A 57,671-nucleotide genomic window follows, 5' to 3' on the forward strand; every position below is an offset into this window, starting at 1 on the left:
GAGTAGGTGGTACTCTTATCATATCAGGGAATCTTCTTTTTGACTTCTAGAAGTCTCACATCTATTGTAACGCTACAAAAATTCAGCCCTCAGACCTATCCTTCTTCTTATCCATTATGCCAAAAACATGATATAATAGTTAGGCTGAACACGACAGATCCAAGAGGAGATTCCGCACTCTAGAAATGCCGGACTTTTTTATCCTTTACGAACTGAACGATAATAATGAACACGGAGTACTCATGAGTAAAGTAGCTATCGTGTCTGCCTACCGCTCTGCCATTGGCAGTTTTGGAGGTAGTCTAAAAGATATAGAAATCGCCGACTTGGGAGCCCAGGTTCTCAAGCAGGCGCTAGAGAAAAAGAATATCCCAGCGGAGAGCATTGATGAGGTCATCTTTGGCAATGTCCTTTCTGCTGGTCAGGGGCAAAATATTGCCCGCCAAATTGCTGTCAAAGCAGGACTTCCGCAAGAAACTTCTGCTTATTCGGTTAATAAGATCTGCGGTTCCGGTCTCAAATCCGTCTTGCTCGCAACCCAGTCTATCATGCTAGGCGACAATGACGTCGTCGTTGCAGGTGGTATTGAAATCATGAGCCAAGCACCCTACCTGTCGAAGCACAGCCGATTCGGTGCTAAATTCGGACACTTGGAATTAGAAGATTCTATGCTGACTGACGGTCTGACGGATGCTTTTGAGGGCTACCACATGGGCATTACCGCTGAGAATGTTGCAGAGCGGTATCAGGTCACTCGTGAAGAACAGGACGCCTTCGCCTTTGCCAGCCAAGAAAAAGCTGCTCAGGCTATTGCCCAAGGCACATTCGTAGATGAAATTGTCCCAATTAGCCTACAAACCCGCAAGGGAGAAGTCATATTTGACACAGATGAATACCCACGATTGACCCCACTTGATAAATTAGCAACACTCCGCCCTTCTTTCAAAAAAGATGGTACGGTGACTGCTGCCAACGCCTCTGGTATCAATGACGGCTGTGCGGTTCTCGTTCTCATGTCAGAAGAGAAGGCTAAGGAGTTGAATGTCCAGCCTCTAGCCTTCATCGAGTCCTATGCAACTAGCGGATTGGACCCAGCCTACATGGGCTTGGGACCAATTCCAGCTAGCCAGAAAGCTCTACAAAAACTCGGAAAAACAGTGGACGACATTGATTTGTTTGAAATCAATGAGGCCTTCGCTGCCCAGTCCATTCCTGTTGTCAAGGAATTGGGCATCCCAGCAGATAAGGTCAACGTCAACGGAGGTGCAATCGCACTCGGACACCCTATCGGTGCCAGCGGTAGCCGCATCCTGGTGACGCTGATCCACGAACTAGAAAAACGCAATGGAAAACTAGGCCTCTGCTCACTCTGTATCGGAGGCGGTCAGGGAATTTCCCTCATCATTTCCAAGGCGACCACAAGATAAATCACTTGTAAACAAAGGAATTTTTATGAATATTGGTATTGATAAAATCGGTTTTGCGGCACCTGATTTTGTATTAGATTTGGCTGACTTAGCCCAAGCCCGCTCTGTTGATCCTAATAAGTTTAAAATCGGATTGCTCCAGTCTGAAATGGCTGTGGCTCCTGTGACTCAAGACATCGTGACCTTGGGGGCACAGGCTGCGGCTAGCATCTTGACCGAAGAAGATAAAGCAACTATTGACATGGTCATCGTTGGTACCGAATCAAGTATTGACCAGAGTAAGGCTGCAGCAGTAGCTATTCATGGACTCCTCGGTATTCAACCCTTTGCACGGTCTATCGAAATGAAAGAGGCCTGCTACGGTGCAACTGCCGGACTCAGTCTAGCCAAAAGCCACATCAACCAATTCCCTGACTCCAAAGTTCTGGTCATCGCCAGCGATATTGCCAAATACGGTATCGCATCAGGCGGTGAACCAACTCAAGGTGCGGGTGCTGTTGCCATGCTGGTCACTGCTGACCCACGCATCATGGTCCTCAACAATGACAATGTCTGCCAAACCCGCGACATCTACGACTTCTGGCGTCCCAACTATGACAAATATCCGCGTGTTGATGGCAAATTTTCAACCGAACAATACACTGATTGCTTGACTACTACCTTCGACCACTACCAAGCGAAAACTGGACAACAGCTCAGCGACTTCGCGGCTATGTGCCTGCATATCCCATTCTCAAAGCAGGGGCTCAAGGGCCTCCAAGCCATTGCCAAGGATGAGGAAACCCTGACCCGCCTCTCTGACCGCTTCCGAGAGGCCATCGTTTATAACAAGGTGGTCGGCAACATCTATACTGGCTCGATTTTCCTTTCTCTCCTTTCCCTTTTGGAAAATAGCAGAGCGCTCAAGGCAGATGACCAAGTCCTCTTTTATAGCTATGGTAGCGGAGCTGTCTGTGAAATCTTTAGCGGCCGCCTAGTCGAAGGCTACCAAGAGCACTTGGAAATGGACCGCCTAGACAAGCTCAACCAGCGGACACGCTTGAGCATGGACCAATACGAACAAATCTTCTTTGAAGAAATTGAATTGGACGAAACAGGCACTTCTGCTGACTTGCCTGCTGACCAAAGTCCATTTGCTCTAGCTAAAATCCAAGACCACAGACGAATCTATATCAAAAACTAGTCAGTAACTGGCACCCTTGGCCAAGCCAGGGTGCTTTTCTCATATAGAAAGAGGAAATCATGTCCCATTTCTCAGGATATTACAAAAAAACGCGGCTTGAACGCATTGACTTGCTAGCTCAAGCTCATCAGCTAGATGAGAAAACCATTGCCATTCTCCAGCAAGATGATAATCTCCCAGAAACCGTTGCAGGAAAAATGGCTGAGAACCACCTTGGAACCTTCTCCTTGCCCTTCTCGGTCGTACCAGAATTGCTGGTTGACGGTATCAGCTACAGTATTCCCATGGTCACGGAAGAACCCTCTGTCGTTGCCGCTTGCTCGCTAGGTGGAAAAATGATTGCCAAATCGGGCGGTTTTTCCACCACTATCCACAACCGCCTTATGATTGGTCAAGTCGCACTCTACGACGTTCCTGACATGGACAGAGCCAGTCAGCTCATTGGTCAGGCGGAAGAAGAACTGCTCCAACTAGCCAACGACGCACATCCATCTATTGTCAAACGAGGCGGTGGCGCTAGAAAGATTACCGTCGAGCAAAAGGATGAATTTCTGATTGTTTACTTGCAGGTCGACGTCCAAGAGGCCATGGGCGCCAATATGTTAAATAATATGTTGGAAGGGATAAAAGAACATTTGGAAACTCTATCGCAAGGTCAGGCCTTGATGGGGATTCTGTCCAACTATGCAACGGAGTCCCTAGTGACCGCAGAATGTCGGATAGCCATCTCAAGTCTAGCAATCAGCTCTGCCATTGCCCAAGAAACGGCAAAAAAAATAAGCCTTGCCAGCAAACTGGCTCAGGTGGACCCTTATCGGGCAGCCACCCACAATAAGGGGATTTTTAACGGCCTTGACGCCCTTGTACTTGCGACGGGAAATGACTGGCGGGCTGTTGAGGCAGGCGCTCACGCCTATGCCAGTCGCGACGGACAATATCGCGGTCTTTCGACATGGACTATCCAAGGCGAGGAGCTGGTGGGTTCCATCACACTGCCCCTGCCTATCGCTACCGTCGGTGGTTCAATTGGCCTCAATCCTAAGGTTCAAGCAGCTTTTGCTATTTTGGGACATCCACAGGCGCGGCAACTAGCTTCTATCATAGCCGCTGTCGGTCTCAGCCAGAACTTCGCTGCTCTGCGCGCCTTGGTCACAACTGGTATCCAACAGGGACACATGAAACTTCATGCCAAATCCCTGGCCCTGCTAGCCGGCGCCCACGAAAAGGAGGTCGACCACCTAGCCCACCTCCTGCGCCAAAAAAAACACAGCAATCTGGAGACAGCACAGAAATTGTTAGAAGAAATGAGAAGAAACTAAAAAAAGAGGGGTGACTCTTTTTTAAGCCTCCACTAACCAGTCTAGCAGGTTCATCTTCTCGATACCGCCATAATTTGCATAGGGTTGAATAGTATCCATAGTCAGTATATACTTGGGGTAGTTGTCTGAAATCTTCTGCAGCGGACGCAATTCCCTTTCAAGCGTTTCAGGCTCAAGAGTTGTTTCACTGACTTGGTAATAGGCAAAATGCCCCTGCTCCGTGACGGCAATGAAATCCACCTCGTACTTATCGACATTGCCAACATAGGCCTTGCTATAACGTCGACATAGCTCCAGAAATACAATATTTTCAATCATATTTCCAATATCTTCCTGATGATCTGGGAGCAATAGGTTTCTAAAACCAAGGTCTACTGTGTAGTATTTTTCTAGACGCTCTAAGAGACTACGCCCTTTTACATCAAACAGAGGAACTGCGTAAAAGAGCAGGCTATCTGTAAGGCTGTTCAGATATTGTTCCAAGGTTGCATGCGCGATTTTTACACCCTGACTAATCAAGGTATTTTTTATGCTAACATCAGACGGGACTGTCAATCGCTCTACCCACTTCTTAAAAGTCATTGGGCGTTACCGCCTCATTACACCTATTGAAGCAGAGCGACTGCAAGACTTTCCAGACGATTGGACAGCTAAGAAAAAACTTTCTGACGGAACTATTGTTGATGTTTCTGATAAAATGCGAATATTTTTCATGGGGAATGCCTTAGTAACAGAAATCGTTAAAAAAATCGGAGAATTTATAAAAGAACTCGACTGAAATAGTTGAGTTCTTTTATAATACTTCCTCCATCCGTATCTTCTGCGGTTTCAACCCTAGTTGTTCATAAAATGCGACTGCCTTCGTATTATCCGCCCAAACATCCAACGTTATATTGTAGCAACCACTTTCCTTGGCATAAGAAAGAGCAAAAGCATAGAGTTCCTTGCCAATTCCCTGACCGCGAACCTGCGATGACACACACAAATCATCGATGAAGAGCGTTTTTACAGGCTGTAATACCTGACTCTGGGCCTCTTGAATTTGGCAAAAGAGATGCCCAACTACCTGTCCCGCCGTTTCATAGACAAAAATTAGCTGGTCTGGATTTCCAATCATGGAAGTCAAGTCTGCCTGCGAATATTTTTGCCCACTTTCCCTAAAAATATCAGGTCTCCCCACATGATGAAACTGTAAAATCTCCTCAAGCAGGCTTTCCAGTGCTGGAATGTCTTGTAACTGAGCTTGTCTAATCATCTTTTTCCTCCTTCAAAAAAATAATACAAATCGGTCCTAGGACCGATGAAAATTCTGAAAATTCCTTTATACTATAAGTGTATCCTAAAATTTTTCATAAATCTCCTAAAAGTCAGTCCTCTGGGCTGATTTTTTGTGTTTAACGGATGATTTACAGAAAAATCCCCTTGTCCCGCAAATTGACCAGACATTCTTCCAAGTAAAATTCGTCGTGCTCTGGATAAATAGGACTGGTCAGTGGAATTTCTTCAACCTCACTATAAGACGCTTCCTTCTTCCCACGATAGGTCGACTCCTACCATTCGGCCGACACCTTGTAACCTCTTTTCTCCATCTCCTGCATGATCATCTTATAATATTGAAACAATTTAGTCGGAGAATGGGTAAAGACATAGTTGACCGTCGCATGATGACGTCCCCAACCTGCACCTCGTAAGGCACAACATTTTCTATGCTGTCCCAACAATTGCTGGCGCGGAAGTACCGAAATTAAGTCTTGATGCCAAAGTTGCATTGGATCCCCTGTTATGGCACAGACCAATACATGTCAAACCACTGGCCGCCGCCAAACTGTGACTGGGATGGTCCCATATCCTCAAAGCCATTACGCTCATAATAGTTGAGCAAATATTCCTTACAAGTTAAAGCAACCCCCTCCATATCTCTTGACCTTGCGACTTCTTTCAAGGCAGCTGTGAGTAGGGTACCAAGCCCCTGACCCTTGTAAGCATTGTCCACTGACAGGCTAGCAATGTGCAAGTATCGTCCTATCAAGTCAGCAGAGCTTGTCAGCTCAAAAATAGCATCCGTCACCAACTTCTCTTCTGCAGGACTGGCTAACAAATAAGCCGCTACTTCCCCTTTGTGAATCATAACGAGACTGGACTGGCTACTATTTGCAGCATAAGCCGCCAAAACAGGCTCTGAAATCTGCTCCTCAGGAATAAAATTTTCCTGCTCCAGCCGCAAAATACCAGGCAAGTCACCCGGCTGCGCAAAACGAATTTCCATATTATTTCCCCCGAGTATCAGAAAAAGGACCGCAGTCCATTTTCTTATTGTACATTATGTGTCAAATTTGACAAGAGACGCTCAAATGAATATTCATAGGACTGAATATCCCCTGCCCCCATGAAGACATAGACCGCATTGTCATGGTCCAAGAGTGGTGAAGTATTTTCAACCGTCACCAACCCACCTTTTTTCGTGATTTTAGCCGCCAAATCCTCTACCTTGACCTCACCGTTATCTGTCTCACGCGCTGATCCGTAAATCTGTGCCAGATAAACCGCATCCGCCCCATTCAAGGCCTCCGCAAATTCATCCAAAAGGGCAATGGTCCGCGTAAAGGTGTGCGGTTGGAAAATAGCCACCAATTCCTTGCTTGGGTACTTCTGACGGGCCGCATCAATGGTCGCAATGATTTCCGTTGGATGATGGGCGAAGTCATCAATGATAACCGTATCGTTGACAATTTTCTCCGTAAAACGACGCTTGACACCAGCAAAGGTCTTGAGGTGTTGAGCTACCAAGCTCAAATCAAAACCAGCAATATGGAGATTGGCAATTACCGCTGTCGCATTCATGACATTGTGCTTACCGAAGGTTGGAATTTGAAACTCACCCAATTCCTGGTCCTTGTAGCGTACCTTGAACTGCGAACCTGTGGTTGACGGACGCAAATCATAGGCTACAAAGTCATTCTCATCACCGAAACCATAGTAGTAAATCGGCGCATTGGCTGTAATCTTACGCAATTCCTTATCCTCACCATAGAGGAAAAGACCTTTTTTAACCTGCTTGGCATAGTCATTGAAGGCATTGAAGACATCCTCAAGGCTAGTGAAATAGTCCGGATGGTCAAAGTCAATGTTGGTGATAATGCTGTACTCTGGGTAATATGGAGCAAAATGACGCTCATACTCATCTGACTCAAAAACAAAGTATTGGGCATTGGCAGAACCACGACCTGTACCATCACCGATTAAGAATGAGGTATCCGTGATATTGCACATAACATGGGCCAAGAGACCTGTAGTTGACGTCTTACCGTGGGCACCAGCCACACCTAGGCTAGTAAATTCCTTCATGAATTGGCCCAGGAACTCGTGGTAACGCTTGTAGCTGTAGCCATTCGCATCCGCATAGGCGATTTCCACGTTATTGTCTGGCCGGAAGGCATTACCTGCAATCAGCTCCACATCAGCAGTAATATTTTTTTCATCGAAGGGCAGGATAGGAATTCCAGCTTGCTCCAGCCCACGCTGGGTAAAGTAATACTTATCTACGTCACTTCCTTGAACCTTGTGGCCCATTTGGTGGAGCATAAGAGCAAGCGCACTCATGCCCGAACCCTTAATACCAATAAAATGATAGTTTTTTGTCATCTTAATCCTCTTCTATCTGTGTCAAATTGAGTTCTTGAGCAACCTGCTTTTCACGAAAAGCACGTCTTTCCGGATAATTGTAGACCTGACTTCTCTTGAGGAAATCAAAGGACTGGTTGCTTGATGTTTTTTCCTGCACCCGGTCCTCTTTTTTCAAAGAATAGACTTCTAGCAGATCTGCTAAAATATAGCTTTCTTGGCGCAAACGGTCAGCTAGATTGGCCAGAAGATTGCCAGTCGCTTCCTTGCGAGGAGTAGGTTGGACAGTTGGAACTTTTTTAGGCTTGCTTCCAATAAAATCATCCTTCAAATAGCTAGCTGAACGCTTCTTTTTAATATCTTCTTTGGCTACTTCCCTGGCTAACTGCCCCTGGGTCTTCCGCTCCGCATGCTGGACCGGTCTGTGAAGATTTCGGTCCCGTCTGGAATAATGCGACCTCTTGGTAGCAAATAAAGGGGGCAAGAGCTCGTCTTCCGTCTGCTCTGGAACAGGCTTCACCGCTGGTTCCTGACTGTCACTGACTTCAAACACCTTGTCCTGATAAGGTCCCTTAATATTTGAAATCAAATCGCTCTCCTCATAGAGAAGCATCTGAGGGCTGGCCTCAATCAGGGGCTCATTGTCTGAAATGATGGGAAATCGAGTATCTTCTCTTATCATAGCACATTCCTTTCAACTACTCATTATATCATAAAGGCACAGGGTTTTACCACACAAGAGGAAGTCTGCTTCAGATTGTCAGCCTTATTCTGTGATACCAAGAATGTCACGAATATCTTCAACCGTCAGACTTGAGCGACTTTCTTCACCGTCCAGCACCGTCTTGACCAGATTTTTCTTACTTTCCTGCAGGGCAAGGATTTTTTCTTCAATTGTTCCCCTGGTAATCAATCGATAGCATTCTACCGTTTCTGTCTGCCCCATTCGGTGGGCCCGACTAATGGCCTGGGATTCCACCGCAGGATTCCACCAGAGGTCAACCAAAATGACTGTATCGGCACCGGTCAGATTGAGCCCCACGCCACCTGCCTTGAGGGAAATGAGGAAGGCATCGCGGCTACCTGCGTTAAAGGCCTGGGTCATTTCTTGGCGCTGACTAGCAGGGGTCGAGCCAGTCAATTTGTAAGAGGTCAGGCCCAACTCATCCAGCTGCTGCTCAATCTTATCCAGCATTGTTCTAAACTGTGAAAAAATCAATACCCGATGCTCACCCTCTTTAAGCTGTTGCAGGAGCTCGCTCAGGCTATTGAGCTTACCACTTTCTCCGGTAAAATCATCCATAAAGAGGCTGGGAGTGTCACAAATTTGACGGAGACGGGTAATGCCTGATAGGATTTCAATCTTATTGCGGTTAATCTGAGCATCATCTGCACCCAGCACCTTGGACTGCATTTGCTGGAGTTGCCCCAGATAGATGACCTTTTGCTCATCTGTCAATTCATTTAAGACATTGACCTCGATTAAATCAGGCAATTCATCTAGAACCTCTTCCTTATGCCGTCTGAGGACAAAGGGCTGGATTATACGGGCAATTTCCTGGGAACTCATCTTGCTAAATTCCTGCTTACCTGGAAGGAGGCCTGGTAGGACAATCTGGAAAATAGACCAAAGCTCCGTCAGGTGATTTTCAATAGGCGTACCAGACAGGGCAAAACAATTCCCTACCTCAAACTCTCTCAGAAGCTGGGCAATTTTTGACTGGAAATTTTTCATGACCTGGGCTTCATCCAAAATCAAATAATCAAATTGCTCTTCTTTATAGAGGTCAAAATCCTGTCTGAAGGATGGATAGGAAGTCACATAGACCTGATGGTCCTCATTGATAAGCTTTACCCGGTGGTCCTTATTGCCATAGACCACTGCCACTTCCAAGTCCGGCGCAAATTTGGCACATTCTTCCTGCCAGTTATAAATCAAACTAGACGGAGCCAAAATCAAAACCTTGGAACTTGACTTCAGATGGCCTGACAGGAAGGCAATAGTTTGCAGGGTCTTCCCTAGACCCATATCATCTGCCAGAATGCCCCCAAAACCATAATGGTTGAGCATGGAAAGCCATTTGACGCCTGTCTCTTGGTAATCCCGTAGTTGCTGATTAAGGGGCTGTTGCGGAAGAGGAAAGGTATCTGGTGCTGCCAAATGAGCCGCCATGGTTTGAAATTCTTCCGAAAAATGAACCTGGTCCAAGCCTGACAATTGCTGAGCCAGTCGGAAACCATTCAAGGCATCCAAATGAAAGGTCTGCCCCTTTCCAAATTTAGCCCGGAGATTGGTCAGAGTCTGGCTGATGCGCAAGGCCACTTCGTCGAAGACCAGCAACTTTCCACTTGGGCTGGTATAGTGGTCCTCCTGGTTTAAGAGAGCCTGGATGGCCTGGTCCACCTCGGATTGATCAATGCCTGTCAAGTCAAAGGAAATGTCCAACAAGGAACCATTTTTCACGATTTCAAGACTTGGCTTGGCCTGAATAAGATTATTTTCTAACTGCTGGTCCAGGTAAACCTTACCCATTTTTTCCAACAGGGCTAGATGTTCCTTGTAGAAGGTATACCATTCGGTCTGGACCAAGGGCTGGCGGTAGGCCAGGAATTTCCCATGAAAGCCTGCCAGCTTGATCGCCTGGTGGACAGCTTCCAGATGTTGAAAATGACTTGTAAAAGGTAGTAAGTCCAGCTCCTCTTTCGAGGCAACCTTGCGACCTGAAAAATCCAAGACCAGCTGCAGGGTCAAGCGACCACTTGCCTCCATGCCCAGATGGAATTCCGGCTGAAAATCCTCAATGGCAAAGCGTTTGGGTGCCTTGACTTTCCCCAATTTTTGCAGTTCCAATAAACTGAGGGCCAATTTGCCCTGATCCTGAAAATCCACTTGAACCTTGCGTAGGCCTGATTCAGTCGGAACCAGATCATTGATCCGCATCAGCAGATTTTCCTGCTGGCGATCCAGGCTATAGATAGTCCCATGTTTGAGCAGGTAACTTCCATAAAAGAGCTGGCGGACAGGCTCTTCATGAATCACCATTTCAATCATATCCGTATAAACCGTTACTTCAAAACAAAAGAGACCGTCTTCTGGCGTTAGGTGTTTAATGGTCAACTGTGAGTAGCTGGTCTGCTGGTAGGTTAGTTGAAATTCATCCAAGTCCCCCAGCAATTCCAGCCCCTCCTCAAAGTGAGACTGGGGCAGGCGGAAATGACGACCGAAATGAACCAAGACTTCCGAGTCCAGGCGGGCTTTTTCAGGCACCAGGACCCATAAAAATTCCAGAAGAGCCTGACTTGCCGGGTCAAAATGATCAAAGGACACATGCTCAAAGTATTTTTTACCGATTTGATACTGGCCATTGGTTTTGACCACCTTCAAAAAGGCCCCAATATCGCGAATAATATAGTAACGCTGGTCTGGCAAACGACTGATTTTGAGGGTCCAGTCAATCTGGCGGTCATAGGCCAATAACTGCCCCTCCACAGCCAATTGGTATTGGATACCCAAATCAAGCGGAGGCGATATAATTTCATCCAAAAACAAGCCGCCAAAGTAGGTTCGCCTAGCCGTCTCCTTCTGATGGCTGCCCTCCTCCTTGAGAGTCTGACCAGCCTTATCATTCTTCAAAAAATACTCCGTAGCAGCCAAATGCTGGCAGTAGCCCTTGTTTTGAAATAGCAGACAGCTACAATTAAGCTCACTATCGTTATCACTATAGGAAAACAACTCCCCGGCAATTTCCAGCGTCATCTTTCCCAGCTCGCTCTCAACGACTGTCAACTGACCCGATTCGTATAAATCAATTCCTTCCTGGCGAGTCCGCCCCGGCATCATCCTACTCATCCATGCTCCTCTTCAACATTCATTCCTAACAAATATTATCTCTCTATTATAGCATAATTGAAACCGAATTTCCCTCCCCAGGCATCAAAAAAACACCAGCTCAAGCTGATGCTTTCTATTTCCTCTTCCAATAATAGTTGGTTGCGCGACACATCCTAACCAGGTATTTGCCAAGTCGCCAAAGCGAAAAGAGCGCAAGCCCAAGTAGGAAGGTAGCAAGAATCATATGGCCCAGATGAAAGTCTTTCAGCAGCTTAGCTAGGCTAAAGAAACTGATAAAAGCAAGCAAGCCGACCAGGACCAGATGAAACAAGATTCCGAGCCAGCCCAACCAGTAACGACTGCCAAAGGGCGCCTGTTTTTCTGGCTCAAAAACTGGCAATTCCAAGAGCCACTCTCCAATCAATTCTGCTAAAAACTGCATAGCTAGTCCTTTCGTCACCCGTCATGGCAAAAGAGAGAAGGTTGCCCTCCTCTCCTATTCGTTTATATAAGAAACAGTATTTACAAGTAAGGTAGATTTAGATGAGAGATAGTTTTTTTTACAAATCAAGACCGTTTTTTGATGGAATACTGACTGTATTTCGAGAAAAACGAACGATGAGTGGCAGAAAACTAGCCTTAGCTAAAGATACTGAACTGTGAATACAAGTTCTGAGAATTACTGACGCACTTCCAAGAGTCCCAAATCGCCATCTTCACGTTTGTAAAGGACATTGGTAGTACCATCATTGGCATCTGTGTAGATAAAGAAGTCATGTCCAAGCAATTCTAATTGAAGAACGGCCTCTTCCATATCCATTGGTTTCAAGTCTACCTGCTTAGTACGAACTACTTTTACTTCTTCTTCAGCTTGCTCTACCAACTCGTCTGTAAAGACTTGACCAGTAGCCACTTTTTGACGGTGTTTGCGCTCGATTTTTGTCTTGTTACGACGGATTTGACGTTCAATCTTGTCTACGACAAGGTCGATTGAGCCATACATTTCTTGTGAAATGTCTTCTGCACGCAGGGTTACACCACCAACAGGGATGGTCACTTCAACCTTAGCACGCTTGTCACGGTAAACCTTCAAGTTTACCTTGGCATTCAACTCTTGGTCTGCACTAAAGTACTTCTCAATCTTAGCAACTTTCTCTTCTACATAGGCACGGAGTGCATCTGTAACTTCAAGGTTTTCTCCACGAATACTGAATTTAATCATATTAGTACCTCTTTCTTGGCTTTCGCCTTTCTTCACTATCATTATAACATATTTATAAAATATTGCAACCGTTTTCTCAACGTGAAAGTGAAAATGTTTTGATTTCTTTCTGACCAGTTTTCATGAAAAGTCCCGCAGCAAGCTGGATTGTGGCACCTGTTGTGTAAATATCGTCAACTAAAATTATTTTTTCTGGAAGCTCATCTTCCTCCAACAAATAAAAGACCTGTTCCGCATCAAGACGCTCCTCCCGACTTTTTGAAGACTGTTTCTGGCTATCAATTTTGCCCAAGAGCTCTTTATATGGAAGACCAGCCGCATCAAGTAGTCCCGTCACCTGATTGAAGCCTCGCTCCTCCAACCTCTCTGGACTAAGGGGAATGGGAACCAAGGTATAGTCCGAATAAGCTGACAGGGCTGCCTTGATTTGCTGGGCAAAGACCTGTCTGAGCAGATAGTCCCCTTGAAACTTGTACTTGCTGAAATAATCTGCCATGGCTGGATTGTATTGGAAAATGGCCCTGTGGTCAATGTGTTTGCCCCTGGCCTGCCAGTGCCGACAATCACTGCAGATATCGGAAGTTCCTGACTTACAACAAGATGGACAGTGGAGCTCTGCTGTTTCCTTAAAAGAAGCCTGACAGCTGGAACAAATCCCTAGCTTTTCCTGCTGGAAAAAGAGGATAGAGCTAAATGTGGTGCGGGTTCGCAGGCTTTCCACACAGAGTAGGCAGTTAGACATAGCCGGCCTCCTTGTTCATAAATTTGATTTCAGCGATTGCTTTTTCAATGGCACGGGTCGAACCCTCATGAAAAAAGAGGAGCAAGCCTGTGGGACGATCCATGGACCGTCCGACTCGACCTCCAATCTGCACCAAACTGGACGACGTATAGAGATAGTGGTTGGCCTGGACTACCATGACATCAACCATGGGAAAGGTCACACCTCGCTCCAGAATCGTTGTTGAAACCAGGATGGTAATGGTGCGGTCGCGAAAACCTTGAACAATCTCCAGTCGATTTTCCGTCTGACTAGAAACAAAACCGATTTTCTCATCAGGAAATTCTCGCTCCAAAATCGCTACAAATTCCTGGCCTTTGGAAATTTCTGGCAGAAAAATCAGCAAGGGAAAACTTGTTTTTCGCTGGTTTCTGATAGCTTTCTTGAGCTTGACAACCAGCTTGTTCTTTTTCAGGCTCTGGTCAAATTGGCTGAACCAGACCTTTTCTGGCACAATCAAGGGATTGCCGTGAAAGCGTCTGGGCAAACTGAGCCGTTCTAATTGGCCGGATTTTACCTTCCTATCCAGCTCATCCGTCGAGGTCGCTGTCAGGAAAACCTGGAGCCCGTCTGCTTTGACGGCATTGTCTACTGCCCGGTAGAGCATGGGATTGTCCGCATAGGGAAAGGCATCCACCTCATCGATTAAGACCAAATCAAAGGCCTGGTAGAACTTGAGCAACTGGTGGGTGGTAGCGACCACAAGCGGCGTCCGAAAATAAGGATCCGACTGGCCATGAAGGAGACTGATGGGAACAGCGAAATCTTGTTGCAGCCGCTTATAAAGCTCGATACAGACATCAATTCTGGGACTGGCCAGACAAACTGCTCCGCCCTGGTCAATGACTTGCGCTACTGCATGGTAAATCATCTCCGTCTTTCCAGCCCCCGTCACGGCATGAACCAAGGTCGGCCGCCTTTTTTCAATATTGGCACAGAGCCCGTTTGAAATCTTCTGCTGCCAATCAGTCAGCTGACCAGACCACTTGAGACAGGCATTTTCTGGGAAATCCTGCTGGGGAAAATAATAGAGTTCCTCATCTGACCGCACCCTGCCTAGCAGGATACATTCTCGGCAATAGTAGGCCCCGTTTGGTAAACGATGGCGGTCCGAAAATGCAGTCGAACAACGAAAACAAGCGCCCCCCTCTGTCATGCTAGGTAAGGTCTGAGCTGCTTGGCGCTCTTCAGCTGTCAATTGATACTTGGTAAACAGTCGTCCATAATAATTTTCTAATTCTTTCATCACTTATTTATTCGGAAATTTTTGTCAGTTTTTGGAAAAACGTGTATAATTTTGGTATGAAAGAATTTAAGACCATTAAAGAAGACGGTATTGTCGAAGAAGAGATTAAGAAATCCCGCTTTATTTGCTTTATGAAACGGGTGACAACCGAGGAAGAGGCCAGGGAATTTATCAACGGTATTAAGAAAGAGCACTACAAGGCCAACCATAACTGCTCTGCCTTTATCCTTGGCGAAAATATGGAAATCAAGCGATCATCGGACGACGGCGAGCCTTCCGGTACAGCGGGTGTTCCCATGCTGACAGTGCTGGAAAATCATGAACTGACCAATGTCGCAGCGGTTGTGACCCGCTATTTTGGAGGTATCAAATTGGGTGCCGGTGGGCTGATTCGGGCTTATGCTGGAGCCGTGTCCAAGGCCGTCAAGGAAATAGGCGTTGTTGAAGTCAAGGAGCAAAAAGGCATTGCTATCACCCTTTCCTATGCCCAGTACCAGGAATTTGCCAACTGGCGGGCTGAGTTGGGACTGGAAGAACACGATACCCAATTTACAACGGAAGTTCAAACCATGATCTATGTTGACAAGGAACTGGTTGCGCCGACTCTGACCAGTCTGACCGAATTTTACCATGGCAAGGTCACAAGCCAAGAGACTGAGCCAAGAATTGTCGAAGTTCCTGTTCATTAAAAAAAGCTATCATGACGATAGTTTTTTTATATTATACATTGGCTGGGACTTGGTATATACTAGAAGTAACTATATTTGGAGGTATTAGCAATGGCTATTTATCAATCGATTACAGAACTTGTCGGAAAAACACCGATTATCAAACTCAATAACATTGTCCCTGAAGGTGCTGCGGATGTCTATGTCAAACTGGAGGCCTTCAACCCTGGTTCTTCTGTCAAAGACCGCATTGCTCTGGCAATGATTGAAGATGCTGAAAAGGCCGGCACTATCAAGCCTGGTGATACGATCGTTGAGCCTACTAGCGGAAATACTGGTATCGGTTTGGCTTGGGTTGGAGCTGCAAAAGGTTACAAGGTCATCATCGTCATGCCTGAAACCATGAGCATTGAGCGTCGTAAAATTATCCAAGCCTACGGAGCTGAGCTCGTTCTCACACCAGGTAGCGAGGGGATGAAGGGTGCCATTGCCAAGGCCAATGAAATCGCTGAAGCACAAAATGGCTGGGTACCTTTCCAATTTGCCAACCCGTCCAATCCAAAAGTTCATGAAGATACAACAGGACAAGAAATTTTGGAGGACTTTGGCCCAACTGGTCTGGATGCATTTGTGTCAGGCGTGGGTACTGGTGGTACCGTCAGCGGTGTCTCTCATGTCCTCAAGGCAGCCAATCCCGATGTAAAAATTTACGCTGTGGAAGCAGATGAGTCTGCCGTCCTCTCTGGTGAAGCACCTGGTCCGCACAAGATTCAAGGAATTTCAGCTGGCTTCATCCCAGACACCCTGGATACCACTGCCTACGATGGCATTGTCCGCGTCAAATCAGATGATGCTCTGGCAACCGGCCGCGCTATCGGCGGACAGGAAGGTTTCCTGGTCGGCATTTCATCTGGCGCTGCTATTCATGCTGCGATTGAAGTCGCTAAGGAACTAGGAGCTGGCAAAAAAGTCTTGGCTATCCTGGCTGACAACGGTGAACGCTATCTGTCAACTACCCTCTATGAGTTTGAAAACTAATATACCAAAAGAGCCTGGATTTCCAAGCTCTTTTTACTATTGGAAAGCTAGACTAGCAACTAGTCTAGACCTTTCCTTCTTTCATTTCCTTCAAATACTCCTTGGATTCAGCAATCCAGATTGGGAGAGCCTTGGCCAGAGGCTCAAAGCCAATCTTATAGCGGTCGTTGGTAAAGCGGTGGTGTCTTGGGATTTTTTGGCGTTCTTCTTCCAAGGTACGCATAGATAGACTAGCCTTGTGCGAATATTCATCATAGTCAACGACTTGGACCAGAACTTCCTGGCCCATTTTAATAAAATGGTGGATATTATCAACAAAGCCTGTCTTGATTTCAGAAATATGGATAAGCCCAATCTGACCGTTCTCTAATTCAACAAAGGCACCGTAGGGCTGAATGCCCGTCACTTTTCCTTTGACTTTATCACCAATATTCATCTTAGTCCTCGATTTCAATACTTTCGATGACAACATCTTCATGCGGACGGTCTGAACCATCTGTCTCTACAGCCGCAATGGTATCCAATACCCTATAAGATTCTTGGTCCATCAAATGACCAAAGACCGTGTGGCGTTGATCCAGGTGCGGTGTTCCACCATTTTCAGCATAAAGAGCCGCAATTTCCTTAGGCCAGCCACCGCGCTCCAATTCCTTGGCATTGTAAGGGAAATTCTGGTTCTGCACGATGAAAAATTGACTGCCGTTGGTATTGGGACCTGCATTGGCCATAGAAAGAGCACCACGCAGGTTGAAGGCCTCCATAGAAAATTCATCTTCAAAGGACTCACCGTAGATAGACTCACCGCCCATACCTGTACCAGTCGGGTCGCCACCTTGAATCATGAAATCCTCAATAATCCGATGGAAAATAATGCCGTCATAGTAACCATCTTTTGACAGGGCAACAAAGTTCGCCACTGTTCTTGGTGCAATTTCTGGGAAGAGCTTGATGGTCATGCTACCGTGATTGGTCTTGATGCGGGCAACCGGTCCCTCTACATTTTCCAAGTCTAATTGTGGGAAGTATTTTTCTTTTTCTACCAAACCTAATTTCTCCAAGGCATCAAAAATGCCGTCTTCTTCTACTGTTTTTGTAATATAATCTGCATGTTTTTGCAGTTCTGGGTGGGAATGCCCCATGGCAATACTGATGCCAGCATATTGGAAGAGCTCGATGTCATTAAGACCATCGCCAAAGACCAAGACATTTTCTGGTTTGAGACCAAGCTTTTCAACGATTGCGGCTACCCCTGCTGCCTTAGAGGCAGACTTGAGGACAATGTCTGATGAAATGGCATGCCAACGGACACTGCGTAAGTCACTCTGCAATTCCTCCGGTAAGACCACTTCCTGACCTTCCTGCTCAAAGGTCCACATTTGGTAAATATCCTGGCCCTTGTAAAAATCAGGGTCTGTCTCCAGATTATCATAAATGGGGTCAATGGCCTGACTAATCCGCTGGTCACGGAAGGACAGAGTGGCTTTTTCAGCGCTCATAACCCCATAGTCAATCCCCACTTGCTTGGTCCAAGCAATATATTTCTCAATCAAATCCGGTGCAATCGGAGCCTTACGAATGACATTGCCTTTGGCATCTTCTACATAAGAGCCGTTTATCATAGCAAAGTAATCCGGCTGCAAGGCCTGGATTTCTGGCACAACACCATATTTGGCCCGACCAGAGGCAATCCCTGTCAAGATGCCTTTTGCTTTCAGTGATGCAAAGACCGTCGGAATAGTGTCCGGAATAAATCCAGTCTCCACCAAGCGCAAGGTATCATCAATATCGAAAAATACCAACTTAATCTTCTTGGCCTTGTATTTTAATTTTGCGTCCATCTATTCTCCCCCACTTTTGTTTTTCATTGAGTATGACCGCCTACCATTATATCACTAATCTTCATCCTGTGCCACCAGTCCATGTTGAAAGGCATAGACGACAGCCTGGGTCCGGTCGCTGACAGCTAGTTTAGACAGAATATTGGAAACATGGGTTTTCACCGTTTTGAGGGAAATGAAGGATTCATCCGCAATACGCTGGTTATCATAGCCCTTGGCAAGCAGGGCCAAAATCTCCCGTTCACGTACGGTCAAATCATCATGCAGGTCTGGATAACGCTTGTGGTGCTCGACCTTCTTCTCTACTTCTGTTTCAATGGCAAATTCCCCACGCGCCACCTTGCGAATGGCAGAGAGAATCTCGTCTGCACTAGAGGTTTTGAGCATGTAGCCCTTGGCACCAGCCTCAAGAACTGGATAGATTTTTTCATTGTCCAAATAAGAAGTTAAAATCACAATCTTGACATCCGGCCATTCCTTCAAGAGGGCCAGAGTCGCCTCTACCCCTGTCATCTTGGGCATGACCAGGTCCATAACAACCACATCTGGACGCAAATCCAGTGCCTTAGCCAAGCCTTCCTCGCCATCGCTGGCTTCTGCGACAACCTCCACATCAGCCTGTAAATTCAAATAACTTTTCAATCCTAGTCGGACCATCTCGTGGTCATCAACCAGCATCACTCGAATCGTCTTCATCTTCTTTTCCTTTCAGTAGTGGGATACGAATGTCAATGGCAACCCCCTTGTTGGGAGCCGTCCGAATCTTGATAGTCCCTGCCATATCTTCCACCCGCTCGCGGATGTTTTGGAGGCCATAGCTGAGCTCCCCATCATCTTCCTGCTGGAAACCAATGCCATCATCTGTCATTTTGAGCTGTAATTCTGTCTCCTTCTGAATCAAGTAGACATCCAGTTGCTTGGCCTTGGCATGACGCAAGGTATTGGAAATAATCTCCTGGGCAATGCGGAAGAGGTGCTCTTCTATCAGCTTAGGCAATTCTTCCACTTCATGCTGGAAGTGGACCTGGATACTACTCTTGTCGCTGACTTCCCGCAGAATCACATCAAAACCTTCAACCAGGGTCTTACCTTCCAGCTCACTAGGTCGTAAGTGCAGGAGCAAAATCCGCAAATCCCGCTGGGCCGACTCAATCATGTCCTTGACCAAGACCAGCTGCTCTTGCAGGGTTTCTTTCGGTATGGTGGATAGATTTGATGCCAGACCTGATAAAATCATGCTGGTCGCAAAGAGTTCCTGGCTGACCGTATCATGCAGGTCACGGGCAATTCGCTTGCGCTCCCCCTCGACAATTTCTTCCCGTTTGACTAGGTCCTGGTTGTCAATCAATTGGACCTGCCTGGTCAAACTGCGCATTTTCTCAGATAGGTGTAGGAGCAATTGGTCCTCGTCGCTATCAACCCTAATGGGCTGGTGATTGCTGATTTGCTTAATCTTCATTCTCATGGTCTGCGTGGATAGGAAACTGACCGTCTGAACCAAGATAGATAGAAAGATTGTCAAGAGTACCAGGAGCGAAATCAAGGTCACATAGAGCTGGTCATTGGCCGTCCAAAAGGATATGTCAAATAAGGAATAGCCCAACAAGGGAAGGACTGAGGCAAGGATGACGATAACAATCAGCCCGGCATACCAAATGAGAAAAAATAGCGTTCCTTTCTTCATCATACCCGCACGACCTCCACATCGCCATAGAGGCTATTGATGACAACCTTGACCCGCTTATTGGCAGAAGAATAGTCAGGGGTCGCAATCGAAAAACTCTCATTTCGCAAATCCCAATGTGAATCGCCTAAAAAATAGACACGTCCATACAGACTAGAGGCAGAAAGGGATAGCTCGACATCAATAGGAATGATAATTTTAGTCTTACCAAAAGTCTTACGGATAACAACCACATTATCCCGACCAATTAGAACCGTCTGATCCAGGTCAACAACGTCATTGCCAAACAGGCGGATAATATTGATATCCTCAAAACCATACTGGTCCTGGGAATGATCTTTATGACCAAACCACTGGGACTTTTGATGCTGGGATTGAATATGCTGGTCCCCCAGAACTATCTGGGAATACTGGTACTGCTTCTCATAGCGTGAAAAGAAATTAACCAAAATATAGACCACCATCAGCAAAACACCGATAATGAAATAAATATTGAGGAAAAAGACTAAAAATATGAGAGAAAGGGCCGTTGTTAGTAGGGCATTAAGCCCCTTTCTACCTGTGATATACCAGAATAGAATTAGTATCACTGCGATTAGGAGAAGAGTCCGTGCCGTCTCACTGGCTAGGGTATCAAAAAAGGCCAGCGTAAACAAAATACTCTCTATCAGTATAAAAAATTGGATTTTTTTCATGTAAGGATCCTCTCCCAATATTCTAACAGATTTTAGCAGGATTTGTCTCCTACCCGGGTAGGAATTTTAAGAAAAAAGAGAGGACAAAGCCCCTCTTAGTCTGAATTATTTGATGAAGACGTACTAGTCGTCGTTGATTCTTCTGTCGAGCTAGTGCTACTACTGCTGGACTCTGGTGTCACCGTAGGAATGGATACATAAATTGTGACAGAGTCAGTAATAGGTTGACCTGGCAGAGGACTTTGTCCTACGACCAGATTTCGCTCACTAGTCGAATAACTCGAATCTTCCACGCGCTCAATACTTTTAATTCCCAAAGCTTCCAGCTGTTTTCTAGCATCTGAGTAGGAAGTCGTCAAGATACCAAAATCTGGCATGAGTGGTCGTTGACCTTTTGAAACAATGAGAACCAGGCTAGAACCCTTAGAAACACTGGTATTGGCTGGAGGGTCTGTTCCGATTACCTGACCAGCTTCTAAGTAGTCGCTGTATTCTTCCTTGGTCGAAGAAACCTTCAAACCGACAGCTTCTAGGGCATGGGTAGCATCATTCACACTACGTCCAGATACATCCGGTACATCAACTGGCTCAGCCCCTCTGGAAACAACCAAGACAACGGTTGAACCTTTTGGCTGACTGGTCTCCCATTCTGGCTTAGTCCGAATCACCCGGCCCTGTTTAACCTTCTCGCTATACTCTTCTTCCACTTCCACTTTGAAGCCAATAGCCTCTAGTTTTTCCTGGGCTTTTGCCAATTCATCACCAGACAAATCAGGAATGTTGACACCTTCTTCCATGGCAATGACAATATTGACACGGGAACCTTCTTTGCGCTTGGAATTAGCAGCAGGTGTTGTCCGAATAACTTGACCTTCTGCGACTTCCGTCGAAGCTTCATTGGTCACCGTACCCACGCGCAATCCGGCTGTCTCAATCTCCTCCGTCGCAACTTCCAAGGTTTGCCCCACAACATTCGGCACTGTCACTGTGGCTGGAGTGTTAAAAAGAATGGCGAAGAAGGCCGCCAAGAGAAGGCCAATAGCAATCATCAACACCTTATAGCGGGTACGAATCCTCTTTTTTGCCTTGGGCTTCTTGGCTGATGACGTCGGCTTAGTTTTTGGAGCAACTGCTGCTGGAGCTGGTGAAGACTCCACTGGTGTATCTACTTTTTTCTCTGAAGCAACCTGGGATAATTTAGGCAGGGTTTTTGAATCCACCTTGTTTTCATCCAACACGACCCGCGGCTCATTGCGGCGATTGTAGGACAAGGCTGAAGCCATATCCGTGTACATTTCCGCAATGGACTTGTAGCGGTCTGTCAATTTCTTGGCTGTTGCTTTTAAGACAACATTTTCCAGAGCCTGCGGTACGTTTGGATTGGCCTCGCGGACAGATGGCATGGGCTTTTGGAAATGCTGGAGAGCAATGGTTACAGCGCTATCGCCATCAAAAGGAATTCGTCCTGTCAGCATCTCAAAGAGAATGACCCCCATGGCATAAATATCACTTTGCACTGTAGCCTTGGACCCCCGCGCCTGTTCTGGCGAGAGATAGTGAACCGAGCCCAACATCGAATTTGTCTGGGTCAAACTGGTCTCTGCAAAGGCAACCGCAATCCCGAAATCCGTTACCTTGGCCACGCCATCTTGCGTTAGAAGGACGTTCTGAGGTTTCAAATCCCTATGGATAATACCGCGGGTGTGGGCCATACGGATAGCCAGCAAGATTTGCCCCATGATACGGACCGCATCATCATTATCCAAGGGTGAATTTTCCTGGATATAGCGCTTCAAGTCCAGGCCATTGACATATTCCATGGCCAGGTATTGCTGACCATCTTCCTCACCAATATCCGTAATCCGTACGATATTTGGGTGATTGAGATCAGCCATGGCTCTGGCTTCACGCTGAAAACGTTGAACAGCAATTTGATCTGTCTGGTAATTGGTCCGGAGAACTTTTACAGCAACCTCCTCACCATCCAAAATCAGATCCTTTGCCAGGTAGACATCAGCCATTCCTCCTCGGCCTATCTGCCGAATGACCCGATACCGACCGGCAAAAATCTTACCGATTTGGATCATTAGTTAGCCTCCTCCGTGATATGAAGGATGGCAACCGTGATATTGTCCAAACCGCCAGCATTATTAGCGAAACGAACCAGGGTCTCTGCCTTGCTTTCCAACGAAACATCACTCAAGAGGATATCGCGAATATCCTCTGTCGAGACCATATTGGTCAAGCCATCACTGTTGATTAACACGTAATCCCCAACTTCCAAGGTCTTCAAGGCAATATCTGGTTCAACCGGGTCCGCCTGACCAATGGACTGGGTCACAATATTCTTCTGAGGATGGTTCTGCGCCTCTTCTTCTGTCAATTGACCCGCTCGCATAAGAGCTCCAACCAAGGAATGGTCACTGGTCAAGCGTTCATATTCTTCATTATGAACGATACCGATTCTAGAGTCCCCGATATGGGCATAAATCATCTGATTGTCAATAACCACAACCGCTTCCAAAGTTGTTCCCATGCCCTTGTATTCTTCGGTCTGACCCAATTGATAAATCTTTTGATTTTCCTGCTCAATGATGTCAACCATCCATTCACGGACTTCGTTGAGGGTCATAATTTGAGTATCTACCCAGGCAGCACCAAGGTCTGTGGCTGTCATTTCACTAGCAATATGGCCTGCGCGATGACCTCCTAGTCCATCCGCTAGAATAATCAAGTCAATTCCTGCTCGGTTGACATAACGATTGACATAATCCTGGTTATTTGATCGTTTTTGTCCAACATCTGTAAGTAATGCAATTTCCATAAGTTTCTTGTTGCTAAGCAACAGCCTCCTTTTCTAGAATCGTCTTCTCAGCTGACCAATGAAAAAGCCATCTGTCTGAAAAAGTTCAGGGGTAATCAGTATCATTCCATCTGTCACAATTGATGATTCTGGATGTGTTAATGCAACTTGTTCAAAATCAGGATGACTGTCTAAAAATTCTCGAAGAACTTCCTGATTTTCTTTTGCAATAATGGTACATGTGCTATAGGTTATTATACCACCTTTTTTAATGGTTTGGCAAACGCTGTCCAGTATCTGCAGCTGGATTTTTTTCAATGCTTCAAAATCCTGACCAGCCTTATTATAACGAATATCTGGCTTACGACGGATAAGCCCGATGCCGGAGCAGGGAGCATCCACCAAAATCTTGTCAAAACTATCTGGACCAAAGACTTCATGCACCCGACTGGCATCCAATTTTTGAGTTTCAATCTTATCGGAAAGGCCCAGGCGGTCCGCATTTTCCTGGATAAGAGCCAGCTTGTGGTCATATAAATCCAAGGCCACCACTTTCCCACTATCCAGGTAAGTCGCCATGTGGCAGGTCTTACCACCAGGTGCCGCACAAGCATCCAGTACGACTTCATGGCCCTCAAGTTGCAAGGTCGGAGCCACCAGCTGGCTGGTCTCGTCCTGAATGGTCAAAAGACCGGACTTGAAAGCCTCCGTCCCAGCAAAATGTCCATGGGACTTGACTAGGCCAACAGGAGACAAGTGCGACCGCTCCGCTCCCAATGCTGCCTGCAAATCATCCAGACAGCTAGTATCTGTTACACGGACACTAGCCTTATTACGCTGGTGCAGGCTGGCAAAAATCTTCTCCGCCCTCTCATCACCATATTCCGCAACCAAGGTCTGAACCAGCCAGACTGGGACAGAATATTGAACTGACAAACGCTTGTTCTTCCGCTTAATACTAGCTGGGTCAGGCAGGTCCGCCTGGCTGATTTTCCGCAAGATGGCATTGACAAATTTGTCCGTTCCCTTGCTACGCTTGGCTAACTCCACCGCCTCATTGACCACGGCATGGACAGGCAATTTGTCCAAGTAAAGCAGCTGGTACAAGCTCAGCATGAGCAAGTAATAAACCCAGTTGTCCAGCTTGTCCCGGTCATCGATAAAGTGGGCCAGATACCATTCCAGCGTAATTTTTCGTGACACCGTACCATAGACCAATTCCGTAGCCAGCCCCTTGTCCTGGGCTGACAGGTTGGTTCCTTCCAAGGCCTTGTTGAGGGCGATATTGGAGTAGGCTCTCTGTTCAAAGACCTCTGTCAAGACCGCCAGAGCCAGTCCACGCGCTGTTTGCTTACTGTTCACCAAAGACATCTCCTACCTCAATCTCACGGCCAGCCCCATTCAAAAAGTCCGCAATCGTCATCTTGGGCTTGCCCGCTGGCTGAACGGTTTTTAGGGAAATAGCAGAGCTGCCACAGGCGATGACCAGTGTTTTCTTAGTCTTTTCAATGACCTGACCTGGTCTGCCAGACCCTTCCACTTCCAAAGCCTCCTGAATTTTAAAGCGCCCTCCCTGCCAATAGGTATGGGCAACCGGCCAAGGATACATACCACGAATCTGATTAAAAATCTGGCGGGCAGACTTGCCCCAGTCCAAAACTTCCTCCTCAGGCTGAATATTGGGCGAGAAGGTCACATGTGCAAGGTCTTGTGCCACCGGCTTGATGTCGCCAACCATATAACCTGGCAAGGTTTTCAATAGCAGGTCACGACCGACCACCGCTAGTTTTTCAAAAAGGGTGCCTACATTATCTGTCTCTTCAATGGCAATGCTGTCGCTTGAAATCATGTCGCCCGCATCCATTTCCTTGACCATTTCCATAATAGTCACTCCGACACGCTCATCTCCATTGATAAGGGCATAATGAATGGGCGCGCCACCGCGGTACTTAGGCAAGAGCGAGGCGTGGACATTGACCGCAAAGTCAACAGAGTCCAGCAGCTTGGTCGGTAAAAATTGACCAAAGGCCGCTGTCACAATTCCGTCCGCTCCCAATTCCATAATGTCCGCCATTTCCTGGCTGCCTGATAATTTTTCCGGCTGGTAAACAGGCAAGTCGTACTCCAAGGCCACCTGCTTGACCGGTGTCATTTGGATGGTTTTCTTGCGCCCAACCGCTCGGTCAGGCTGGGTCACCACCGCCAAAACCTCATAGGAGCCCTCTGCCAAAATGCCTTTCAAAACAGTCGCTGAAAACTCAGGCGTTCCCATAAAAATCAATTTTGTCATCTCTGCTCCTTCATCCTCTATTTAGTATCCCTTAATTATACCATTTTTATGGATAATTGCCTTAACTGGGACTTGAAATCTAGATAGCAAAAAGGCTGGACACACCTGTCCAACCTCATATATTGTAACTCAAGAACGGATACTGTCGATGTTCAAAGAGTATCACATCATATTTTGCGGTTCATTATCAATCACCAAGCGCAAGTCCTGGTTGTCCCGCTCCTGGGTCCAGTCCAAAATCCGATTGAGGACCTGCTCCAGCTGCTCCTCCCGCCGGTACTTGAGAATGATTTGATAATGGTAAAGATTATGGGTACGGGCGATAGGCTTGGGCGTCGGCCCCAAAATCTGAATCTGCTCCGTCAAGTTCTCCCGCAAGAGCTGCACCGTCTCATAGGCCTTTTTGATGACAAGATCCTCCGACTTATGAGAAAAGGTCAAGCCCACCGTGAAATAGTAAGGCGGATAGCCCAGACTTTTCCGAATGCCCATCTCATACTGATAGAAGCCCTCGTAGTCCTGGTTCTTGGCAAAGGCAATGGCATAATGATTGGGATTATAGGTCTGGATAATGACCTCCCCCTCCTTGTCTGCCCGACCTGCTCGACCAGCCACCTGGGTCAATAATTGGAAGGTCCGCTCGGATGACCTGAAGTCTGGCAAATTCAGCGCCGTATCCGCATTGAGCACCCCTACCAAGGTCACATTTGGAAAGTCCAGTCCCTTGGCAATCATCTGGGTACCCAGCAAGATATCTGCCTCCTGTCGACCAAATTTCTCCAAAAGGGCCTCATGGGCACCTTTTTTCTTGGTCGTGTCCACATCCATCCGAAGGATACGAGCATTCGGCAGCAATTCCTGCAACTCATCATAGGCCTTCTGGGTCCCCGTACCGTAGTAGCGAATGGCCCGACTCTGACAGTTAGGACAGACCTGGGGAATGGGCTTTTGAAAATTGCAATAGTGGCAATTCATAGACCGGCTGTCCATGTGCAGGGTCAAAGAAATATCACAGTTTGGACACTGGTCCACCGTCCCACAATCCCGACACATGACAAAGGAAGAATAGCCACGGCGATTGAGCATGAGGACCACCTGCTCCTTACGAGCCAGCTTTTCCTGGATTTTTTCTATCAAAACCGGCGTAAAATTACTAGCCTCATGCTGGCCGATATAATCTCTGAAATCAATGACCTGGACCTCTGGTATCCTGGCCTGCGGATTGGCTCGCTGATTGAGGACCAGCCTACCGTAAAGACCGCGACTGGCACGGGCACGAGTTTCTAGGCTTGGCGTAGCCGACCCCAAAACCAGGACAGCCTGGTTGTAGTCCGCCCGCAGCTTTGCCACGTCTCTGGCATGGTAGCGAGGATTGGAGTCCTGCTTATAGGTCGCCTCATGCTCCTCATCGATGATAATGGCTCCTAGATTTTTTAAGGGAGCAAAAATCGCCGACCTGGCACCGACCACCACCTGGGCCTCCCCCCGCTCAATCTTACGCCACTCGTCGTACTTCTCCCCGTCTGACAGGCCTGAGTGCAGGATGGCCACCTGCTGGCCGAAACGCGCGATAAAACGATTGGTCATCTGGGGCGTCAGCGAAATCTCCGGCACCAGCATGATAGCCGTCTTACCCATCTTGAGGACCTGGTCAATGACCTGCAGATAGACCTCTGTCTTGCCAGAGCCTGTCACCCCCTGCAGCAGATAGGTCTGGCTCTCCTGGCCGACCTTGGACAGGATTTCCTTGACCGCTATGGCCTGCTCTGGATTGAGGGAAAGTGCCTGGCTGACCCCTACCTTATCAAAGAGAGCTTGGGTCCGCGAGACCTCCTCCTCCCAGACTTCTATATAGGCATTTTCTTGGAAATAGCGGAGCGTATCAGCTGAAAAGTCCTTTTTCAAGCTGGCTAGAGGCTGTTCATCAGAATGTTCCAGTAAGTAGGCCTTCAAAGCCAGCCGTTTCTTGGCACGGGCGGGTATCTCTGCTTGCATGAGCTGGTCCCGATTTACCCGGTACCATTTTTCAGTCTTGATTTGCTTTTTGTCCTTGGCCACATAGTCGACCAAGATTTTGCCTGCCTGGGCAAGCCGCATGATGCGGGCCTGCTCAGACACATCCAGGTCTGAAAAACGGACCTGGTCCCTACCGCCAAACAGGCTTTCCTGCTCTGCTATTTCCAAACCAAGCCCAGGACGGAGAATTTTGTCATAGGTCGAGTTGAGGAGGCTGGGTAGCATGGCCTTGAGCAGGGTGATTTTGTAGGCGAATACCGTCTTGCGCATCTGGTCTGCCAGCCAAAATTGCTCCTTGTTGAGGACTGGCGAATAGTCCAGCACTTCCACAATGGGCTTGATGTCCTGGGTCCCCTCTGGCAATTCCTCAGTCAAGCCGACCACGATGCCCTGAATCAGCCGATTACCCTTTCCAAAGGGCACATGGACTCGGATACCAGGTACAATTCCCGCCTCAAATTCTTCAGACACTAGATAGGTATAGGCTTGGTCCGTCTGCATGAGCGGCACGTCTACGATAATCTGTGCGTACATAGATCCTCCTTTCGTGATGGTTTGGATAGGTTTCACTCTTTTATCAATGGTTCAATAAATACTTCAAAAGACTGTCAAATGGAAAAGAAACCCGGATGGTCCCCCAGCCGAGTTTTGAATTTAGATTTTCTCGCCGTCTTCTTTTTCTTTGGCGATTTGTTCTTTGATTTTGCGCTCTTCTTCTTCAGCCAAGCGTTTTGCTTCTTCAGCCTTGCGACGAACAGCCTCACGTTTCGCTTCTGGGTCTGGATGGATGACCACATTGCCTGCCTCGATTTCTTCCAAGGCACGGAGGGTTGATTTTACAGAAGTAAATTCTTGCGTTGGCTTAGCGCCTGCCTCCAATTCGTGAGCACGCTTAGCCTCCAAAATAACCAATGAATACTTAGATGGTACCTTGTCCAACAAGGTATCAATAGACGGTTTTAACATCATAGGACTTATTCTCTTTTCTAACTTAAATATTTTTAATCATGTCGTTGTACTTGCCAATCACACGGTCCACACGGAAATGTTCCGCCTCAATCACGCGCTTGACCAATTCCGCTGCCTTTGGTACCTCATCATTGACAATGGCATAGTCATACTCACGCATGAGAGCAATCTCTTCCTTGGCACGCTCAATCCGCTTGGCAATAACCTCTTCCGAGTCTGTCCCACGACCGACCAAACGGTCTTTGAGCTCTTCCAAATCTGGCGGAGTTAGGAAAATAAAAACTGCATCTGGCACTTTTTTCTTGACCTGGAGGGCACCCTGGACCTCAATCTCAAGAAAGACATCGATTCCCTTGTCCAGGGTTTCATTGACATAGGTCAAGGGTGTACCGTAGTAGTTGCCAACATACTCAGCGTATTCCAGCATTTGTCCCTGACGAATCAACTCCTCAAACTCCTCTCGGCTCCGGAAATGATAATCAACCCCGTCCACCTCACCTGGACGCTGAGCCCGGGTCGTCATAGACACCGAATACTCAAATTTATTACCTGGATGGCTAAAAATTTCCTGCCGAACTGTTCCTTTCCCTACACCAGAAGGACCGGAAAATACGATGAGTAAGCCTCTTTCCTGCATGTTATCTCCTTTAAATCTTTCATTCTAGTGTAGCAAAATTCTCAGCAAATATCAACTGATTTTAAATCTGGAAACCAGATTTTTCCGGCTCTTGAAGAACAACAAAAAGAGCCGAAGCTCCTTCTGTCTTATTTTGCAATGTCAGTTGCTCGTGTTTCACGGATGACCGTAATCTTGATATTTCCTGGATAATCCAGATTATTTTCAATTTTCTCACGGACATCATGAGCCAGAATCGTAATCTTATCATCACTGATTCTATTTGGATGAACGATAATCCGAATCTCACGACCTGCCTGGATAGCATAAGCCTGCTTGATGCCGTCAAAGCTATTAGCAATTTCTTCCAGGTCTTGGAGACGCTTGATATAGGCCTCCATCGATTCACGACGTGAACCTGGACGAGCTGCACTCAAGGCATCCGCTGCTGCAACAATCACAGCAATAGTGCTAGTTGCTTCCACATCACCGTGGTGGCTGGCAACCGTATTGACAACCACTGGATTTTCCTTGTATTTCTTGGTCAATTCTGTACCAATCTCAACGTGGCTACCGTCCACCTCGCGGTCAATCGCCTTACCGACGTCATGCAAGAATCCAGCACGGCGGGCCAAATTAACATTCTCACCCAACTCTGCAGCCAAAATACCTGACAACTTGGCCACCTCAATCGAGTGACGGAGCACATTCTGACCGTAGGAGGTACGGAAATGCAGACGTCCCATAATCTTAATCAAGTCAGGATGCAGGTTAGGAGCGCCTACTTCATAGGCAGCCGCTTCACCATATTCACGGATGCGGTTATCCATCTCAACACGGTATTTCTCCACCAACTCCTCGATACGAGCCGGGTGGATACGACCGTCCTGAAGCAGGGTCTCCATGGTCATCCGCGCGATCTCCCGGCGAATCGGGTCAAAACCGGAAAGGACAACTACCTCAGGCGTATCATCAATGATAACGTCAATCCCTGTCAAGCTTTCAAAGGTGCGGATGTTGCGACCTTCGCGACCGATAATTCGGCCCTTCATGGCATCATCCGGCAGATGAACCGAGGTAATAGTTTGTTCCGCAACATATTCACCCGAAATTCGCTGCATGGCCTGCGCTAGAAGGTCTTTGGCCATCTTATCAGACCGCTCTTTGACCTCTCGCTCAGCCTCCTTGATACGGGTTGCAATCTCGTGGGTCAATTTATCACGAGTCGCTGCAAGAATCTGCTCTTTGGCTTCTTCCTGGCTCAGCGAAGCAACACGTTCCAACTCAAGAGCTTTCTGCTCTTCTAATTTCGCGACTTCTTGCTCACGCTCATCAATATGTTTAGTTTTATCCGTCAGGCTTTGTTCTTTTTGTTCCAAAACCTTCTCTTTGTTTGTTAAATTATCATCTTTACGATCTAAGCTACTCGCACGTTCAGTCAATCGTGACTCAATTTGCTTTAATTCTTGTCGTTCTGATTTAAATTCATTTGCTACTTCTTCTCGATATTTACGAGCCTCTTCCTTGGCCTCCAAGAGTAATTCTTTTTTCAAGGTTTGGCGATCACGCTCAGCTGTTTTTAAAATAGCTTCAGCTTGATCTTCCGCACGACCACGAACATTACTTGCTTCTTGTTCAGCATTCAAAAGTGTCAATTCTGCAGTTTCTTTTGCAGCTTTCATCTTCAAAGAAATGGCAAAGTAACCAATTACTAAACCAATGAGAGCAGAAATCAAGGTCACTACAAGTGTAATGATATCCATCTTCCTACCTCTTTCAATTTTATTTTGCATTACACAAAATCTGAATCTATTTTACCATAATTTAAACGATTTCACAATTGCAAATTGACAAATATGGTATAATGTTTTCATCAACCCAAATGGAGGAAATTATGACCAAAGAAGTTATTGTAGAAAGTTTTGAACTGGACCACACTATCGTCAAAGCCCCGTATATCCGCTTGATTTCTGAGGAGATTGGACCAAAGGGAGATGTCATCACCAACTTTGATATTCGCCTCATCCAACCCAATGAAAATGCCATGGATACAGCGGGGTTGCACACCATTGAACACCTGCTGGCTAAGCTGATTCGCCAACGGATTGACGGACTCATCGACTGCTCACCTTTCGGTTGCCGAACCGGTTTTCACATGATTATGTGGGGCAAGCAAGATTCTGTCCAAATCGCTGAAGTCATTAAATCTAGTTTGGAAGAAATCGCAGACGGCATTAGCTGGGAAGATGTTCCTGGGACAACCATTGAGTCTTGTGGTAACTACAAGGACCACAGCCTCCATTCTGCCAAAGAATGGGCCAAACTAATCCTTTCTCAGGGCATTTCGATAGATGCCTTTGAACGAAAACCCATTTAAGGAGCTTGGTATGAAGAAAATCCTTCTTGTTGCTCTGGCACTGGCTAGCCTGATGATGCTGTCAGCTTGCGGTAACAAGACAGTTTTTGACACCAACTACACCTTCAATTACGCCCAGGTCAAACTTCCCGATGGAAGCGTCAAGACTGGTAAGGTCAAAGAGTGGACTGATTACAGCGATGGCGACCAATTGCAAATTCGCTTTGAAGACGGAACGACCTATCTCGTCCATTCCAGCCAGGCAGTTTTGTCTGTAGATGAAATTGAAACCACACCATAACATCAAAAAAAGCGGTCTCCCGCTTTTTTATTATGTTCCTAATAATCTAAGGCATCCGCATTTCCACGCGCATTTCCGACAAAGTAACCGGTCTTAGCATTGATAGAAAAGAGATAGGTGCCATCTGGTTTAAACATATTGTAGTAGCCATTACCATTGATGATATTGACCTTCTCCAAGATATACTGATTACCTGTGATATAGCCACGTTTTTGAGATGTTTCGACAATTTTTTCCAAAATACCTGGGTTAAAGGTCCAAGCAGGATTGTTAACGTCATCAATCATGGCTTGGTTATAAGGCACGCGGCTCAAGTGACGTTGCAAGGTCACACCAGGAGGAACTGGAATCCCGAATTGGGATGCTGCATTTTGCACTTCGGCAGGACTTGTTGACGCGCTGGCAAGCGCTGATGCTGCATTTGATTCTGCGGGAGCTGGTGCTTGGGTTCCAGCCTGGGCAGCTGGCGCTGCTTGTTCAGCCGGTGCGACCGCTCCAGCAACAGCCTGTTGGTTTTCCTCTTGTGATCGAGCAAAGTTAACAGCTGAAGTGATCGTCGCATCAACACCGCTGATTCCAGTCGCAACCGCTTCTAGAGTTGCTCCAGCCTTAACAGTCGCCGTGGTATCCAATTCGCCATCAACAAGAATCGGCTTATCAAATTGTTCATTGATGCCGTTGACAGCTGCGATAGCTTTTTCTAATTTATCATAGTTGGCCTTGGCTTCCTTATAAGCATCACTGTCTGGATCAATCTTGTCCAAGAGTGCCTTTAATTCCTCTAATTTACCAAATTCTGAATTCTTCAATTTAGACAAGCTCGAATCCGTAAAGAAGCTCTCGTACAGCTTGGTAAAGTCTGTAAACTCGGATGGAGTTGAGCTTGATGAGGTTGTACTAGAAGACTGTTTGGTCGAACTTGATGACGAAGTGCTAGAAGCTGTCTGACCTGCATTATTTTGGTTCATCCAGAAAAAGAGGGAAGCCAAAATAGCAATCAATGCCGCCAAGAGGGTTCCAAAAATCCAGAATCCTTTTTTCTTGGGCTTTTCTTCGGATCCATCTGTCAAATCAAAATAAGCGACTTCTTCTGCAGGAGTTTTTAGAGGCTCAACAACAGGGCTTGACTCAACTGGCTTCGGTTCTTCTTGTGAATGTGCTGCCACAGCTGTAGCTGCCGTTTCCAACTCATCCGAAGTCAAGCTAGCTGATTCAACCACCGGAATAACAGTCGAATCCTTGATGACAGGGATTGTTCTTGTCTCAAATTTTTGAGATTCAATCTCATCTCGGTGTTGCTTGATGTAGCGGTCTAAAAGGCCATCCGTATCGGTAATGCCAGCCTCAATTTCCTGCTGTTTTTGTGCTGCCTGACCGATGGTCATATCTTTTGCTGCTTCAAAGTCCAGAATCTGCTCGTCCTTAACTGGCTCTGCTTGTGCCTTCTCATGTTTCTTTGACATATCTACCTCACTTTATTTTATGAACGTTTTACTCGTTGACCAAAGAATTGATACAAGTCAACCTTCAGCGTACCATTGTATAATTTCCGTTTTTTATCTGCTTGTTTTCCAAACCGCTGCTCAAATTGCTCGTCGCTGGTCAAGATAAATTTAGACCATGTTTTCAAAGGCTCAAAGGTCTGCCCCATTTCTTGGTAGAGCTTGATAATGGCCTCATCATCCAACAAACGCTCACCGTAAGGTGGGTTTGAAATAATAACACCATTTATCTTGTCTGTATGCAAGTCCTGCAGGCGCATTTGTTTAAAGACAATATCTTGGTCTACTTCGGCCGCAAAGGCATTTTTCTTGGCCATTTCGACCATACGGGCATCGATGTCTGAACCGGCAATGTCCAAGACTAGGTCAGATTTGACCGCTGCCTGCGCATTTTTGCGAGCTTGTGCAACCAGCTCCTCATCAACCCAAGGCCATTCTTCAAAGGCAAAACTGCGTTTGAGCCCCGGAGCCATATTCTTAGCCAACATGGCCGCCTCAATACAGAAAGTGCCCGAACCACAAGTCGGATCAATCAAAGGCTTGTCTGGGTACCAGTTAGACAGCTGTAAAATGGCTGCCGCCATATTTTCCTTAATGGGCGCGCCACCTTTTTCAACGCGGTAGCCACGTTTGAAGAGGCTGGAACCCGTCGTGTCAATCAATACCGTGGCCACATCTTTCAGGATGGAGACTTCAATCTTAAACTCTGCCCCAACTTCCTGCAAGGGAACGCCTTCTGGACGCGAAAAATGCTTTTGCAACTTTTTCACGACAGCCTTTTTAGAAATGGCCTGTACACTCGGCTCATTGTGGAGCTTGGATTTGACACATTTGGCTTTTGAAATCGGAAATTTACTGCCCAAGGGTAGATAGTTTTCCCAGTCCAAGGCAAAGACCCCCTGGAAGAGTTCCTCAAAGGTGCGTGCTGGAAAACTCCCTACGATAATTTTAATCCGGTCTGCCGAACGCAACCAAAGGTTGGTTTCAATGATAGATTTGACATCACCTTGGAAACGGACGCGCCCATTTTCAACCTGACAGTCGTAGCCCAGTTCTCGAATTTCACGACCAACGACCGCCTCTAAACCAGCCGCCGCTGTCGCAATCAATTCAAATTGTTTTTTCATCTTTTTCCTCTATAATAAAAGCTAGCAAAGCTAGCCACCTATTATGCAATTTTCTATAAGCCATGTTTTGTTCCAGTGGTACTAGGTCCTACCACCTTCGATAATCATCTGTCTACCGCTTACGCAGTCAGGATTTCTGTTCTACTCTGGGAGTACCGTTCCATCCATCCCATGCCCCGACCAAAGTTTGGGTTGCTAGCTTGAGGGGTTTACCGCGTTCCATTTTTTACGTTTCCATAAAAACTTCGTCACTGTGGCACTTTCAGGCCTACTCTGGCATATCCAAGGACGTAGCCATTTTAACCGCCGTAACGTCAAAGACGTCCCTAGGCTTATTGGTTCGCCTAGCACAAACACTACCAGCATTGCAGCTGGTGCTAGCATGGACTTTCCTCATGGTAGATTACTACCACGCGATTATCCGAAAATTACACATGTCTATCTACTACTCTTGGGCAATCTGTTTACCAAAGACTTCTTTCTCCAGACGATTGATGCGACGGAGAATATCAAAGTTTGTGGCTGAACTCATCCGCTCTGCACGGAAAGCTTCTGGCTCCTCTGCAACAGGGGCTGGTTGACGAGAAGTATTTGCCAGCTGGGCTTTAAGCCTAGCGATCTCGCCCTTCAATTCCTTTACAATGGCTTCATAGGCATCGTAATCCTTCATGATTTCATCAAGAAAATCATTGACCTCGTCTTGATCATAACCACGAAAACCAATCTTAAAATCCTGCTCAAAGATATCCTTTGTCGTCAACTTAATACTCGCCATCTGTCTCATCCTTTTCTTTAAACATCACTACTTCTATTATATTAAAAAAAATAAGGAAAAATCAAGCCAAATCACTCAGAATTAGAAAAATTTTCCGCTACTTCATTTAAATCATCAAAACTCAGTACCTTAACAGTATAATCTTCTTTGTTTACGATTGAAGTATAGAGATATTTCAAGTTTGTTTCATTTTCAGGATCATAGAATAAATAGGCTCCCTCCGTATGGTCCAACAAGAACTGGTTAATCAGCTTAAATTGCCCAGGATTTTCATAGCGAACATAGAGGTATTTAACAAAATCCACCTGCTTAAATCGGGCTAGCTTGACTTGGTTAGCTTCGTTCCAATTCTCTCCATGGCTTTCAAAGGAAAAAATGGTAGCCATCTGAAAGTCATAGCCTTCCTGCCTCAAATCCAACAAAACTTCCAAACACCAATACTCAAAACCCAGATTTCCAGTCAGAATAAACCACTCTACCCCATCGTTTTCTAAAAACTTAATCAGGTCTCTGCGAATAGCCTCTTTGATGATGACTAATTTTGTATCCTTATCTGAAAAAATTCCCAAATCAGTATGACGATAGCCTGTTACTAAAAGGCTCTTGATGTGCATTTCTTGTACTCTTTTCCCTAATTATGGTATAATATGCTGATATTATTTTATCAGTAAGGAGTTCTATGGTCAATTATCCTCATCAGATAAATAGGAAAATCACTAGAACAAAAAAAGATTCTGCAAAGGAAACGGTTAATTTTGCCAATCGTGGGATGTCCTTTGAAGCTGCTATCAATGAGAGCAATGCTTACTACCTTTCACATGGAATTGCGGTCATTCATAAGAAACCAACACCTGTCCAGATTGTCAAGGTAGACTACCCAAAACGAAGTCGGGCCAAAATTGTCGAAGCTTATTTCAGACAGGCCTCAACAACGGACTATTCCGGCGTTTTCAAGGGACATTACATTGACTTTGAAGCCAAGGAAACCCGTCAGAAGACCTCCATGCCCATGAAAAACTTTCATGCCCACCAGTTGGAACATATGCAGGAAGTTGTCAAGCAAGGCGGTATCTGCTTTGTCCTTCTACACTTTTCAGAATTAAAAGAATCTTACTTACTCCCGGCAAAAGAGCTGATAGATTACTATCAAGCTGTTCAGGGCAATAAATCCATGCCCTTGCACTATGTTCGCGAGCATGGCTATGCCTTTCAGTTAGGGACCCATCCCAGCGTCCCCTATCTGACCATTGTCGAAGAAAAACTATTAGGTGGTGACTCAGTTGAAAAATCCAACCCTTAAGAAAGCACTCTTGCTTATCACAAACGTCGGAATTATCGCATTCTTAACAACGGTAATTATCGGTGGTCTTGTGACCCTATTCTTTATCTTTACAGCTCCTAAACTGACAGAAGACTCTCTTACTGCGACCGTGTCGAGTAAGATTTATGACAAGGACGGGGCTCTAATTGCAGACTTGGGGGCAGAAAAACGTTCCAATGCTACTACTGCTGAAATTCCGACCGACTTGGTCAACGCTATCGTAGCCATTGAAGACCAGCGTTACTTCAACCACCGCGGTGTAGACGTCATTCGTATCGCCGGCTCCTTCCTCAATAATCTACGAGGAGGACGTCTTCAAGGGGGGTCGACACTGGATCAGCAGTTCATAAAGTTGACTTACTTTTCAACATCCGTTCAGGACCAAAATATCAAACGGAAAATTCAAGAAGCTTGGTTAGCCTTGCAGCTAGAACGTAGAAATACCAAACAGGAAATATTAACTTACTACATCAATAAAGTAAATATGTCCAATGGGAATTATGGAATGAAGACAGCTGCTAATGCATTCTTTGGTAAGGAACTGAAAGATTTAACTCTTCCTCAATTAGCCTTACTTGCAGGTATGCCACAAGCACCTAACCAATACGACCCCTACACTAATCCAGAGGCTGCTAAAGAACGGCGGGACTTGGTTCTAGGAGAAATGTTAGAAGAAAAATACATTACGGCTGAACAGCACGAGCAGGCAGTCCTATCACCGGTGACAGACGGTCTCCAGCCCCTGTCAAATGCACCCGCCTATCCAGCCTACATGGACAACTACCTGAAAGAGGTTATCAATGAAGTCGAAGAAAAAACCGGCTACAATCTCTTAACCACAGGTATGGAGGTCTACACCAACGTTGACTCAGCTGCCCAACAACAGCTCTGGAATATCTATAACACAGACATGTACGTGGCCTATCCAGATCCAACCTTCCAGGTAGCTTCAACTGTTATCGATGTTACCAACGGACACGTCGTTGCCCAGCTCGGCGGGCGTAATCAAAACAGTAATTCTTCATTAGGTACCAACCAAGCCGTTGAAACCAACCGCGACTTTGGTTCTACCATGAAGCCAATTACAGACTACGCACCTGCTATTGAAGAGGGTATTTATAAATCGACTGCTGACACTATATTGGATGCGCCTTATAATTATCCCGGCACTACCACCCCAGTCAATAACTGGGATAATGCTTACTTCGGCAATGTGACCCTCAAAACAGCCATCCAATCTTCTCGTAATACCACTGCCATCAAGGCACTACAGGCTGTTGGTTTAGAAAATTCATTAAAATTCTTGAACAAGCTCGGTATCGACTACCCAGAAATGTTCTATTCTAATGCTATTTCCAGCAACACAACCAATCCTGATAAAAAATACGGTGCTAGTAGTGAAAAAATGGCCGCAGCCTATGCTGCCTTTGCTAACGGTGGTACCTACTACAAACCACAGTATGTCAACAAGATTGTCTACACCGACGGAACAACTACTGAGTTTGAACCTGAAGGCAGTCGTGCAATGAGCCCTGAAACAGCCTACATGATGGTCGATATGTTGAAGAGCGTATTGACATCTGGCCCAGGTACTAATGCTGCCATCTATGGCATTCCTCAAGCTGGTAAAACCGGTACTTCCAACTACCCAGACGATGAGATGAAGGAAATCATTGCCTCTACTCCTGGAGCAAGTTATAGTAGTATAGTTGTTCCTGACGAGAACTTCGTTGGCTTCTCTACTAAATACTCTATGGCTGTCTGGACAGGATACAGCAATCGTAAGATTCCAGTATTGGATAGTGGCATGCGTGTCGCAACCGATGTCTATCGGAATATGATGACTTATCTAAATCCTGTTGGAACTGCAGATTGGGAAATACCTGACGGTCTCTACCGTTATGGAAACAACGTCTACATAAACGGCTATACTGGTCCAGTTTATAACTACTATAGCTATAGCAGGACAACCAGTGAGACGAGCGAAGAGTCCTCAACGGAACCTACAACTAGTGAGGATACGAGTACTGAAAATTCTAGCGATGCTCAATCAACAGAAACTGGTTCCGAAACAGGCAATTCTTCTGAACAACCAACCACTCCATCTGCTGACTCACAAGGTCAGTAAGACTCAACCTTGAAAGGCAACTATCGCCTTCCAAGGTTTTTCTTTTGTTGAAAATTATGATAAGATAGGACTATGAAACCCGAAGTATTTTACAAGACCTTGGCAGACCAAGGAATCCAATTAACAGACCAGCAGAAAAACCAATTCCACCGCTACTTTGAACTCCTAGTAGAATGGAACGAAAAAATCAACCTGACAGCTATTACCCAGGAAGAGGACGTTTATCTCAAGCACTTTTATGATTCTATTGCACCAATCCTGCAGGGTCATATTCAAAATCAAGCACTCAAACTCTTGGACATCGGGGCTGGTGCAGGTTTTCCTAGCCTGCCCATGAAAATTATCTATCCTGAACTGGACGTGACCATCATTGACTCCCTCAACAAACGAATCAATTTCCTGCATCTTCTGGCTGAGGAGCTGGGCTTGGACAAGGTCCATTTCTACCATGGACGAGCAGAGGATTTTGCCCAGGACAAGCAATTCCGGGCCCAATTTGATATTGTGACCGCTCGCGCAGTAGCCCGCATGCAAATCCTATCAGAATTGACCATCCCCTATCTCAAGCTCAATGGCAAGCTGATTGCCCTCAAAGCATCCAGTGCCGAGGACGAATTGGCCCAGGCCAAAAATGCTCTCAACCTCTTGTTCGCAAAGGTCTTGGAGAATCATGATTATGAGCTGCCCAATGGCGACCCGCGTACCCTGACCATTGTCGAAAAGAAAAAGGAAACCCCGAACAAGTTTCCACGCAAGGCAGGCATGCCCAATAAACGACCACTATAAGAACCGGTATTCACAGCTCGGTGCCTAAGCACTTATCTACATGTACCTTACTTGTGAATACAATTTCAAAAACGAGTTTCGCAATCGAAACTCGTTTTTTCTTATCTTATGCCCAAGGGTTGTAAAATCTACCATCATTGATAAAGAATAGGCTAATCGTTACTAGAACCAGTAGAGCGATGATGAATAGAACCAGATAGTCCATTTTTTTCAGGGGCTGGTAGGTGTACCAGGTCCGCTTTTTATTTTTTCCGAAACGGCGCAATTCCATGGCAGTTGAAATGGTATCAATCCGACCAAGTGAGCTGAAAATCAAAGGGATAACCAAGGCCAGATTGCCCTTGATCCGGTCCATCAATTTGGCTTTCTTGGACAATTCCAGGCCACGCGCCTCTTGAGACATGCGAATGACATAAAATTCTTCCTGAATATCTGGTATGTAGCGCATGGTCAGACTAACAGCGTAGGCAACCTTATAGGGCACCCCGATTATATTCAAGCTGGAGGCAAATTGACTAGGGTGGGTTGTCATCAAAAAGATAATGGCCAGGGGGACTGTACAAAAGTACTTGAGCAACAAATTCAGCAAGTAAAACAATTGCTGGCTAGTCACGGAGTATTGCCCCAAACCTTTGAAAAGGACAGTCTCCGCCCCATAGAGTTCTACCCCATACTTAGGCGCAAAGACATACACCATGGTCGCATTCAGGAGGGCAAAAATGGTCGTGAAAATCAGAACGAAAGACACCTTCCTGTAATCAATGCCCGATAGCTTGAAAAGACTGAGGGAAAAGAGGGCGATGAAAATAATCAGACGCGTATCGTAGGTAATCATGGCCAAGATGGACACAATCAAGAAAAAGAGGAGCTTGCTGACAGCAGATAGTTCATAAATAAAGCCCCGTCCCTGCTGGTAGCCGATAAGTGCTTGCTGGCTCATAGCTTTCTCCTTTCTTCCTGCATGTAGTAGTTGGTCAAGGCCAGAGGGTCCACTCCCATTTTCTGAGCCAAATGGAAAATAGAGGTCTCTTTCAAATTAGCCTGGTCAATGATAGCGGCATCCGAAAGGATTTCCGCTGGAGACTGGTCCGCAATAATCTGACCATCCACCACAACCAGGGCCCGGTCCGAATAATCCAGCATCAGCTGCATATCGTGGGTAATCATGACAATGGTATGACCTTGTCGATTGAGCTCGTCTAAGAAATCCATCATCTCACGGTAATGACGCTCATCCTGCCCAGCTGTTGGCTCATCCAGCAGAATAATTTCCGGCTCCAGCACCAAAATGGAGGCAATGGTCACCCGCTTCTTCTGACCGTAGGATAGGGCTGAAATCGGCCACTTACGGAATGAATAGAGACCACAAACTTCCAGAGCCTTGTGCACCCGCTTTTCGAGTTCTTCTTGACCCACTCCACGCATTCTCAAACCGAGGGCCACTTCATCAAAAATCATGTTCTGGCTGATCATTTGATTGGGATTTTGCAGGACATAGCCAACCCGCTCGGCCCGTTCTTTGACCGAATCGTCCTTGATAGATTGCCCCTGCCAGATAAAGTCTCCTTCCACATCCAGAAAACCACAGAGAGCCTTGGCTAGGGTCGATTTTCCGGCTCCATTTTTCCCGACAATAGCCAGACGTTCCCCCTTATAAAGGGTGAAATGGATGTCCTTGAGGGCCTGTTTCTGCGGATAGGAGAAGTTCAGGTTTTTAACCTCTAGCAAGCTCGGCTTGGCAAGGACCTCTTCTCGGTCTAAGAGCAAATCCACTGATTGAAGTCCTGTCAAATCAAGACCAGACAGGCTTGATAAAGAATTTGCCTGCTCCAGAGAGTAGCCCATAGCCCGTAGGGTTGCCAAATAGAGTGGCTCGCGGATGCCATTTTCCACCAAGAGCTTGGTCTGCAAGAGTTGATCCGGCTGACCGTTGAATAGGATTTGTCCCTCATTGATGAGAACGATGCGGTCCACCTGTCTATAAAGAACATCTTCCAAGCGATGCTCGATGATAATGGTGGTCGCTCCCTCCTGCTGGTGCAGGCGATCAATCAAGTCAATGGTGTCCTGTCCAGACTTGGGATCCAGATTAGCCAGAGGTTCATCAAAGAGCAAAATCGGACTTTCATCAATCAGAACACCTGCCAGACTGACCCGTTGCTTCTGTCCACCAGACAGGTCCTGGGGACGGTGGTTGAGAAGCTGGTTTAATTCCAAACGATTGGACCAATCAGCCACTTTTTGCTGCATCAGTTCTTGAATTTCCATGTCATTTTCCAAGGCAAAGGCCAAATCCTCTGCCACAGACAGACCGATAAACTGACCGTCCGTATCCTGCAAAACAGTCGATACTAGCAGGGATTTTTCATAAATAGACAGGTCAAAAGCCTCCTGACCATCTATCAAGAGCTGGCCACTATGACTACCTTGGTAAATATTGGGAATAATGCCGTTAAGACATTGACCCAGTGTTGACTTACCAGAGCCCGAAGGTCCAACAATCAAGACTTTCTCACCTTTATATATGCTTAAGTTGATATCCCTCAATGTCGGCTCCTGCTGGGCCTTGTATTGAAAGCTAAAATCCTTGAATTCAATGAGTTTTTCCATAGTACCTATTATACCAAAAAGATGACTGAAAATCGGCTAGAATTACTAAAAACTTCTGAATGTTCTGATTTTTTTAACAACTTAGGGATAAAAATAAGGGAATAATTTTATTTTCCCTTACCAGAATGTAGACAGACTATACTTTGGAAAAATAAACTGAGTAGCTCTGCTAGAAAAATTAAAAAATTAGTCTCATTTTGCGAGCGAAGCGGGCCTACACCGAGACTTTCCGCTGTGATGAAAATGCTTGAGACGTTGTCGTCTCAAGCATTCGGAGCTATTGAGACCTTAGGCTCAATGGCTAGGTATGGAATTCCGTAGGTAGCTCAAACAGTCTGGAAGACTGTTTGAGGAGTAAACCCAGAAACAAGAAAATTTACTACCGTCCGGCATCACCTCAGGAAAGTCCTAAAAGAGGCTTTGTCTACAAACTCATAAGGGAATTTGAGATCCCCTTACACATCTACTTATTTTGATAGTTGTAAAACCTTGGCTACTGCTTCATCCTCTTTCATTGCTTTCATGAAACGAGCCAGATTTGGGTATTCTGTCCACGGTTTTGGTGTTTTGACCGACCAAGTCGCCATAACAAAGGCATAGGGGTCAGCAACAGTACGTTGGTTGCGATACACATGGTCTGTATCGCCAATTAAGCCATCAAGGAAGGTCATGACACGGTCAACCCGTTGATAGGCTGCTTGGACAACAGCGTCAAGTTCATCTGCTTTTTTAGAAACCGTGTAGCGGTTGGGACTGAAAATCGGCCAGAAGGATGGATGAAAATCTCCTGTCAAGAAGGCCATAATTTCATTAAATTCTGTCTGAGATTGCAGGTCTGCATCTGGTCCCAACTGACTTTCTGGACTGCTTGCAGCAATATAATTCAAAACAGCATTGGCCTGAGTCACAATCTTATAATCTGGTACGTCCAAGGCCGGCACCATTCCCAAAGGATTGACTTTCAGATACTCTTCCGAACCCAGCTTAACTCGCTCAACCTCATAATCTAAACCGGACCACTCCAAGGAAATCCAACAGGCAAGAGCACAAGTACCCGGTGCATAATACAGTTTCATAAACATTCCTCCTTCGCTTAGCTAAGTAGTATTCTAGCTCTATTATGGCACTTCTATTTGAGAAAATCTCTCCAGAAATTATTTTCCATTCTCTTCAACCAAAAAAGAATCATTGATTGGGTTCTGACGAATGAGAGGCGCACGCTTGATGTCCTCTATGGTTTGAGTACCTGCAAGTTGCATAACAATCTTGAGCTCTTTGTTCAAATGTTCGACAACACTTTGTGTTCCTTGAGCACCGCCTAGCGCAATACCATAGACAATAGGACGACCGAGCGCCACAATATCGGCACCGTTAGCTAAGGCTTTAAAGACATGAGACCCACGGCGAACACCGCTATCAAATACGATTGGCACACGTTTATTGACCCTATCGGCGATGGTGCGCAAGACATCAAAGGAAGCAGGACCGCCGTTTATTTGGCGACCACCATGATTGGAGACCCAAATACCTGCTGCGCCAGCTTGGATAGCAATTTCAGCAAGATAGGACCTGGCATAGACATCCCTCCGTCCTTTGAAGAGAGAAAAATAGAGCTCCAGTTTCTCAGCGGTAGTCAACCTACTTTTTACTTGCTCAAAGTAGGTTACCAAATGCTGGTCGCTGATGAGAAAATGCTCTTGAGCCCCCTGATATTGCAGCAGATTCAAGAATTTTTAGCTAGCATAATAAGGAAAACGAGCAAGATGCCTAGCACCCTGCCCCTTGATTTTTCAATGTAGAAAGACTTAGAGACTTCCTAATTTTAAAACTGCTATCAAACCTACTTCACTCTTTCAGCTGACATTTCAAGTACTCAATAGCCTTCTTGGTCAACCGTCTAGGACCACGCACCGCCTTGACTCCCAAGTCCATCATGCGCGATCTCGGCAACACATCATCCGACAACTGTGCAATCAACTCGACCTGCATGAGTTTCTTTTCTGTCAGAATATCTGACTCTCCATGATTTTCCAAGTTTGCGCCTAAGACCCGACAGACATAGCGAATGGCCTGTACCGGCGCTGTAACATAGATGGCTACGATGTCCCCGGCTTGAATGGTTGATTTTTGTGGCCAATAGACTACCTTATTTTCCGTAAACTCGCTATCAATATCATAGACCTTGGGATTGGCAGGAATAACCCAGTAATCAGGTCCCTGCACTGCCTTGTAGGATTTTGGTCCTACCAGATGGCGACTTTTCTCAAGGAGAGCAAACACCGTCTGGTCCTCCACTGTATCATCGAGTAAGACTGACACCCAGGTCTTCTTCGACATATGGTAGGCAGGGAAGATGCCCGACTGACTCAGCAGCTCTGCTATTTCCCGACCGTCAACCTTGAGATTGACAATCTCCACCTCTTCTTGAGAACCGCTCCCATCCAACTTGTCCCTCGGAATCTGACTGACCAGGGCGTACCACTTATTATTGGTGGGATGGCGAAAAGCCCCATAGGTCGGCAACTTGGCAAAGGGATAATCAGGTAGGTCACCCCACTCCTCCTTGATGAGCTGGGCTATGCGGTTGCTTTGGTCATTGGAAAATGGCAGAGCGATACAACAAGCCTCCTCTACCCGAGCCAAAATGGACTGATAACTTTCTCTCACCTGACCCACAAACGCCCCAGCTGGCGCAGTTACCAGATGGGCGGTATAGACCTCCTCCATCTCACAATCCCAGACATAGGACGACAGCTGACCTGCCTCATCAACCTCCACCACCGCCTCAAACTGCCCCTCCATGAAGACCTCACGGTAGATGTAACGATTGTTAGAGAGGATAAAACCGAAAGGGATGAGAGAGGGGAGGTGAATTTGGTAAGAATTAGTTTTGTTCATAGATGCCTTTCACTAAATAATTAATCCCACTCACCAAGGAGTACCTCTTTCAAAAATTTTTTAGGAATCCAAAATGAGTGTTTCGTTATTCTTCTGCCGTCTGGTAGTTTGTCAGTATCTGATAATTTCCCCTTACCTACAAATTCATTTGGGCGTATTTCGTAGTAGGTATTTTGAGCATGAATTTTTGTAAATAAAATTGTAGAATTCTCGGTTCGTCAATTGTCAGATGATGAATTAGATGACCTAACAAAATAGTCAATTACAAAGTAGAATAGTGTTAAAAAATTATTAGAAAAGCAGGGCTTAGAAGTATTCCAAGCTCTGCTTTTCACTCTTACATCACCCTCATTTTACCCCCAACTCCTCGTACATCCTCTCACTTGATAAAACATTCTGACCATTCAAAAGAATATTTTCGAAGAAGGCAGTTAAAAAGTCTGAGCGTTTATTGACTAACTTAGCATTGTCAAGTACAAGAGCATCTCGAAAGTATTTGGCATGTATTTGAAAAGGTTCGTTGTCAATGTCAAAACCAAGTGAGCGAAGGTATTTGATGAGAAATACGGTGATTGTTCGAGTGTTCCCTTCACGGAATGGGTGGATTTGCCAGATACCTGAGATAAAGGATTGGATATGGGCTACAATGGCTTTTTTATCTAATCCACTATATGAAAAATCCCTTTCTTGCTGGAAATCATAGTCCAAAGTGGCGGCGATCAATGGAAAATCTGAATAGATTACAGTATCACCCTTTAAGACAGGTTCATTTTTTGTAACGTTAACCGTTCGATACTCACCCACTGGAATATTGCTGTCAAAAACACCTTGAAAAAGCTCTTTGTGTATATGTAAGAGGGTGGTTGGTCGAAGGCTAAAACCATTTTGGGAGAGCATTTCAACAGTTCGAAGAGAGACAATATCTGCCTCTTGCGTACTGGCGTCAGTTGACTGGTGGTATTTCGTAATTTCCTGGTACACCTGCTCATAGGTGTACTCTCCACGTGCTTGCCTATCAGCCAACTCTTCCATGTAAACAGACGGAGTCAACCCATCCACTTTTTGAAGACCAAAACCTGTTTCCCAGAGTTCTTGCTTGTCTTCGTAGGAAAGATGGGGATTATCAATATTGTAAGTTGGTTGCATAGACTCCTCCTATTTGAATTCCTAGCCTTATTATACCACAAAACCCAGCCTTTTTAGGCTGGGCATTTTATCGTATTCTACCTACTTAACCAGTTTTTTCATCTCTTTGATGCGCTCAACTGTCGCATCGTATTTTGCTTGGTAGTCGGCTTGTTTTTCTTTTTCTTTTTCAACGACTTCTGGTTTGGCGTTGGCGATGAAGCGTTCGTTGCTGAGTTTTTTGCCGACCATGTCTAGTTCTTTTTGCCATTTGGCAAGTTCTTTGTCTAGACGAGCCAACTCTTCTTCAACGTTGAGGAGGTCGGCGAGTGGCAAGAAGATTTCAGCACCGGTGATAACAGCTGACATGGCTAGTTCTGGTGCAGAGATACTTGAGCTGATTTCCAGATGCTCAGGGTTGGTAAAGCGTCGGATGTAGTTTTCGTTAGCCTTGAAGAAGGTTTCAAGCTCAGCATCTGCCGTCTTAATCAAAATGGTAATCGGCTTAGATGGAGCAACATTCACTTCTGCTCTGCTATTTCGCACCGAACGAATCAGATCCTTAAGGCTTTCCACTCCCTTGTGGGCTTCCGCATTTTCAAATGCTGGGTTGACCACAGGGTAGTCAGCTGTTACGATTGATCCTTCAGCATACTGAGCGAAGATCTCTTCTGTCACAAACGGCATGATTGGGTGAAGGAGGCGAAGGATTTGGTCCAGCGTGTAGAGAAGAACAGAGCGAGTCATGACTTTCTCAGCTTCGTTGTCGCTGTAAAGTACTTCCTTGGTCAGCTCGACATACCAGTTGGCGAACTCTTCCCAGATGAAGTTGTAAAGGATGTGACCAGCCACACCAAACTCGAACTTGTCGAAGTTTTCAGTGACCTTGGCAATGGTTTCGTTAAGATTGTGGAGAATCCAGCGGTCCGTCACGTTACCAGCCTCGCCAGCTGCGACTTTGGCAACATTCTCACGCGCCGCATCCAAGGTCAAACCTTCATTGTTCATGAGGATGTAGCGGGAAATGTTCCAAATCTTGTTGATGAAGTTCCAAGACGCATCCATCTTCTCATAAGAGAAGCGAACATCTTGACCAGGGGCAGAGCCGTTTGACAAGAACCAACGCAAAGCGTCCGCACCGTATTTCTCGATGACATCCATCGGGTCGATACCATTTCCGAGTGACTTGGACATCTTGCGACCTTCTTCGTCACGGATCAAACCGTGGATCAGCACGTTCTTGAATGGCTGACGGCCTGTGAACTCAAGCGATTGGAAAATCATCCGTGACACCCAGAAGAAGATGATGTCGTAGCCCGTTACCAAGGTTGAAGTTGGGAAGTAGCGCTTAAAGTCCGCCGCATTTTCGTCAGGCCAGCCCATGGTTGAGAATGGCCAAAGGGCAGAGCTGAACCAGGTGTCTAGGACATCCTCATCCTGTACCCAACCGTCACCTGCTGGAGCCTCTTCTCCGACGTACATTTCGCCAGATTCGTTATACCATGCTGGAATCTGATGTCCCCACCAAAGCTGACGCGAGATAACCCAGTCGTGTACATTTTCCATCCATTGTAGGAAGGTATCGTTGAAACGTGGTGGGTAAAATTCTATCTTATCAGCTGTGTCTTGGTTGGCAATGGCGTTTTTAGCTAATTGGTCCATTTTAACAAACCACTGGGTTGACAAACGTGGCTCGACTACCACACCTGTACGTTCAGAGTGTCCAACGGAATGCACACGGTTTTCGATTTCCACAAGGGCACCCAGTTCTTGCAACTTAGCAACCGTTGCCTTACGAGCTTCAAAGCGGTCCATACCTGCAAATTCACCTGCCAACTCGTTCATGGTACCGTCGTCGTTCATAACATTGACTTGTGGCAGATTGTGGCGTTGACCGACAAGGAAGTCATTCGGATCGTGGGCAGGTGTGATTTTCACAACCCCCGTACCAAATTCAGGATCCGCGTGCTCATCCGCAACGATTGGAATAGGCTTGTTGACGATTGGCAGGATAACATTTTTGCCAATCAAGTCCTTGTAACGTGGATCTTCTGGGTTAACGGCCACCGCAACGTCACCGAACATGGTTTCAGGACGGGTTGTCGCAACTTGAAGGGCACGAGAACCATCTTCCAACATGTAATTCATGTGGTAGAAGGCACCTTCAACATCCTTGTGAATAACCTCGATGTCAGAAAGGGCTGTGCGAGCCGCTGGATCCCAGTTAATGATAAATTCGCCACGGTAGATCCAGCCTTTTTTGTAGAGTTCTACAAAGACCTTACGAACAGCTTTCGACAAGCCTTCATCCAGCGTGAAGCGGTCACGTTGGTAGTCCAAAGACAGACCCAACTTGCCCCATTGCTCACGAATAGTCGCTGCGTACTCATCCTTCCATTCCCAAACTTTGTCGAGGAATTTTTCACGGCCCAAGTCATAACGGGTCACGCCTTGCTCCCGCAAGCGTTCCTCAACCTTAGCCTGTGTGGCAATCCCCGCATGGTCCATACCTGGCAGCCAGAGGGTGTCAAAGCCCTGCATCCGCTTCTGGCGGATAATGATATCTTGAAGGGTGGTATCCCAAGCGTGTCCCAAGTGCAACTTACCAGTTACGTTTGGCGGTGGAATGACGATAGAATAGGGCTTGGCCTCCGCATCGCCTGACGGCTTAAAGACATCTTGGTCCAACCAAGTCTGATAACGACCAGCCTCAACCTCGGCTGGATTGTATTTTGGTGATAATTCTTTTGACATTAATTTTTCTCCTTTAGTATTCTTTAAGAAAATTGGTTTATACTATCCTCAAGCTAGAAATAGCCCAATTCTTTTTCATATAATCTCCTAGAAATAGTCAGTCCTTTGGGCTGGCTATTTCGTTTGTTCTTGCTCAAGCTCCTCCATTTTTTGGATAATCAGTTGAGCAACTTCATTAGCAGTAAGATGAGTATTATTAATTTTGAGATAATGCTGAATGCCCTCTGGAATGCCTAATGAGGTATATTGACATGTATCAGCTGTAGAGAGAATCTCAGCCTCTGAAACTTCAATGTGTCGTTTCAAAGGTTTATGGGTCAGTCGATTTTCTGTCCGATTACGCCGCAGACGTTCTTCCAAAGCAGTTTCCAACTCAACAAATAAAATTTCCTGACCATGATGATGAAAAATCGTCTGAACAGTTGTAAGGAATTGAACCTCTATGAGATTTTTAAAATTAATCAAGGCAGATCCGATTAGTGGGCGGCCTGACCTAGCAAACACATCATAAACAGCAAATGTAATACGTGTATTGAGGTCAAACATATCCTCAGAAAATTCAGGAATAAAACGTAGGCTAAAATCAATCGAATCGTGATTATGAAAGAGGGTCATCCCTGTCAATTTCGCAACTTCCTGCCCAACGGTCATCTTGCCAGAAGCTTGTGCTCCAATAATAATTAGATTCATCTTGCCTCCCCCACCAACTCTATTTTTATCCCATCTGGATCTTCTAAATAGAGGGCGTAGTGGTCTGGTCCTCCTGCATGGGGATAGCGGTCGTCGTAGAGAAGTTTGACTCGTCTTGTCAAAAATTCCTTCCGCCATTGGTCAACATCATCAGGTGTTCCCGCATGAAAGGCTAGATGATTGAGACCTGTACGGCAACGGTGATAACTTGGCTCTAGGAAGTCCTGTGGCGTTTGGACAAAGACCAGGTACTGCTCTGCTTTTTTATAAGATAGCCCTTCCTCCCACTCCTGATAGAGCGAGTAGCCTAGCTTGGTCAGGAGAAAGTCGTAAAATGCACGCGAAGTTTCCAAGTCTGAAACATATATTTCAACATGATGTAGCATATTTCTCCTTTCCAAATGAAAATCCCTGCCTAGACTTGCTAGACAGGGACGAAGTTATTCCGCGGTACCACCCTTGTTCAGATAAATTATCTGCACTTTGTTTATTCGATTCACATCATCAGCAACCAGTTTTGACATTTGTGCGGATTTCTCAGTACCACCGCTTCCTGTGACAAATGGGGCTCAAAACACCTCTGAATAGCTTTATTGTAACAAATTGTACCTTGAAAAGCAAGGGATTTAGGCTTTCAAGTCAATCCCTTTTTCTTTCAACTGCTTAATGGTCGCTGGTCCGATTCCTTTAAGAGCCAAAAGATCCTTTTCTGTATGGTTTGCAAAATCAGCTACCGAGCGAATACCTGCTTGGAAGAAAGTTTCCAAACGTGCTGCCGCAATACCTTCCAACTCAGGAAGTACCAAAAAGTCATCCAATGAAGCCGCTGAAGAAGTCACCTCTGCTACAACTTCTTTCACTTGTTCTACAGCATGCTCTACTACAGCCTCAGCCTTATGAGCAACTGTCTCTACTACCTCTGCAGCTCTTTCAAGACCTACACGACCAGCGCGTTTCATATCTGCCAATTGTTTCTTCAATAATTTTTTACGATTGATTTTTTTCTTTGCCAAAATTTCTATCCTCTCTTTAATAATGTCTTTGGCCAAATAAGCCATCTGGTAAATCATGGAAGCTCTTGCCAGCATGATAGTTGGCAAATTTTCCTTGGATAAAGCGATAAGCATCTAGCTTACTTTCGTAACGGATGTAGGCATCCGCTGCACGCTCATCCTTATCCTCTTCCAATACACGACGGCTTTCTTCTACCGCCATCTCATTTACCATAACCTGTGTATTGACCCAGGCCTCAAATTCTTTTAAAAATTCTTGTTCTTTCGTCATTATTTTCCTCTTTCGTCTGTTTCGTTTGAAACACACCGGTTTATTATACCATATTTTCTGGAAAACACAAGAAAACCCTAACTGCAACACAGTTAGAGCCTCTCCTTCTTACCAAGTAAATTGATAAACTGTTTCAGACAAGAATTCCTCATCTTTTTCTAGCAAAATAGAGCCAAAACCATCTAGGTTGCAAGCATTTGGCAGAGCCTGGCATTCTAAGCTAAAGGCACCATGGTATGTAGCCAAAGCTTCAACAGGATAATTGTAGGTGTAGATGACCACTGATGGCTGATTGGTTCGAACGCTCAGACATATTTTCCGATCTGGGCTACTAACTTCAACCGGAACCTCGACATCCTCCAAAAGCCATGGATGGTCGTAACCTTTCACAAGGATATTCTGAGGGTGCTGGCTGTCAAAGCCCTGAGCAAATTTTGCTCCCTCCCTAAAGTCAAACGGTGTTCCTGTCACATTCTCCAAGACACCGGTTGGTAGGTTATCCTCATCGAGCGGAGCATAGCGATTGGCCGCAATCCGAATCTTATGCTCAGCCACAGACTGCTGAAAATCCCCCGTTAAGTTGAAATAGATGTGATTGGTCGGATTGAAAATCGTGTCTTTGCTTGACACCGCTCGATAATCCACCGTCAACTCATTCTGGTCTGTTAGACCATAAATCGCTTCAACCCTCACATCTCCAGGAAAACCATTGAAACCATCTTTTAGGACAATCCCAAAGATAACTTGATTTTTTTCGTGGTCAAGAGCAACATCCCAGTACTGTTCATTTGCCGTGTCAATCCCACCATGCAAGGTGCGACCTGGCTCATTTTCTGTGAACTGATAACTGGTTCCCTTTATCTCAGCCTGAGCACCTGAAATACGCCCCGCTACTGGGACAATGCTTGAACCAGGGTACAAGTCTGTCTTACGGTAATCATCATCCGACCCAGCAGCCAAACTGACATTGCGTAAACCACCATTTTCCTCTACTGGCAAGAGTACTTCCACCACTCTGGCACCAAAATCAGTCAGAGTGACCTGCATACCATTCTTATTTTTCAAGCAATAAAGCTTCGCTTGTGCACCAAAATCTTTTACTTCAATCATCGCTTTTCCTCACAAAATCAAATGAGGGGAGGCAATCAACTTGCTTCCCCTCAGGATACTTAAAGCCTATTTAAAGCTAGTATAAACTTGCTATAATACTTTGGAATAACCCTCGCTCTCTTATTTCTAAGCTAGGGCTGTCTTTGGTCACTCTTTCATTTCAAGGTGACCAGTTGAAACAGTTCCCCAAACTGTTTCAACTTCCCAGACTGTCCTCGCTTTTCAGTTTCTAGGCTCGGGCTGAAACAGTCACTTCCCTGACTGTTTCACTCATCTTCATCATCCTCATCACTTGTTAATAGGCTGTTGACGTGGACGAGGTTGCTTGTACCAAATCCAACATAGTCTACTGCTTCACCAAGTAGGACACCGTTCAAGAAACCGATAACCATTGGCATGTTCATACCTGCATAGAGGTCAAACTGGCCACCGTCAATCAATTTACGGGAAACAACGTTTGAAGGTGTTCCGCCCAACAAGTCAGCGAATACAACAAAGTCTTCTAATTCTGCAATTGTATCTTCAAATTTTCTCTGGAAGTCTTCTGGACCTTCTTCTGGTAAGAGAGCAACTGTGAAAATATTTTCCTGAGGACCCATAATCATCTCAGTAGATTTTTTCAACTCCTCACAGAAGAGACCGTGACTTACTAAAATTAAATTCTTAGCCATATCTTATGCCATACCAAATACGAAGTGACCAATAGCTGACAAACCAATTGCAATCAAGATAAGGATTAAGATTGCTTTTGTAGAAGTCATACCTTTACGACCAAGGAGCCAGAATACAAAACCTGTAAAGATAGCTGGTACCAAACGTGGGAAGATTGAGTTAAGCAAGTCTTGGATATCGATTGTTTTCTCACCAATTGCTGGAGCCCATGATACTTCAAAGTTAATCATAGTAGCGATCAAAGCACCCATCATGAAGACACCCATTACTGATGCAGCGTCAACAAGAGCAGTCAACTTATCACGCATAGTTGTGATGAGTTTAGTACCTTCTTTGTAAGCAATTTCCAACTGTTTCCAACGGAAGATGTCATAAGCTACTGCAACTGCTACCCAAAGGAAGATACCAATTGGGTTACCATCAGAAGCCAAGGTCGCTGCAATTGTACCCATGATTGCTGGAACCAATGAACCAAAGATAGAGTCACCGATTGGTGCAAATGGACCCATCAAACCAGTCTTGATACCATTTACCGCATCTTTAGAAGCTACGCCATCGCTTTCCTCAAGCGCCAAGTCAATACCTGTGATAATGGTATGGAAGAATGGTGAAGTATTGAAGAATTGAGTATGCAATTTCATCATTTCCTTCAACTCAGGAGTGCCATCTCCATACATTTTACGCAATTGAGGCAAGATCATGTAAAGGTAACCTGAACCTTGCATGCGCTCATAGTTCCAACCAAGTTGGTAAGTGAACAAGCTACGTTTGTTGATTTGATTAAAATCTTCTTTTGTTAATTTGTAATTAGATTTCGTCATCGTCAATTTCCCCACTTTCTGAATTTGATGGAGCAACTACTGCTACTTTTTGGCTGTTGATATAGTGTAAAACTGAAAGGAAGATACCAATAATTGCGATACCAATCATTGACAAACCTTTGAAGTTGTTTACAAATGCTACACCAGAATCTTCTGGAAGAGTACCAACGATGCCAGCTACAGCACCACCCAATGCAGATACGTTACCGTAAAGAACAGTCAACATAGCTGTAAGGGCAAAACCAACTGCCAAGTAGTGAAGGTTGCGTTTAAGTGGAAGGTAGTGAAGAAGGATAGCGAAACCAAGACCTGGAAGCATACGTGCTGCAAGAGTCAAACCGTTAGCAATCCATTGATATTCTTTGATAGCTTGTACCATTGTATCTACGAATTCACCACCGAATGCAAGTGCTAGCCAAACAGGAAGTGCACGAGAGAGTGCCCATGGGATAGCACCGAGAAGGTAGTTGCGTTCGATTGCTGCGTAGTCAAATTTTTCAACCGCTGCATCCACACGGTGTGCAAAGTAAGTAGTTGAGAAACGACCAGCGATATCTGTATATACAAGGAGTGCAGCTACTGGTACCGCAATTGTTGCTACTGCCAACTCTGGATCAATACCTTGTGATACTGAGAAGGCTGTTGCAAGAACTGCACCAGAAGTTGCGTCGATACGAGATGCACCACCGAAAGTACCCACACCGAGTACCATCAATTGAAGAGACGCTCCGATTGTCAAACCAGTTGCCAAATCTCCCATGATTAAACCAGAGATGAAACCTGCAAATACAGGTGAACCAGCTGACGATACAATTGTCAACTCATCACAGATCTGATAAGCAGAGTAGAGCGTTAGAAGTAATATTTGCCACCATTGCATAATAGTGATCCTCCTTTAAAATTTTTCAAAAATATCCGTAAATTATCTTACTTTATCCAACAATGGCATAAAGTCTTTTGGTGTGTCACCTGGCACCATTTGGGCAATCAATTTCACACCTTTTGCAACCAAGGCATCGAAGTCTGCAATGTCCTTATCTACAACGTTGATAGAACGTGTTACAGAGCGAGTTTCTGGTGATTGAGACATATTTCCTACGTTCAATTCTGCCAATTCAACTCCATATTCAACCAAACGAAGGAAGTTTTCTGGGCGACGAGCAACAATCAAAAGACGTTGACTATCATACTTACCTTCTTTGATATTGTTAGCTGCTTTTTCGATTGGTAAAATAGATAATTTTACTCCCGGTGGGCAAGCTAATTTCAATCCTTGTTTTTCAATGTCATTTTGAGCAACAGCATCGTCAATAACCATGATACGACCGATATTTAACTTTGTAGTCCAAAGGTTAGCAACTTGACCGTGGATCAAACGACCATCAATACGTGTAGCAATAATTGCCATACTCGTTCTCCTTTTAGATTTCTTTATAGATGGGTTCTTGTGAAAAGGTAATGCTTTCTCTATATATCCCTTCCGTCTCGAAGACGACTATTTCATTCTCTCCTTTCTTTAAGTATCCTTTCGGAAGATAGAGATAGAGGATTGGGCCTTTTTCCCAAAACCGACCAATATTAACATTGTTTACAAATACTACACCCTTACCAAATCCTGTCATGTCCAGGTAGGTGTCTGCCAGTTCATCCACTTCAAATCGGTAGCGGTAAAAGGCTGGTTGCCCTTCCTTCCACTCCTTGGTAAAATCTACCGTTTCCACAGATTCTAGGGGGAGAGGATAGGTTTGCCAATTGCCGATAAAGTGAAGATCAGCTATCGCGCCCCGACCAATACCTTTGGACTGGGTTGGTGCGGTTAGCTTGTGGCCATAATTGACACGTCCCATATTTTCGACCAGGATTGAAATGTCGGTGTGCTGATTCTGCAAATCCAGCTCAATATCCTCACCGATTTCCGTCTGATACTGAGTTGTGACCAGATGGCCATCTGCATAGACCTGTATCCTGTCACGCGCATCAATCACTCTAAACCGTTCCGCCTCATCCTTATCCTTTTCAATGGTAGTCTGGTAGAGAATGTAGCCTGTATTCTGACCCAACTCTTCCATATTTTGTGGATAGAAGCTAGATAGGGAACCGCTTACATTTTCTAGTGTCCCAAAGAGACTAACTTTTGCCTCTAATTCCACCGATGGGTAGGCTTTGGCTGCTTTAATGAGTGGTTCAGCATAGTTCAATTCTGGATAGGCTTCCTTCATCAAGGATTGAATAGCATAGAATTTCTTAGTAGGATTCCCCGCCTCATCCAAGATGGCATCGTAGTCATAGGAAGTTACCTGTGGTAAATCAATCTGACCCCGGGCCGAACAGCCGTTCATAAAGCCGAAGTTAGTCCCTCCATGGAACATGTAAAGATTGATAGACCCAAGCTGGATACAATCCATGACAGACTGGGCAAGCTCATCTGGATCCCGGCGAATAATCTCATCTCCCCAGCGATTGAACCATCCATCCCAAAATTCCATACACATGAGTGGCCACTTCTTATCGTATTCATCGAAGAAATCTTGCATCATAGCAAAGTTTTCTGCAGCCTTGGAACCAAAGTTTCCTGTGACCAAAACATCATCGTCTATCAGGGTACCAGCTCTCAGAGTGGCTCTCCATGGACCATCCGATGTGAAAAAGGGAGCTGTCAGGCCATGCTTTCTCATCAAATCTGCTACTGCTCTCAGGTATTCCTTGTCCTCACCGTAGGAACCATATTCATTTTCCACTTGGAACATGAGAATGTTTCCACCTTGTGAGAGTTGGTGCTTGGCCAATTTCGGAAGAAGAGAAGCGTAATATTCATCTAAATGCCTCAGATAAGTTGCATCGTGCGAACGTATCCGAAGCTCCTCCGTCATCAACCAAGCGGGGAGACCTCCCCATTCCCACTCTGCGCAAATATAGGGGGAAGGACGAACAATAGCATATAGCCCTAAATCCTGAGCAATGCTTAGAAATCGTTCGATGTCTAAGATTCCTTCGTAGTTGAACTGACCTTTCTGAGGCTCGTGCAAGTTCCAGGGGACGTAGGTTTCAACTGTATTAAAACCCAGGGCCTTTAAATTGTACAAAGAGTGATACCAATCATCAGGGTGAACCCGAAAATAATGAATTGCACCAGAAAGAATTTTGAAAGACTTCTGATCCAAATAGAACTGATCCTTTATTTCAAATTTCTGCATTTATTTTGCCTCCGATGTCACTGCATCCCTTTGTTATCAATATATTAACACAAATTACTGGTTATGTCCAGTAGTTTTTTTGAAAAAATGTAAAATTTTTTAAATTTTTTTCAAAGCCTATTTTTGAAAGAAATTTGTGCATTTTTGAGCAATTTTGAGCATTTCCAGTTTTCAATTTTAAAGATATTTAGTATAATGAAAGTTAAAGGGAAGTATTAGGAAAAAGAAAGGAAACCTACTATGAAAGTACCTAAGTATCAATTAGTTCAAAACGATCTTCGTCAGCAAATTATTTCAGGAAAATTTGAGAATGGCGATAAGTTTTACACCGAAGCTGAGTTAACCAAGCTATTTAACGTAAGTTCTATCACTGTTATCCGTGCAGTCAATGAATTGGTTAAGGACGGCTACCTCGTTCGCCAACAGGGTAAAGGAACCTTCGTTTCTCGTTCTCGCAAAGGAAAGCTTGTTGAGTTTTCTGATATCGAGATTTTCCCTATCGGCAACGACACTGTCACAGTGCTGGGTTGTGAAAAAGGAAATGAAGCTCATATTCTTGAAAAGCTTCAATTGGATAGCAATGACTTCTATTACAAGATTTCTCGCGTGCGTACAACAGATGGTCAACCTTATATTTACCACCAGTCTTACATCCCTGCTCGATATATTCAACAGCCTCAAGCAGATCTCTCGCATTTCCAATCACTCTATCAACGATTTAAGCTAGACTTCAATATCCACATGTCTGAGGAACCTTATGTGGAAACCAATGAAATTGTTTTCCCTTCACCTAAGGATGTCAAGGAACAGTTGAAGCTTCAGGCAAAAGAACCAAGCATTCTTCAAATCCGCACTACACATAAGAGTGGCAGCAATGAAGTGATTGAATATGTAGAGACTTATAAACACTGGAAATACTATAAGATTGAAATTTCTGCCAACAAGCGCTAAAAATCGGCAAACACCATG

The 57,671-nt window shown here is 45.5% G+C and carries 52 protein-coding genes, 1 other RNA gene and 6 pseudogenes; 12 read left to right on the plus strand and 47 right to left on the minus strand.

Annotated elements, in window-relative coordinates; all coding sequences use genetic code 11:
• Nucleotides 1-242: 242 nt before the first annotated feature.
• The 3 genes from ACHBIF_RS08040 to ACHBIF_RS08050 are packed head-to-tail and all read left to right on the plus strand — an operon-like array spanning nucleotide 243 to nucleotide 3,929.
• The gene (locus ACHBIF_RS08040; RefSeq protein ID WP_394719789.1) at nucleotides 243-1,427 is read left to right on the plus strand and encodes an acetyl-CoA C-acetyltransferase; all 1,185 of its coding nucleotides are present in this window, start codon (nucleotides 243-245) and stop codon (nucleotides 1,425-1,427) included.
• A gap of 25 nt (nucleotides 1,428-1,452) precedes the next feature.
• Nucleotides 1,453-2,610: a hydroxymethylglutaryl-CoA synthase gene (locus tag ACHBIF_RS08045; RefSeq protein WP_394719791.1), complete on the plus strand. Its 1,158-nt coding sequence runs from the start codon at nucleotides 1,453-1,455 to the stop codon at nucleotides 2,608-2,610.
• Nucleotides 2,611-2,669: 59 nt separating this feature from the next.
• Entirely contained in the window at nucleotides 2,670-3,929 is a 1,260-nt protein-coding gene (locus ACHBIF_RS08050; RefSeq protein ID WP_394719793.1) for a hydroxymethylglutaryl-CoA reductase, degradative, read from the plus strand.
• On the opposite strand, the pseudogene ACHBIF_RS08055 reads toward ACHBIF_RS08050, so the two are convergent.
• A pseudogene (locus ACHBIF_RS08055) lies at nucleotides 3,926-4,460 on the minus strand (DUF4143 domain-containing protein); the annotation flags it as partial. The gene ACHBIF_RS08050 and the pseudogene ACHBIF_RS08055 overlap by 4 nt on opposite strands.
• On the opposite strand from ACHBIF_RS08055, the pseudogene ACHBIF_RS08060 reads away from it, so the two are divergent.
• A pseudogene (locus ACHBIF_RS08060) lies at nucleotides 4,459-4,707 on the plus strand (DNA cytosine methyltransferase); the annotation flags it as partial. The pseudogenes ACHBIF_RS08055 and ACHBIF_RS08060 sit on opposite strands and share 2 nt — an antisense overlap.
• Before the next feature lie 15 nt (nucleotides 4,708-4,722).
• On the opposite strand, the gene ACHBIF_RS08065 reads toward ACHBIF_RS08060, so the two are convergent.
• The 10 genes and pseudogenes from ACHBIF_RS08065 to ACHBIF_RS08110 all read right to left on the minus strand — a co-directional run bounded on the left by ACHBIF_RS08065 (nucleotide 4,723) and on the right by ACHBIF_RS08110 (nucleotide 14,631).
• A complete protein-coding gene (locus ACHBIF_RS08065; RefSeq protein ID WP_394719795.1) occupies nucleotides 4,723-5,184 on the minus strand; it encodes a GNAT family N-acetyltransferase in 462 nt (153 codons plus the stop codon).
• A gap of 151 nt (nucleotides 5,185-5,335) precedes the next feature.
• Nucleotides 5,336-5,698: pseudogene (locus ACHBIF_RS08070) on the minus strand (TIGR02328 family protein).
• Between the two features lie 11 nt (nucleotides 5,699-5,709).
• Nucleotides 5,710-6,195 (minus strand): GNAT family N-acetyltransferase, encoded by a 486-nt coding sequence (locus ACHBIF_RS08075; RefSeq protein WP_394719797.1) that lies wholly within the window; start codon nucleotides 6,193-6,195, stop codon nucleotides 5,710-5,712.
• Between the two features lie 44 nt (nucleotides 6,196-6,239).
• Nucleotides 6,240-7,571: a UDP-N-acetylmuramate--L-alanine ligase gene (gene murC, locus ACHBIF_RS08080; protein WP_394719799.1), complete on the minus strand. Its 1,332-nt coding sequence runs from the start codon at nucleotides 7,569-7,571 to the stop codon at nucleotides 6,240-6,242.
• Between the two features lies 1 nt (nucleotide 7,572).
• Nucleotides 7,573-8,232 carry a hypothetical protein gene (locus ACHBIF_RS08085; RefSeq protein WP_394719801.1) on the minus strand — a complete coding sequence of 220 codons (660 nt, stop codon included), beginning with the start codon at nucleotides 8,230-8,232 and terminating at the stop codon, nucleotides 7,573-7,575.
• Nucleotides 8,233-8,316: 84 nt separating this feature from the next.
• Nucleotides 8,317-11,400, minus strand: a complete 3,084-nt coding sequence (locus ACHBIF_RS08090; RefSeq protein WP_394719803.1) for a DEAD/DEAH box helicase — start codon at nucleotides 11,398-11,400, stop codon at nucleotides 8,317-8,319.
• 115 nt (nucleotides 11,401-11,515) lie between these two features.
• Nucleotides 11,516-11,824, minus strand: coding sequence for a hypothetical protein (locus ACHBIF_RS08095; RefSeq protein ID WP_394719805.1), 309 nt, complete (start codon nucleotides 11,822-11,824; stop codon nucleotides 11,516-11,518).
• Nucleotides 11,825-12,061: 237 nt separating this feature from the next.
• Nucleotides 12,062-12,604 carry a ribosome hibernation-promoting factor, HPF/YfiA family gene (gene hpf, locus ACHBIF_RS08100; RefSeq protein WP_105111237.1) on the minus strand — a complete coding sequence of 181 codons (543 nt, stop codon included), beginning with the start codon at nucleotides 12,602-12,604 and terminating at the stop codon, nucleotides 12,062-12,064.
• 76 nt (nucleotides 12,605-12,680) lie between these two features.
• Complete coding sequence (locus tag ACHBIF_RS08105; RefSeq protein WP_394719807.1) at nucleotides 12,681-13,346, minus strand: ComF family protein; 666 nt, start codon at nucleotides 13,344-13,346, stop codon at nucleotides 12,681-12,683.
• A complete protein-coding gene (locus ACHBIF_RS08110; protein ID WP_394719809.1) occupies nucleotides 13,339-14,631 on the minus strand; it encodes a DEAD/DEAH box helicase in 1,293 nt (430 codons plus the stop codon). The genes ACHBIF_RS08105 and ACHBIF_RS08110 overlap by 8 nt, the downstream gene beginning before the upstream one ends.
• 56 nt (nucleotides 14,632-14,687) lie before the next feature.
• Between ACHBIF_RS08110 and ACHBIF_RS08115 the strand changes: the two genes are divergently transcribed.
• Both ACHBIF_RS08115 and cysK read left to right on the plus strand, forming a co-directional pair.
• The gene (locus tag ACHBIF_RS08115) at nucleotides 14,688-15,320 is read left to right on the plus strand and encodes a YigZ family protein (protein ID WP_105111274.1); all 633 of its coding nucleotides are present in this window, start codon (nucleotides 14,688-14,690) and stop codon (nucleotides 15,318-15,320) included.
• Nucleotides 15,321-15,410: 90 nt separating this feature from the next.
• Nucleotides 15,411-16,337, plus strand: a complete 927-nt coding sequence (gene cysK, locus ACHBIF_RS08120; RefSeq protein WP_105161266.1) for a cysteine synthase A — start codon at nucleotides 15,411-15,413, stop codon at nucleotides 16,335-16,337.
• A 64-nt stretch (nucleotides 16,338-16,401) separates the two neighbouring features.
• Here the strand turns inward: cysK and ACHBIF_RS08125 are convergent, their stop codons facing one another.
• The 13 genes from ACHBIF_RS08125 to ACHBIF_RS08185 form a co-directional block, all read right to left on the minus strand.
• Nucleotides 16,402-16,773, minus strand: a complete 372-nt coding sequence (locus ACHBIF_RS08125; RefSeq protein ID WP_105161265.1) for a S1 RNA-binding domain-containing protein — start codon at nucleotides 16,771-16,773, stop codon at nucleotides 16,402-16,404.
• A 1-nt stretch (nucleotide 16,774) separates the two neighbouring features.
• The gene (locus ACHBIF_RS08130; RefSeq protein WP_394719812.1) at nucleotides 16,775-18,175 is read right to left on the minus strand and encodes a bifunctional Cof-type HAD-IIB family hydrolase/peptidylprolyl isomerase; all 1,401 of its coding nucleotides are present in this window, start codon (nucleotides 18,173-18,175) and stop codon (nucleotides 16,775-16,777) included.
• 54 nt (nucleotides 18,176-18,229) lie between these two features.
• Nucleotides 18,230-18,871 carry a response regulator transcription factor gene (locus ACHBIF_RS08135; RefSeq protein WP_105137387.1) on the minus strand — a complete coding sequence of 214 codons (642 nt, stop codon included), beginning with the start codon at nucleotides 18,869-18,871 and terminating at the stop codon, nucleotides 18,230-18,232.
• Complete coding sequence (locus tag ACHBIF_RS08140; RefSeq protein WP_394719858.1) at nucleotides 18,843-19,859, minus strand: sensor histidine kinase; 1,017 nt, start codon at nucleotides 19,857-19,859, stop codon at nucleotides 18,843-18,845. Before ACHBIF_RS08140 ends, ACHBIF_RS08135 begins: the two co-directional genes overlap by 29 nt.
• A complete protein-coding gene (liaF, locus tag ACHBIF_RS08145; RefSeq protein WP_105111230.1) occupies nucleotides 19,859-20,554 on the minus strand; it encodes a cell wall-active antibiotics response protein LiaF in 696 nt (231 codons plus the stop codon). The genes ACHBIF_RS08140 and liaF overlap by 1 nt, the downstream gene beginning before the upstream one ends.
• Nucleotides 20,555-20,649: 95 nt before the next feature.
• Nucleotides 20,650-22,641 (minus strand): Stk1 family PASTA domain-containing Ser/Thr kinase, encoded by a 1,992-nt coding sequence (pknB, locus tag ACHBIF_RS08150; protein WP_394719815.1) that lies wholly within the window; start codon nucleotides 22,639-22,641, stop codon nucleotides 20,650-20,652.
• Entirely contained in the window at nucleotides 22,641-23,378 is a 738-nt protein-coding gene (locus ACHBIF_RS08155; RefSeq protein WP_105111228.1) for a Stp1/IreP family PP2C-type Ser/Thr phosphatase, read from the minus strand. The genes pknB and ACHBIF_RS08155 overlap by 1 nt, the downstream gene beginning before the upstream one ends.
• A gap of 33 nt (nucleotides 23,379-23,411) precedes the next feature.
• A complete protein-coding gene (rsmB, locus tag ACHBIF_RS08160) occupies nucleotides 23,412-24,728 on the minus strand; it encodes a 16S rRNA (cytosine(967)-C(5))-methyltransferase RsmB (protein ID WP_394719817.1) in 1,317 nt (438 codons plus the stop codon).
• Nucleotides 24,709-25,647: a methionyl-tRNA formyltransferase gene (fmt, locus tag ACHBIF_RS08165; protein ID WP_394719819.1), complete on the minus strand. Its 939-nt coding sequence runs from the start codon at nucleotides 25,645-25,647 to the stop codon at nucleotides 24,709-24,711. Before fmt ends, rsmB begins: the two co-directional genes overlap by 20 nt.
• A gap of 162 nt (nucleotides 25,648-25,809) precedes the next feature.
• Entirely contained in the window at nucleotides 25,810-28,197 is a 2,388-nt protein-coding gene (locus ACHBIF_RS08170) for a primosomal protein N' (protein ID WP_172022730.1), read from the minus strand.
• A 120-nt stretch (nucleotides 28,198-28,317) separates the two neighbouring features.
• Nucleotides 28,318-28,632 (minus strand): DNA-directed RNA polymerase subunit omega, encoded by a 315-nt coding sequence (gene rpoZ / locus ACHBIF_RS08175; RefSeq protein WP_105111224.1) that lies wholly within the window; start codon nucleotides 28,630-28,632, stop codon nucleotides 28,318-28,320.
• Nucleotides 28,633-28,654: 22 nt separating this feature from the next.
• The gene (gene gmk / locus ACHBIF_RS08180) at nucleotides 28,655-29,269 is read right to left on the minus strand and encodes a guanylate kinase (RefSeq protein ID WP_105111223.1); all 615 of its coding nucleotides are present in this window, start codon (nucleotides 29,267-29,269) and stop codon (nucleotides 28,655-28,657) included.
• A 128-nt stretch (nucleotides 29,270-29,397) separates the two neighbouring features.
• On the minus strand, nucleotides 29,398-31,011 hold the full coding sequence (locus ACHBIF_RS08185; RefSeq protein WP_172063248.1) for a ribonuclease Y: 1,614 nt from the start codon (nucleotides 31,009-31,011) through the stop codon (nucleotides 29,398-29,400).
• Nucleotides 31,012-31,142: 131 nt separating this feature from the next.
• Here ACHBIF_RS08185 and ACHBIF_RS08190 point away from each other — a divergent pair, with 131 nt between their 5' ends.
• Together ACHBIF_RS08190 and ACHBIF_RS08195 are read left to right on the plus strand one after the other, a co-directional pair.
• Nucleotides 31,143-31,625, plus strand: a complete 483-nt coding sequence (locus ACHBIF_RS08190; RefSeq protein WP_105111221.1) for an S-ribosylhomocysteine lyase — start codon at nucleotides 31,143-31,145, stop codon at nucleotides 31,623-31,625.
• Between the two features lie 10 nt (nucleotides 31,626-31,635).
• Nucleotides 31,636-31,905 (plus strand): hypothetical protein, encoded by a 270-nt coding sequence (locus ACHBIF_RS08195; protein WP_125265384.1) that lies wholly within the window; start codon nucleotides 31,636-31,638, stop codon nucleotides 31,903-31,905.
• 38 nt (nucleotides 31,906-31,943) lie between these two features.
• On the opposite strand, the gene ACHBIF_RS08200 is transcribed toward ACHBIF_RS08195, so the two are convergent.
• The 5 genes from ACHBIF_RS08200 to ACHBIF_RS08220 form a co-directional block, all read right to left on the minus strand.
• A complete protein-coding gene (locus ACHBIF_RS08200; RefSeq protein ID WP_172094634.1) occupies nucleotides 31,944-33,368 on the minus strand; it encodes a cell division site-positioning protein MapZ family protein in 1,425 nt (474 codons plus the stop codon).
• A 17-nt stretch (nucleotides 33,369-33,385) separates the two neighbouring features.
• Nucleotides 33,386-34,534: a class I SAM-dependent RNA methyltransferase gene (locus ACHBIF_RS08205; RefSeq protein ID WP_105123444.1), complete on the minus strand. Its 1,149-nt coding sequence runs from the start codon at nucleotides 34,532-34,534 to the stop codon at nucleotides 33,386-33,388.
• Between the two features lie 51 nt (nucleotides 34,535-34,585).
• Nucleotides 34,586-34,963, minus strand: an RNA gene (gene rnpB, locus ACHBIF_RS08210) — RNase P RNA component class B.
• 16 nt (nucleotides 34,964-34,979) lie between these two features.
• Nucleotides 34,980-35,309 carry a cell division regulator GpsB gene (gene gpsB, locus ACHBIF_RS08215; RefSeq protein ID WP_172022718.1) on the minus strand — a complete coding sequence of 110 codons (330 nt, stop codon included), beginning with the start codon at nucleotides 35,307-35,309 and terminating at the stop codon, nucleotides 34,980-34,982.
• A 71-nt stretch (nucleotides 35,310-35,380) separates the two neighbouring features.
• Nucleotides 35,381-35,917, minus strand: coding sequence for a DUF1273 domain-containing protein (locus ACHBIF_RS08220; protein ID WP_161943056.1), 537 nt, complete (start codon nucleotides 35,915-35,917; stop codon nucleotides 35,381-35,383).
• A gap of 71 nt (nucleotides 35,918-35,988) precedes the next feature.
• On the opposite strand from ACHBIF_RS08220, the gene recU reads away from it, so the two are divergent.
• From recU to rsmG, 3 genes are all read left to right on the plus strand, one after another.
• Complete coding sequence (gene recU, locus ACHBIF_RS08225) at nucleotides 35,989-36,609, plus strand: Holliday junction resolvase RecU (protein WP_105111215.1); 621 nt, start codon at nucleotides 35,989-35,991, stop codon at nucleotides 36,607-36,609.
• Between the two features lie 31 nt (nucleotides 36,610-36,640).
• A complete protein-coding gene (gene pbp1a / locus ACHBIF_RS08230; protein ID WP_394719861.1) occupies nucleotides 36,641-38,758 on the plus strand; it encodes a penicillin-binding protein PBP1A in 2,118 nt (705 codons plus the stop codon).
• Between the two features lie 72 nt (nucleotides 38,759-38,830).
• Nucleotides 38,831-39,544, plus strand: coding sequence for a 16S rRNA (guanine(527)-N(7))-methyltransferase RsmG (gene rsmG / locus ACHBIF_RS08235; RefSeq protein WP_394719825.1), 714 nt, complete (start codon nucleotides 38,831-38,833; stop codon nucleotides 39,542-39,544).
• 106 nt (nucleotides 39,545-39,650) lie between these two features.
• Here the strand turns inward: rsmG and ACHBIF_RS08240 are convergent, their stop codons facing one another.
• The 18 genes and pseudogenes from ACHBIF_RS08240 to ACHBIF_RS08325 form a co-directional block, all read right to left on the minus strand.
• Nucleotides 39,651-40,484: an energy-coupling factor transporter transmembrane protein EcfT gene (locus ACHBIF_RS08240; protein ID WP_105123439.1), complete on the minus strand. Its 834-nt coding sequence runs from the start codon at nucleotides 40,482-40,484 to the stop codon at nucleotides 39,651-39,653.
• Entirely contained in the window at nucleotides 40,481-42,154 is a 1,674-nt protein-coding gene (locus ACHBIF_RS08245; RefSeq protein WP_105123438.1) for an ABC transporter ATP-binding protein, read from the minus strand. Before ACHBIF_RS08245 ends, ACHBIF_RS08240 begins: the two co-directional genes overlap by 4 nt.
• A 467-nt stretch (nucleotides 42,155-42,621) precedes the next feature.
• Nucleotides 42,622-43,230, minus strand: coding sequence for a glutathione S-transferase family protein (locus ACHBIF_RS08250; RefSeq protein ID WP_105123437.1), 609 nt, complete (start codon nucleotides 43,228-43,230; stop codon nucleotides 42,622-42,624).
• 78 nt (nucleotides 43,231-43,308) lie between these two features.
• A pseudogene (locus ACHBIF_RS08255) lies at nucleotides 43,309-43,713 on the minus strand (alpha-hydroxy-acid oxidizing protein); the annotation flags it as partial.
• 286 nt (nucleotides 43,714-43,999) lie between these two features.
• The gene (locus ACHBIF_RS08260) at nucleotides 44,000-45,052 is read right to left on the minus strand and encodes an MmcQ/YjbR family DNA-binding protein (protein WP_394719828.1); all 1,053 of its coding nucleotides are present in this window, start codon (nucleotides 45,050-45,052) and stop codon (nucleotides 44,000-44,002) included.
• 20 nt (nucleotides 45,053-45,072) lie between these two features.
• Nucleotides 45,073-45,252 (minus strand): annotated as a pseudogene (locus ACHBIF_RS08265) (DNA mismatch repair protein MutH); the annotation flags it as partial.
• A gap of 148 nt (nucleotides 45,253-45,400) precedes the next feature.
• Nucleotides 45,401-46,198 (minus strand): Fic family protein, encoded by a 798-nt coding sequence (locus tag ACHBIF_RS08270; RefSeq protein ID WP_394719830.1) that lies wholly within the window; start codon nucleotides 46,196-46,198, stop codon nucleotides 45,401-45,403.
• Between the two features lie 81 nt (nucleotides 46,199-46,279).
• Nucleotides 46,280-48,931: a valine--tRNA ligase gene (locus ACHBIF_RS08275; RefSeq protein WP_394719832.1), complete on the minus strand. Its 2,652-nt coding sequence runs from the start codon at nucleotides 48,929-48,931 to the stop codon at nucleotides 46,280-46,282.
• A 114-nt stretch (nucleotides 48,932-49,045) separates the two neighbouring features.
• The gene (locus tag ACHBIF_RS08280) at nucleotides 49,046-49,621 is read right to left on the minus strand and encodes a shikimate kinase (protein ID WP_394719834.1); all 576 of its coding nucleotides are present in this window, start codon (nucleotides 49,619-49,621) and stop codon (nucleotides 49,046-49,048) included.
• Nucleotides 49,618-50,007 (minus strand): VOC family protein, encoded by a 390-nt coding sequence (locus ACHBIF_RS08285; RefSeq protein ID WP_172074260.1) that lies wholly within the window; start codon nucleotides 50,005-50,007, stop codon nucleotides 49,618-49,620. The genes ACHBIF_RS08280 and ACHBIF_RS08285 overlap by 4 nt, the downstream gene beginning before the upstream one ends.
• Nucleotides 50,008-50,247: 240 nt before the next feature.
• On the minus strand, nucleotides 50,248-50,634 hold the full coding sequence (locus ACHBIF_RS08290; protein ID WP_394719863.1) for a helix-hairpin-helix domain-containing protein: 387 nt from the start codon (nucleotides 50,632-50,634) through the stop codon (nucleotides 50,248-50,250).
• 16 nt (nucleotides 50,635-50,650) lie between these two features.
• Nucleotides 50,651-50,905: a DUF1912 family protein gene (locus tag ACHBIF_RS08295; protein ID WP_029750528.1), complete on the minus strand. Its 255-nt coding sequence runs from the start codon at nucleotides 50,903-50,905 to the stop codon at nucleotides 50,651-50,653.
• A gap of 108 nt (nucleotides 50,906-51,013) precedes the next feature.
• Nucleotides 51,014-52,015, minus strand: a complete 1,002-nt coding sequence (locus ACHBIF_RS08300) for an aldose epimerase family protein (RefSeq protein ID WP_394719837.1) — start codon at nucleotides 52,013-52,015, stop codon at nucleotides 51,014-51,016.
• Between the two features lie 266 nt (nucleotides 52,016-52,281).
• Nucleotides 52,282-52,686: a PTS sugar transporter subunit IIA gene (locus tag ACHBIF_RS08305; RefSeq protein ID WP_394719839.1), complete on the minus strand. Its 405-nt coding sequence runs from the start codon at nucleotides 52,684-52,686 to the stop codon at nucleotides 52,282-52,284.
• A 3-nt stretch (nucleotides 52,687-52,689) separates the two neighbouring features.
• Entirely contained in the window at nucleotides 52,690-53,508 is an 819-nt protein-coding gene (locus ACHBIF_RS08310; RefSeq protein ID WP_394719841.1) for a PTS system mannose/fructose/sorbose family transporter subunit IID, read from the minus strand.
• The gene (locus ACHBIF_RS08315) at nucleotides 53,495-54,391 is read right to left on the minus strand and encodes a PTS mannose/fructose/sorbose/N-acetylgalactosamine transporter subunit IIC (protein WP_394719865.1); all 897 of its coding nucleotides are present in this window, start codon (nucleotides 54,389-54,391) and stop codon (nucleotides 53,495-53,497) included. Before ACHBIF_RS08315 ends, ACHBIF_RS08310 begins: the two co-directional genes overlap by 14 nt.
• Before the next feature lie 138 nt (nucleotides 54,392-54,529).
• Nucleotides 54,530-54,916: pseudogene (locus ACHBIF_RS08320) on the minus strand (PTS system mannose/fructose/N-acetylgalactosamine-transporter subunit IIB); the annotation flags it as partial.
• Between the two features lie 13 nt (nucleotides 54,917-54,929).
• Nucleotides 54,930-56,702, minus strand: coding sequence for a beta-galactosidase family protein (locus ACHBIF_RS08325; RefSeq protein ID WP_394719843.1), 1,773 nt, complete (start codon nucleotides 56,700-56,702; stop codon nucleotides 54,930-54,932).
• Nucleotides 56,703-56,942: 240 nt separating this feature from the next.
• Between ACHBIF_RS08325 and ACHBIF_RS08330 the strand changes: the two genes are divergently transcribed.
• Entirely contained in the window at nucleotides 56,943-57,653 is a 711-nt protein-coding gene (locus tag ACHBIF_RS08330) for a GntR family transcriptional regulator (protein ID WP_105111194.1), read from the plus strand.
• Nucleotides 57,654-57,671 lie beyond the last annotated feature (18 nt).

It is taken from the genome of Streptococcus sp. A11 (assembly GCF_043674225.1).
Taxonomy (GTDB): Bacteria; Bacillota; Bacilli; order Lactobacillales; family Streptococcaceae; genus Streptococcus; species Streptococcus suis_V.

Bases quoted from the DNA above. Each gene is read 5' to 3' on its own strand.
- ACHBIF_RS08040 (WP_394719789.1), top strand. From the start codon at position 243: ATGAGTAAAGTAGCTATCGTGTCTGCCTACCGCTCTGCCATTGGCAGT.
- ACHBIF_RS08045 (WP_394719791.1), top strand. From the start codon at position 1,453: ATGAATATTGGTATTGATAAAATCGGTTTTGCGGCACCTGATTTTGTA.
- ACHBIF_RS08050 (WP_394719793.1), top strand. From the start codon at position 2,670: ATGTCCCATTTCTCAGGATATTACAAAAAAACGCGGCTTGAACGCATT.
- ACHBIF_RS08065 (WP_394719795.1), bottom strand. From the start codon at position 5,184: ATGATTAGACAAGCTCAGTTACAAGACATTCCAGCACTGGAAAGCCTG.
- ACHBIF_RS08075 (WP_394719797.1), bottom strand. From the start codon at position 6,195: ATGGAAATTCGTTTTGCGCAGCCGGGTGACTTGCCTGGTATTTTGCGG.
- murC (WP_394719799.1), bottom strand. From the start codon at position 7,571: ATGACAAAAAACTATCATTTTATTGGTATTAAGGGTTCGGGCATGAGT.
- ACHBIF_RS08085 (WP_394719801.1), bottom strand. From the start codon at position 8,232: ATGATAAGAGAAGATACTCGATTTCCCATCATTTCAGACAATGAGCCC.
- ACHBIF_RS08090 (WP_394719803.1), bottom strand. From the start codon at position 11,400: ATGAGTAGGATGATGCCGGGGCGGACTCGCCAGGAAGGAATTGATTTA.
- ACHBIF_RS08095 (WP_394719805.1), bottom strand. From the start codon at position 11,824: ATGCAGTTTTTAGCAGAATTGATTGGAGAGTGGCTCTTGGAATTGCCA.
- hpf (WP_105111237.1), bottom strand. From the start codon at position 12,604: ATGATTAAATTCAGTATTCGTGGAGAAAACCTTGAAGTTACAGATGCA.
- ACHBIF_RS08105 (WP_394719807.1), bottom strand. From the start codon at position 13,346: ATGTCTAACTGCCTACTCTGTGTGGAAAGCCTGCGAACCCGCACCACA.
- ACHBIF_RS08110 (WP_394719809.1), bottom strand. From the start codon at position 14,631: ATGAAAGAATTAGAAAATTATTATGGACGACTGTTTACCAAGTATCAA.
- ACHBIF_RS08115 (WP_105111274.1), top strand. From the start codon at position 14,688: ATGAAAGAATTTAAGACCATTAAAGAAGACGGTATTGTCGAAGAAGAG.
- cysK (WP_105161266.1), top strand. From the start codon at position 15,411: ATGGCTATTTATCAATCGATTACAGAACTTGTCGGAAAAACACCGATT.
- ACHBIF_RS08125 (WP_105161265.1), bottom strand. From the start codon at position 16,773: ATGAATATTGGTGATAAAGTCAAAGGAAAAGTGACGGGCATTCAGCCC.
- ACHBIF_RS08130 (WP_394719812.1), bottom strand. From the start codon at position 18,175: ATGGACGCAAAATTAAAATACAAGGCCAAGAAGATTAAGTTGGTATTT.
- ACHBIF_RS08135 (WP_105137387.1), bottom strand. From the start codon at position 18,871: ATGAAGACGATTCGAGTGATGCTGGTTGATGACCACGAGATGGTCCGA.
- ACHBIF_RS08140 (WP_394719858.1), bottom strand. From the start codon at position 19,859: ATGAAGAAAGGAACGCTATTTTTTCTCATTTGGTATGCCGGGCTGATT.
- liaF (WP_105111230.1), bottom strand. From the start codon at position 20,554: ATGAAAAAAATCCAATTTTTTATACTGATAGAGAGTATTTTGTTTACG.
- pknB (WP_394719815.1), bottom strand. From the start codon at position 22,641: ATGATCCAAATCGGTAAGATTTTTGCCGGTCGGTATCGGGTCATTCGG.
- ACHBIF_RS08155 (WP_105111228.1), bottom strand. From the start codon at position 23,378: ATGGAAATTGCATTACTTACAGATGTTGGACAAAAACGATCAAATAAC.
- rsmB (WP_394719817.1), bottom strand. From the start codon at position 24,728: ATGTCTTTGGTGAACAGTAAGCAAACAGCGCGTGGACTGGCTCTGGCG.
- fmt (WP_394719819.1), bottom strand. From the start codon at position 25,647: ATGACAAAATTGATTTTTATGGGAACGCCTGAGTTTTCAGCGACTGTT.
- ACHBIF_RS08170 (WP_172022730.1), bottom strand. From the start codon at position 28,197: ATGTACGCACAGATTATCGTAGACGTGCCGCTCATGCAGACGGACCAA.
- rpoZ (WP_105111224.1), bottom strand. From the start codon at position 28,632: ATGATGTTAAAACCGTCTATTGATACCTTGTTGGACAAGGTACCATCT.
- gmk (WP_105111223.1), bottom strand. From the start codon at position 29,269: ATGCAGGAAAGAGGCTTACTCATCGTATTTTCCGGTCCTTCTGGTGTA.
- ACHBIF_RS08185 (WP_172063248.1), bottom strand. From the start codon at position 31,011: ATGGATATCATTACACTTGTAGTGACCTTGATTTCTGCTCTCATTGGT.
- ACHBIF_RS08190 (WP_105111221.1), top strand. From the start codon at position 31,143: ATGACCAAAGAAGTTATTGTAGAAAGTTTTGAACTGGACCACACTATC.
- ACHBIF_RS08195 (WP_125265384.1), top strand. From the start codon at position 31,636: ATGAAGAAAATCCTTCTTGTTGCTCTGGCACTGGCTAGCCTGATGATG.
- ACHBIF_RS08200 (WP_172094634.1), bottom strand. From the start codon at position 33,368: ATGTCAAAGAAACATGAGAAGGCACAAGCAGAGCCAGTTAAGGACGAG.
- ACHBIF_RS08205 (WP_105123444.1), bottom strand. From the start codon at position 34,534: ATGAAAAAACAATTTGAATTGATTGCGACAGCGGCGGCTGGTTTAGAG.
- gpsB (WP_172022718.1), bottom strand. From the start codon at position 35,309: ATGGCGAGTATTAAGTTGACGACAAAGGATATCTTTGAGCAGGATTTT.
- recU (WP_105111215.1), top strand. From the start codon at position 35,989: ATGGTCAATTATCCTCATCAGATAAATAGGAAAATCACTAGAACAAAA.
- rsmG (WP_394719825.1), top strand. From the start codon at position 38,831: ATGAAACCCGAAGTATTTTACAAGACCTTGGCAGACCAAGGAATCCAA.
- ACHBIF_RS08240 (WP_105123439.1), bottom strand. From the start codon at position 40,484: ATGAGCCAGCAAGCACTTATCGGCTACCAGCAGGGACGGGGCTTTATT.
- ACHBIF_RS08245 (WP_105123438.1), bottom strand. From the start codon at position 42,154: ATGGAAAAACTCATTGAATTCAAGGATTTTAGCTTTCAATACAAGGCC.
- ACHBIF_RS08250 (WP_105123437.1), bottom strand. From the start codon at position 43,230: ATGAAACTGTATTATGCACCGGGTACTTGTGCTCTTGCCTGTTGGATT.
- ACHBIF_RS08260 (WP_394719828.1), bottom strand. From the start codon at position 45,052: ATGAACAAAACTAATTCTTACCAAATTCACCTCCCCTCTCTCATCCCT.
- ACHBIF_RS08270 (WP_394719830.1), bottom strand. From the start codon at position 46,198: ATGCAACCAACTTACAATATTGATAATCCCCATCTTTCCTACGAAGAC.
- ACHBIF_RS08275 (WP_394719832.1), bottom strand. From the start codon at position 48,931: ATGTCAAAAGAATTATCACCAAAATACAATCCAGCCGAGGTTGAGGCT.
- ACHBIF_RS08280 (WP_394719834.1), bottom strand. From the start codon at position 49,621: ATGAATCTAATTATTATTGGAGCACAAGCTTCTGGCAAGATGACCGTT.
- ACHBIF_RS08285 (WP_172074260.1), bottom strand. From the start codon at position 50,007: ATGCTACATCATGTTGAAATATATGTTTCAGACTTGGAAACTTCGCGT.
- ACHBIF_RS08295 (WP_029750528.1), bottom strand. From the start codon at position 50,905: ATGACGAAAGAACAAGAATTTTTAAAAGAATTTGAGGCCTGGGTCAAT.
- ACHBIF_RS08300 (WP_394719837.1), bottom strand. From the start codon at position 52,015: ATGATTGAAGTAAAAGATTTTGGTGCACAAGCGAAGCTTTATTGCTTG.
- ACHBIF_RS08305 (WP_394719839.1), bottom strand. From the start codon at position 52,686: ATGGCTAAGAATTTAATTTTAGTAAGTCACGGTCTCTTCTGTGAGGAG.
- ACHBIF_RS08310 (WP_394719841.1), bottom strand. From the start codon at position 53,508: ATGACGAAATCTAATTACAAATTAACAAAAGAAGATTTTAATCAAATC.
- ACHBIF_RS08325 (WP_394719843.1), bottom strand. From the start codon at position 56,702: ATGCAGAAATTTGAAATAAAGGATCAGTTCTATTTGGATCAGAAGTCT.
- ACHBIF_RS08330 (WP_105111194.1), top strand. From the start codon at position 56,943: ATGAAAGTACCTAAGTATCAATTAGTTCAAAACGATCTTCGTCAGCAA.